General features: G+C 55.9%; 51 protein-coding genes, 4 tRNA genes, 1 pseudogene and 2 riboswitches (1 of these 58 running past the window's edge). Of the genes and pseudogenes, 35 read left to right on the forward strand and 21 right to left on the reverse strand.

From position 1 onward, the window contains the following. From dnaA to ACT3RW_RS00055, 11 genes are all read left to right on the forward strand, one after another. Complete coding sequence (dnaA, locus tag ACT3RW_RS00005; RefSeq protein WP_444612402.1) at positions 1 to 1,437, forward strand: chromosomal replication initiator protein DnaA; 1,437 nt, start codon at positions 1 to 3, stop codon at positions 1,435 to 1,437. A 468-nt stretch (positions 1,438 to 1,905) separates the two neighbouring features. Beyond that, the gene (gene dnaN, locus ACT3RW_RS00010; protein WP_444612403.1) at positions 1,906 to 3,033 is read left to right on the forward strand and encodes a DNA polymerase III subunit beta; all 1,128 of its coding nucleotides are present in this window, start codon (positions 1,906 to 1,908) and stop codon (positions 3,031 to 3,033) included. Between the two features lie 57 nt (positions 3,034 to 3,090). Beyond that, positions 3,091 to 4,254 (forward strand): DNA replication/repair protein RecF, encoded by a 1,164-nt coding sequence (gene recF, locus ACT3RW_RS00015; RefSeq protein WP_444612404.1) that lies wholly within the window; start codon positions 3,091 to 3,093, stop codon positions 4,252 to 4,254. Beyond that, positions 4,247 to 4,804, forward strand: coding sequence for a DUF721 domain-containing protein (locus tag ACT3RW_RS00020; RefSeq protein ID WP_131089653.1), 558 nt, complete (start codon positions 4,247 to 4,249; stop codon positions 4,802 to 4,804). The genes recF and ACT3RW_RS00020 overlap by 8 nt, the downstream gene beginning before the upstream one ends. A 342-nt stretch (positions 4,805 to 5,146) precedes the next feature. Further along, complete coding sequence (gene gyrB / locus ACT3RW_RS00025) at positions 5,147 to 7,150, forward strand: DNA topoisomerase (ATP-hydrolyzing) subunit B (protein ID WP_207306515.1); 2,004 nt, start codon at positions 5,147 to 5,149, stop codon at positions 7,148 to 7,150. Positions 7,151 to 7,206: 56 nt separating this feature from the next. Beyond that, positions 7,207 to 9,834 carry a DNA gyrase subunit A gene (gyrA, locus tag ACT3RW_RS00030; protein WP_131089655.1) on the forward strand — a complete coding sequence of 876 codons (2,628 nt, stop codon included), beginning with the start codon at positions 7,207 to 7,209 and terminating at the stop codon, positions 9,832 to 9,834. Then, positions 9,831 to 10,418, forward strand: a complete 588-nt coding sequence (locus ACT3RW_RS00035) for a DUF3566 domain-containing protein (protein WP_444612405.1) — start codon at positions 9,831 to 9,833, stop codon at positions 10,416 to 10,418. Before gyrA ends, ACT3RW_RS00035 begins: the two co-directional genes overlap by 4 nt. A gap of 120 nt (positions 10,419 to 10,538) precedes the next feature. Next, a tRNA-Ile gene (locus ACT3RW_RS00040) sits at positions 10,539 to 10,612 on the forward strand. Between the two features lie 31 nt (positions 10,613 to 10,643). After that, entirely contained in the window at positions 10,644 to 10,763 is a 120-nt protein-coding gene (locus ACT3RW_RS00045) for a DLW-39 family protein (protein WP_444612406.1), read from the forward strand. Positions 10,764 to 10,770: 7 nt separating this feature from the next. After that, positions 10,771 to 10,843, forward strand: a tRNA-Ala gene (locus ACT3RW_RS00050). A gap of 94 nt (positions 10,844 to 10,937) precedes the next feature. Beyond that, positions 10,938 to 11,010, forward strand: a tRNA-Ala gene (locus ACT3RW_RS00055). Positions 11,011 to 11,079: 69 nt separating this feature from the next. Here ACT3RW_RS00055 and ACT3RW_RS00060 read toward each other — a convergent pair. Beyond that, positions 11,080 to 12,279, reverse strand: coding sequence for a glycosyltransferase family 4 protein (locus ACT3RW_RS00060; protein ID WP_444612407.1), 1,200 nt, complete (start codon positions 12,277 to 12,279; stop codon positions 11,080 to 11,082). Between the two features lie 53 nt (positions 12,280 to 12,332). On the opposite strand from ACT3RW_RS00060, the gene ACT3RW_RS00065 reads away from it, so the two are divergent. Both ACT3RW_RS00065 and ACT3RW_RS00070 read left to right on the forward strand, forming a co-directional pair. Beyond that, positions 12,333 to 13,328 (forward strand): bile acid:sodium symporter family protein, encoded by a 996-nt coding sequence (locus ACT3RW_RS00065; RefSeq protein ID WP_444612408.1) that lies wholly within the window; start codon positions 12,333 to 12,335, stop codon positions 13,326 to 13,328. A gap of 107 nt (positions 13,329 to 13,435) precedes the next feature. Beyond that, positions 13,436 to 14,308, forward strand: coding sequence for a DMT family transporter (locus ACT3RW_RS00070; RefSeq protein ID WP_262198869.1), 873 nt, complete (start codon positions 13,436 to 13,438; stop codon positions 14,306 to 14,308). A gap of 3 nt (positions 14,309 to 14,311) precedes the next feature. Here ACT3RW_RS00070 and ACT3RW_RS00075 read toward each other — a convergent pair whose 3' ends face one another. Beyond that, positions 14,312 to 14,518 carry a hypothetical protein gene (locus ACT3RW_RS00075; protein WP_131089660.1) on the reverse strand — a complete coding sequence of 69 codons (207 nt, stop codon included), beginning with the start codon at positions 14,516 to 14,518 and terminating at the stop codon, positions 14,312 to 14,314. Positions 14,519 to 14,689: 171 nt separating this feature from the next. Between ACT3RW_RS00075 and ACT3RW_RS00080 the strand changes: the two genes are divergently transcribed. Continuing rightward, positions 14,690 to 15,235 carry a peptidylprolyl isomerase gene (locus tag ACT3RW_RS00080; protein WP_131089661.1) on the forward strand — a complete coding sequence of 182 codons (546 nt, stop codon included), beginning with the start codon at positions 14,690 to 14,692 and terminating at the stop codon, positions 15,233 to 15,235. Positions 15,236 to 15,651: 416 nt separating this feature from the next. Then, positions 15,652 to 16,176 (forward strand): annotated as a pseudogene (locus ACT3RW_RS00085) (rhomboid family intramembrane serine protease). A 492-nt stretch (positions 16,177 to 16,668) separates the two neighbouring features. Here the strand turns inward: ACT3RW_RS00085 and ACT3RW_RS00090 are convergent. Continuing rightward, positions 16,669 to 17,286: a LysE/ArgO family amino acid transporter gene (locus ACT3RW_RS00090; RefSeq protein ID WP_444612409.1), complete on the reverse strand. Its 618-nt coding sequence runs from the start codon at positions 17,284 to 17,286 to the stop codon at positions 16,669 to 16,671. Between the two features lie 70 nt (positions 17,287 to 17,356). Between ACT3RW_RS00090 and ACT3RW_RS00095 the strand changes: the two genes are divergently transcribed. Both ACT3RW_RS00095 and ACT3RW_RS00100 read left to right on the forward strand, forming a co-directional pair. Next, entirely contained in the window at positions 17,357 to 18,241 is an 885-nt protein-coding gene (locus ACT3RW_RS00095) for an ArgP/LysG family DNA-binding transcriptional regulator (protein ID WP_444612410.1), read from the forward strand. A 4-nt stretch (positions 18,242 to 18,245) separates the two neighbouring features. Further along, positions 18,246 to 18,312: riboswitch (guanidine-III (ykkC-III) riboswitch) on the forward strand. Positions 18,313 to 18,325: 13 nt separating this feature from the next. Continuing rightward, positions 18,326 to 18,643, forward strand: coding sequence for a DMT family transporter (locus ACT3RW_RS00100; RefSeq protein ID WP_444612411.1), 318 nt, complete (start codon positions 18,326 to 18,328; stop codon positions 18,641 to 18,643). Positions 18,644 to 18,696: 53 nt separating this feature from the next. Here the strand turns inward: ACT3RW_RS00100 and ACT3RW_RS00105 are convergent, their stop codons facing one another. Beyond that, complete coding sequence (locus ACT3RW_RS00105) at positions 18,697 to 18,954, reverse strand: cell division protein CrgA (RefSeq protein ID WP_131089666.1); 258 nt, start codon at positions 18,952 to 18,954, stop codon at positions 18,697 to 18,699. A gap of 220 nt (positions 18,955 to 19,174) precedes the next feature. Between ACT3RW_RS00105 and ACT3RW_RS00110 the strand changes: the two genes are divergently transcribed. Together ACT3RW_RS00110 and ACT3RW_RS00115 are read left to right on the forward strand one after the other, a co-directional pair. Further along, positions 19,175 to 19,990, forward strand: coding sequence for a class E sortase (locus ACT3RW_RS00110; RefSeq protein WP_444612412.1), 816 nt, complete (start codon positions 19,175 to 19,177; stop codon positions 19,988 to 19,990). Positions 19,991 to 20,166: 176 nt separating this feature from the next. After that, entirely contained in the window at positions 20,167 to 20,811 is a 645-nt protein-coding gene (locus ACT3RW_RS00115) for an anthranilate synthase component II (RefSeq protein ID WP_262198854.1), read from the forward strand. A 3-nt stretch (positions 20,812 to 20,814) separates the two neighbouring features. Here ACT3RW_RS00115 and pknB (ACT3RW_RS00120) read toward each other — a convergent pair whose 3' ends face one another. The 7 genes from pknB (ACT3RW_RS00120) to ACT3RW_RS00150 are packed head-to-tail and all read right to left on the reverse strand — an operon-like array spanning position 20,815 to position 30,187. Further along, the gene (gene pknB, locus ACT3RW_RS00120; protein WP_444612413.1) at positions 20,815 to 22,785 is read right to left on the reverse strand and encodes a Stk1 family PASTA domain-containing Ser/Thr kinase; all 1,971 of its coding nucleotides are present in this window, start codon (positions 22,783 to 22,785) and stop codon (positions 20,815 to 20,817) included. Further along, complete coding sequence (gene pknB / locus ACT3RW_RS00125; RefSeq protein ID WP_444612414.1) at positions 22,782 to 24,644, reverse strand: Stk1 family PASTA domain-containing Ser/Thr kinase; 1,863 nt, start codon at positions 24,642 to 24,644, stop codon at positions 22,782 to 22,784. Before pknB (ACT3RW_RS00125) ends, pknB (ACT3RW_RS00120) begins: the two co-directional genes overlap by 4 nt. After that, the gene (locus ACT3RW_RS00130; RefSeq protein WP_444612415.1) at positions 24,641 to 26,107 is read right to left on the reverse strand and encodes a peptidoglycan D,D-transpeptidase FtsI family protein; all 1,467 of its coding nucleotides are present in this window, start codon (positions 26,105 to 26,107) and stop codon (positions 24,641 to 24,643) included. The genes pknB (ACT3RW_RS00125) and ACT3RW_RS00130 overlap by 4 nt, the downstream gene beginning before the upstream one ends. Beyond that, positions 26,104 to 27,501 (reverse strand): FtsW/RodA/SpoVE family cell cycle protein, encoded by a 1,398-nt coding sequence (locus tag ACT3RW_RS00135; protein ID WP_131089672.1) that lies wholly within the window; start codon positions 27,499 to 27,501, stop codon positions 26,104 to 26,106. The genes ACT3RW_RS00130 and ACT3RW_RS00135 overlap by 4 nt, the downstream gene beginning before the upstream one ends. Then, on the reverse strand, positions 27,498 to 28,895 hold the full coding sequence (locus tag ACT3RW_RS00140; RefSeq protein WP_444612416.1) for a protein phosphatase 2C domain-containing protein: 1,398 nt from the start codon (positions 28,893 to 28,895) through the stop codon (positions 27,498 to 27,500). Before ACT3RW_RS00140 ends, ACT3RW_RS00135 begins: the two co-directional genes overlap by 4 nt. A gap of 3 nt (positions 28,896 to 28,898) precedes the next feature. Continuing rightward, positions 28,899 to 29,378, reverse strand: coding sequence for an FHA domain-containing protein FhaB/FipA (locus ACT3RW_RS00145; protein WP_131089674.1), 480 nt, complete (start codon positions 29,376 to 29,378; stop codon positions 28,899 to 28,901). Continuing rightward, the gene (locus ACT3RW_RS00150) at positions 29,375 to 30,187 is read right to left on the reverse strand and encodes an FhaA domain-containing protein (protein ID WP_444612417.1); all 813 of its coding nucleotides are present in this window, start codon (positions 30,185 to 30,187) and stop codon (positions 29,375 to 29,377) included. Before ACT3RW_RS00150 ends, ACT3RW_RS00145 begins: the two co-directional genes overlap by 4 nt. Before the next feature lie 281 nt (positions 30,188 to 30,468). Here ACT3RW_RS00150 and ACT3RW_RS00155 point away from each other — a divergent pair. Beyond that, a tRNA-Leu gene (locus ACT3RW_RS00155) sits at positions 30,469 to 30,552 on the forward strand. Between the two features lie 345 nt (positions 30,553 to 30,897). Next, positions 30,898 to 31,434, forward strand: a complete 537-nt coding sequence (locus ACT3RW_RS00160; protein WP_131089676.1) for a YdeI/OmpD-associated family protein — start codon at positions 30,898 to 30,900, stop codon at positions 31,432 to 31,434. A gap of 11 nt (positions 31,435 to 31,445) precedes the next feature. Here the strand turns inward: ACT3RW_RS00160 and ACT3RW_RS00165 are convergent, their stop codons facing one another. Then, positions 31,446 to 32,495, reverse strand: a complete 1,050-nt coding sequence (locus tag ACT3RW_RS00165; protein WP_444614590.1) for a LacI family DNA-binding transcriptional regulator — start codon at positions 32,493 to 32,495, stop codon at positions 31,446 to 31,448. 177 nt (positions 32,496 to 32,672) lie between these two features. On the opposite strand from ACT3RW_RS00165, the gene uriH reads away from it, so the two are divergent. The 9 genes from uriH (at position 32,673) to ACT3RW_RS00210 (ending at position 39,674) form a co-directional block, all read left to right on the forward strand. Continuing rightward, complete coding sequence (gene uriH, locus ACT3RW_RS00170; protein WP_444612418.1) at positions 32,673 to 33,644, forward strand: uridine-preferring nucleoside hydrolase UriH; 972 nt, start codon at positions 32,673 to 32,675, stop codon at positions 33,642 to 33,644. Between the two features lie 87 nt (positions 33,645 to 33,731). After that, complete coding sequence (locus tag ACT3RW_RS00175) at positions 33,732 to 34,430, forward strand: dienelactone hydrolase family protein (RefSeq protein WP_444612419.1); 699 nt, start codon at positions 33,732 to 33,734, stop codon at positions 34,428 to 34,430. Between the two features lie 57 nt (positions 34,431 to 34,487). Further along, positions 34,488 to 34,919 carry a universal stress protein gene (locus ACT3RW_RS00180; RefSeq protein ID WP_131089680.1) on the forward strand — a complete coding sequence of 144 codons (432 nt, stop codon included), beginning with the start codon at positions 34,488 to 34,490 and terminating at the stop codon, positions 34,917 to 34,919. A gap of 87 nt (positions 34,920 to 35,006) precedes the next feature. Further along, positions 35,007 to 35,753 (forward strand): LysR family transcriptional regulator substrate-binding protein, encoded by a 747-nt coding sequence (locus tag ACT3RW_RS00185; protein ID WP_444612420.1) that lies wholly within the window; start codon positions 35,007 to 35,009, stop codon positions 35,751 to 35,753. Between the two features lie 32 nt (positions 35,754 to 35,785). Next, entirely contained in the window at positions 35,786 to 36,574 is a 789-nt protein-coding gene (locus ACT3RW_RS00190) for an enoyl-CoA hydratase/isomerase family protein (protein WP_444612421.1), read from the forward strand. A gap of 79 nt (positions 36,575 to 36,653) precedes the next feature. Next, positions 36,654 to 37,244: an alpha/beta hydrolase gene (locus ACT3RW_RS00195; RefSeq protein WP_444612422.1), complete on the forward strand. Its 591-nt coding sequence runs from the start codon at positions 36,654 to 36,656 to the stop codon at positions 37,242 to 37,244. 9 nt (positions 37,245 to 37,253) lie between these two features. Next, positions 37,254 to 38,153, forward strand: coding sequence for a carbohydrate kinase family protein (locus ACT3RW_RS00200; protein WP_444612423.1), 900 nt, complete (start codon positions 37,254 to 37,256; stop codon positions 38,151 to 38,153). Between the two features lies 1 nt (position 38,154). Then, positions 38,155 to 38,949 (forward strand): HAD family hydrolase, encoded by a 795-nt coding sequence (locus ACT3RW_RS00205; RefSeq protein WP_444612424.1) that lies wholly within the window; start codon positions 38,155 to 38,157, stop codon positions 38,947 to 38,949. Beyond that, positions 38,946 to 39,674 (forward strand): glycerophosphodiester phosphodiesterase family protein, encoded by a 729-nt coding sequence (locus tag ACT3RW_RS00210; RefSeq protein WP_444612425.1) that lies wholly within the window; start codon positions 38,946 to 38,948, stop codon positions 39,672 to 39,674. Before ACT3RW_RS00205 ends, ACT3RW_RS00210 begins: the two co-directional genes overlap by 4 nt. A gap of 10 nt (positions 39,675 to 39,684) precedes the next feature. Here the strand turns inward: ACT3RW_RS00210 and ACT3RW_RS00215 are convergent, their stop codons facing one another. Then, positions 39,685 to 40,662 carry a hypothetical protein gene (locus ACT3RW_RS00215; protein WP_444612426.1) on the reverse strand — a complete coding sequence of 326 codons (978 nt, stop codon included), beginning with the start codon at positions 40,660 to 40,662 and terminating at the stop codon, positions 39,685 to 39,687. Between the two features lie 92 nt (positions 40,663 to 40,754). On the opposite strand from ACT3RW_RS00215, the gene ACT3RW_RS00220 reads away from it, so the two are divergent. Next, complete coding sequence (locus tag ACT3RW_RS00220; protein ID WP_444612427.1) at positions 40,755 to 43,943, forward strand: HAD-IA family hydrolase; 3,189 nt, start codon at positions 40,755 to 40,757, stop codon at positions 43,941 to 43,943. Between the two features lie 82 nt (positions 43,944 to 44,025). Here ACT3RW_RS00220 and ACT3RW_RS00225 read toward each other — a convergent pair whose 3' ends face one another. From ACT3RW_RS00225 to ACT3RW_RS00255, 7 genes are all read right to left on the reverse strand, one after another. Further along, on the reverse strand, positions 44,026 to 45,432 hold the full coding sequence (locus ACT3RW_RS00225; protein ID WP_131089697.1) for a sugar porter family MFS transporter: 1,407 nt from the start codon (positions 45,430 to 45,432) through the stop codon (positions 44,026 to 44,028). Positions 45,433 to 45,654: 222 nt separating this feature from the next. Then, positions 45,655 to 46,932, reverse strand: coding sequence for a uracil-xanthine permease family protein (locus tag ACT3RW_RS00230; protein ID WP_131089698.1), 1,278 nt, complete (start codon positions 46,930 to 46,932; stop codon positions 45,655 to 45,657). 29 nt (positions 46,933 to 46,961) lie between these two features. Next, complete coding sequence (gene thiD / locus ACT3RW_RS00235; RefSeq protein WP_444612428.1) at positions 46,962 to 48,389, reverse strand: bifunctional hydroxymethylpyrimidine kinase/phosphomethylpyrimidine kinase; 1,428 nt, start codon at positions 48,387 to 48,389, stop codon at positions 46,962 to 46,964. Further along, positions 48,386 to 49,027 carry a thiamine phosphate synthase gene (gene thiE, locus ACT3RW_RS00240; protein ID WP_444612429.1) on the reverse strand — a complete coding sequence of 214 codons (642 nt, stop codon included), beginning with the start codon at positions 49,025 to 49,027 and terminating at the stop codon, positions 48,386 to 48,388. Before thiE ends, thiD begins: the two co-directional genes overlap by 4 nt. Beyond that, positions 49,020 to 49,814 carry a hydroxyethylthiazole kinase gene (gene thiM / locus ACT3RW_RS00245; RefSeq protein ID WP_444612430.1) on the reverse strand — a complete coding sequence of 265 codons (795 nt, stop codon included), beginning with the start codon at positions 49,812 to 49,814 and terminating at the stop codon, positions 49,020 to 49,022. Before thiM ends, thiE begins: the two co-directional genes overlap by 8 nt. Then, positions 49,804 to 49,898: riboswitch (TPP riboswitch) on the reverse strand. (Overlaps the previous gene by 11 nt.) 37 nt (positions 49,899 to 49,935) lie before the next feature. After that, the gene (locus tag ACT3RW_RS00250) at positions 49,936 to 50,301 is read right to left on the reverse strand and encodes a GntR family transcriptional regulator (RefSeq protein ID WP_131089701.1); all 366 of its coding nucleotides are present in this window, start codon (positions 50,299 to 50,301) and stop codon (positions 49,936 to 49,938) included. Then, on the reverse strand, positions 50,298 to 51,863 hold the full coding sequence (locus ACT3RW_RS00255; RefSeq protein WP_444612431.1) for a hypothetical protein: 1,566 nt from the start codon (positions 51,861 to 51,863) through the stop codon (positions 50,298 to 50,300). Before ACT3RW_RS00255 ends, ACT3RW_RS00250 begins: the two co-directional genes overlap by 4 nt. A gap of 59 nt (positions 51,864 to 51,922) precedes the next feature. Between ACT3RW_RS00255 and ACT3RW_RS00260 the strand changes: the two genes are divergently transcribed. Both ACT3RW_RS00260 and ACT3RW_RS00265 read left to right on the forward strand, forming a co-directional pair. After that, positions 51,923 to 53,356, forward strand: coding sequence for an aldehyde dehydrogenase family protein (locus ACT3RW_RS00260; RefSeq protein ID WP_444612432.1), 1,434 nt, complete (start codon positions 51,923 to 51,925; stop codon positions 53,354 to 53,356). Between the two features lie 80 nt (positions 53,357 to 53,436). Continuing rightward, positions 53,437 to 54,885, forward strand: coding sequence for an amino acid permease (locus ACT3RW_RS00265; protein ID WP_131089704.1), 1,449 nt, complete (start codon positions 53,437 to 53,439; stop codon positions 54,883 to 54,885). A 291-nt stretch (positions 54,886 to 55,176) separates the two neighbouring features. On the opposite strand, the gene pgm is transcribed toward ACT3RW_RS00265, so the two are convergent. After that, on the reverse strand, positions 55,177 to 56,772 hold the full coding sequence (pgm, locus tag ACT3RW_RS00270) for a phosphoglucomutase (alpha-D-glucose-1,6-bisphosphate-dependent) (RefSeq protein WP_444612433.1): 1,596 nt from the start codon (positions 56,770 to 56,772) through the stop codon (positions 55,177 to 55,179). Between the two features lie 57 nt (positions 56,773 to 56,829). Here pgm and ACT3RW_RS00275 point away from each other — a divergent pair, with 57 nt between their 5' ends. Both ACT3RW_RS00275 and ACT3RW_RS00280 read left to right on the forward strand, forming a co-directional pair. Next, a complete protein-coding gene (locus tag ACT3RW_RS00275; RefSeq protein ID WP_444612434.1) occupies positions 56,830 to 57,165 on the forward strand; it encodes a DUF4190 domain-containing protein in 336 nt (111 codons plus the stop codon). 71 nt (positions 57,166 to 57,236) lie between these two features. Beyond that, positions 57,237 to 57,671, forward strand: partial view of a hypothetical protein gene (locus ACT3RW_RS00280; protein WP_444612435.1) — the 5' portion only. The gene runs 315 nt beyond the window's last position; only the first 435 of its 750 coding nucleotides appear in the window; its start codon is at positions 57,237 to 57,239; the stop codon falls past the right edge of the window.

Genomic DNA, 57,671 nt, shown 5'->3' on the forward strand with positions numbered 1-57,671 from the left:
GTGAGCAGCGACGAAACCAATAGCATTGGTAGCTCCTGGCGCCAGGTCATTCGCAAGATCGACGACGACGATCGCGTCAAAGCCCGCTACCGTGCCTTCGTATCGTTGGCTAAGCCGCAAGGATTGATCGGAACTACGCTGCTAGTGGCAGTTCCCAATGACCTGACGCGAGACATCCTGCAGACTCAACTTCGTGAACCTCTAGATGAGGCCCTACGCGAAGTATTCCAAGACGATATCCGCTGTGCCGTCAGCGTTGATCTGTCTCTTTCGGACGAGTTGGAAGAAGAAATTCCAGAAACAACTGCTCCAGCTCCCGCGGCACCAGCCGTTACTGAGACCCCAGGTCCGCGGCCGCAGCCAGCACCACAGCCAACGCCCCCATCGAACTCGCAAGAATTCGGCCGGCTGAACCCCAAGTACATTTTTGACACCTTTGTCATTGGTTCCTCGAACCGCTTCGCCCACGCTGCAGCAGTGGCAGTAGCCGAAGCACCAGCCAAGGCTTATAACCCGCTATTCATCTATGGCGATTCCGGGCTAGGAAAAACTCACCTTCTGCACGCCATTGGCCACTACGCTCGTCACCTGTACAAAGGTATTCGCGTTCGCTACGTGAATTCAGAAGAGTTCACCAATGACTTCATCAACTCCATCCGTGATGACGAAGGCGCCAGCTTCAAGCAGACCTACCGCAACGTAGACATCCTGCTCATTGACGATATTCAGTTCTTGGCCAATAAGGACGCAACGCAGGAAGAGTTCTTCCATACGTTTAATGCGCTGCACAACCACAACAAGCAAGTTGTGATCACTTCTGATCTACCTCCCAAGCAGCTGCAAGGGTTCGAAGATCGTATGCGTTCACGCTTCGAGTGGGGCCTACTTACCGATATCCAGCCACCTGAGTTGGAAACTCGTATCGCGATTCTGCGTAAGAAGGCCGATGCTGAGAACCTTTCGGCTCCAGGAGACGTCATGGAGTACATCGCTTCACGCATCTCCACCAACATCCGCGAACTTGAGGGTGCGTTGATTCGAGTCACCGCTTTCGCTTCGCTCAATAACCAGTCCGTTGATCTGGCCTTGGCAGAAACCGTACTCAAGGACCTGATCAGCGAAGACGGTGCCCAAGAAATCACGCCGTCAACGATTATCAAGCAGACCGCCGAATACTTCGGGCTGTCTATTGATGAGCTCAACAGCAAGTCCCGAACCCGTACTTTGGTCACCGCCCGTCAGATCGCTATGTACCTTTTGCGTGAGCTTACTGACATGTCGCTGCCAAAAATTGGTGCCGAACTTGGTGGACGCGACCACACCACCGTGATTCACGCGGATCGTAAGATTCGTGAGCTCATGGCGGAACGTCGAGCCATCTTTAACCAAGTCACAGAGCTAACTAACCGCATTAAGCAGAGCCAGCGGGAGCATTAATCCCAAGAAATCACAGGTGTGGATAAAACTGTGGATGATCTGGTGACTACCTGCGGATAAACATAGGTACCCATGTGGACGTTAAAAATCGTGGAACTGAGTTTCAACAGGGTGCTGGAACTGAGTGTCAGTTTCAACCACAGATTGTTCACATGCACAATCGCCGTCATTTCACGGTGGATGGTGGTTGTCCACAGTATCCACAGGGGTTATTAACACTTCTCCTTTAAACACTTATTCATCCAAATAACGAGTCCACTCCTGAACCTCGAGCCAAACCTGTTCAAATCTTTTTCTCGCAGCTCTCATCAACAACCGAGACCGAGCGATGACTTTGCATCAACAAGACGTGGCAAGATTAAGATGGAGAGAACGTGCAACTACCTGCTCTATGCTTAAGAACTTGGCGAGGGAAAAACCTTCTTGGCCTGACTTAAGTTTCAAAGGGTTCCGAAAGGCGGATTTTTCGTGAAGTTCAGCGTTGAAAAGGATGTATTGGCAGACGCCGTATCCTGGACCGCTCGGTCCTTGGCACAACGCCCACCCTCACCAGTACTGGCTGGCATCTTGATCACTACCCATGAAGGCTTAGTTCGCCTCGAGGGATTTGATTATGAGATTTCCTCACACATTGAGATCCCTGCGGACATCTCAGAGCAAGGCTCGATCCTGGTATCAGGCAAGCTCTTGGCTGAGATCACTCGTTCATTGCCAAACTCAACGGTGACTCTTGAAACCGATGGCACCAAGATCTCTTTGACTTGTGGTCGCTCACGCTTCCACCTGGCCACCATGCCAGTTGATGAATACCCAACGCTTCCAGAACTTCCAGCAATTGCCGGCACCATCGATGGTCAGGCTTTCTCTGCTGCTGTTTCTCAGGTCATCGTTGCTGCTTCGAAGGATGACACTCTCCCAGTGCTCACCGGCATCAAGGTTGAAATTGAAAACGACCTGATCACCTTCCTGGCAACTGACCGTTACCGTTTGGCACTGCGCGAACTGAATTGGACTCCAAACACTTCGGAGATTTCCACTTCGTTCTTGATCAAGGCCAAGACCTTGAGCGAAGTTGCTAAGACTCTTTCGGGTGCAGGCGAACTGAAGCTTGCAATCAGCGAAAACGGTGACATGGTTGGCTTCGAAAGCTCCAACCGTCGCACCACCTCGTTGTTGATTAATGGCGAGTACCCAAAGATTCGATCGCTGTTCCCAAGCGACACCCCGATCCATGCAACGGTTCGCACGAGCGAACTGATGGAAGCGGTACGTCGTGTATCGGTTGTTGCAGAACGAAATACCCCAGTTCGCATGGCCTTCACCGATGGTCAGCTGACCTTGGATGCTGGTACCGGCGAAGACGCACAGGCTGAAGAAGCAATCGTTGCTTCCTTGCGCGGCGAAGACATTGTTGTGGCGTTCAACCCAACCTTCCTGTCTGAAGGTTTGAACTCGTTCACCACTGACTTTGTTCGTTTCTCGTTCACTAGTGCTCCAAAGCCGGCGATGCTGACCGGTCAGAAGAAGCTGGACGAAGCTGATCAGGATCAGTACCGCTACCTTGTGATGCCAGTACGTTTGCCAAACTCGAACTAAACCCGCAAATTGGCGGATGAACATTTCATCCGCCACCACGACGTTGTCAGGACCTCGGTGTATATTTCGCAGCTTTCCCTCACGAGCTTCCGCTCGTATGCGCAGGCTGACGTGCACCTAGCTCCTGGCATCAACGTTTTAATCGGCCCCAATGGGGTGGGCAAGACCAACATCGTTGAGTCCATTGGTTACCTAGCTAATTTGGCGTCTCATCGCGTCAGCAACGATGCACCGTTGCTGAATTTTGGTGCAGAACGAGCTTTGATTCGCGGTACTTTGCACCGCGGAAGCCAAAAGACCACGCTCGAGGTGGAGATCACTAGCGGGAAACTGAACCGAGCAAGGATCAATCGAGCTAACCCGGTACGTGCTCGAGAAATCTTGGGCATGGTGCGAACGGTTTTGTTTGCCCCTGAAGATTTGGCTTTGGTTAAGGGCGATCCATCAAATCGCCGCAAGTTCCTTGACGAACTGCTCATTGCCTTGCGACCGGTAGAAGCCGGAACCAAAAATGACTACGAACGAATCGTCAAGCAGCGCAATGCACTGCTCAAATCCATTCGTGGAAAATCCAAACTCACCGCTTCGCAAGAGAACACCTTGCAAGCATGGGATCTGCAACTGGCCACCTGCGGGGCTCGACTCATCCGTGGTCGCCTTGATGTTCTTATGCTCATCAGGCCGTATATGCAGGCTGCCTACGCGGATCTTGCTGATGGCGGCAAAGCGGCACAGGCGATCTACCGTTCCTCGTTGGAAGGCGAAACCGACGAGAACAGCCTTCCGGTGACGTCGTTGGAGGAGCTAAACCAAGAAGAGATCCAAGATCTTCTTCTTGGTGCCATCGAATCGAACCGCAGCCGTGAACTAGACCGCGGCATCTCGCTATTCGGCCCCCACCGTGATGACCTTGCGCTGATCCTAGGCCCAACTCCCGCCAAGGGCTACGCCTCCCACGGTGAAACCTGGTCCTTTGCCTTGGCTCTGCGTCTGGCAGCCTACAGAGTTTTTGGTGATGATGATCCTCGAGCGGGTTCGGGACCAATTTTGATTTTGGATGATGTCTTTGCCGAACTAGACACCACTCGTCGAGATCGGCTGGCTCATATTGTTGCCGGCGCAGAGCAAGTTTTGGTCACGGCGGCCGTAGTGGAAGATGTTCCCGAAGCACTGAAGGGACATTTCTTCCAGGTATCCCCTGGCCAGGTTGTCGATGCGTGAGCCTGAAGAGCGGGACGAACACCGCTTTGATCCAGAAATCGACTCAGCGAAGGCCTTGCTGAACCGAATGCGTAGGCTCGCGGAAGAGCGCGGCGAACGCCGCGTAGATGCAGCGCGAATGGAAAAAGTTCGCAAACGTCAGTCCGCCCGTCGCGGCTTCATGGACCAAAAGGGAACCTCCGAACCTGGAGTGGTGCGCGACCCTCGAGCTATCGGTGAAGTTGTCTCGCGGCTATCCAAGGCTCGCGGCTGGAACACCCAAGTTGCCGTGGGCTCGGTGCTGGGGCGCTGGGCTGACATCATTGGTGCGGAAAATGCAGAGCACTGTAAACCCGAATCTTTTGAAGATACGGTGGTGGTGATGCGTTGTGATACGACCGCACGTGCGGCACAGATGCGCCTAATGAGCCACGATATTCTGAAAAAATTTGATGCAGAGTTGGGCCCCGGAATTGTTACCGTGCTCAAGGTCTTAGGACCCAATGCTCCGTCGTGGCGTCACGGCATGCGTTCGGTCGCTGGACGCGGTCCAAGAGACACCTACGGATAAAAATAGCTGGCACGGCATATGGCGCGCTAACGCACCCGGAGGGTGGATCCCCCCTCACTTATGCTCCGCAACTGCCTCAGAAGGTCAATTGCTAGCTTTATGTGGCCGATTTAGGCCACAGAAGCACCGATTATTTTGCTCAGCGCGGTAGAATTAGAAGCAGTGAAATGATTTTGCTGTGGGTCAACCCCGCGGCGACGTCCCTCCAGACCATGATCACCCGAGACGCACTTTGCGGCGCAACGGTGATCGCGCGCTTAATTCGAGGAGTTCGTAGCACCCGTGTCTACTGAAAATGCTTCACCGCAGGATCCGGCAGAAAGCCAGGTTCCCGCGGAATCGATGACTTCCAAAGTCGAACATACCTATGGCGCCCAGGATATTACCGTCCTCGAAGGACTCGAAGCGGTACGTAAACGCCCGGGCATGTACATCGGTTCCACCGGCCCTCGCGGCCTACACCACTTGGTTTACGAAGTCGTGGACAACTCCGTCGATGAAGCCTTGGCTGGATACTGCGACACCATCAACGTCACCTTGCAAGCCGATGGCGGCGTGCGTTGTGTCGACAATGGTCGAGGCATCCCCGTGGATGTCCACCCCACTGAGGGCAAGCCTACCGTTGAGGTAGTTATGACCATCCTGCACGCCGGCGGCAAGTTCGGTGGCGGCGGTTACGCTGTTTCCGGTGGCCTGCACGGTGTGGGTATTTCCGTGGTTAACGCGCTATCGCGCAAGGTGGATACCGTCGTTCGCCGCCAGGGCAACGCATGGCGTATCGGCTTCAGCAATGGTGGTGTGACCACCAGCCCGCTGGAAAAGGGTGAAGAGACCGATAAGACCGGCACCACCCAGACTTTCTACCCGGATCCGGAAATCTTCGAGACCACCGAATTCGATTTTGAGACGCTGCGTGCTCGCTTCCAGCAGATGGCCTTCCTGAACAAGGGCCTGCGCATCACCTTGACCGATGAGCGCACCCCGGTCAACGCTGAACCAGAAGCTGAAGTCGCTGAAGAGATCGAAAACCAGGTAGTCAAGCCAAAAACTGTGGACTACCTCTACAAGGACGGCCTGCTGGACTACGTCAAGCACCTGAACGCCGCCAAAAAGGTAGAACTGGTTCACGACGAGGTCATCGCCTTCGAATCTGAAGATGCTGCTCGAGGCATCAGCCTGGAAATTGCGATGCAGTGGACCAACGCCTACGCCGAGTCCGTGCACACCTACGCGAACACCATCAACACCCATGAGGGTGGTACCCACGAAGAAGGCTTCCGCGCTGCGCTGACCGGTCTGCTGAACCGTTACGCCCGGGATAACAAGATCCTGCGCGAAAAGGATGACAACCTCACCGGTGAAGATGCCCGTGAAGGTTTGACCGCGGTGATTTCGGTGAAGCTTTCCGAACCACAGTTCGAAGGCCAGACCAAAACCAAGCTGGGCAACTCGATGGCCCGTGGCTTTGTCCAGGGTGTAGTCAACGAGGAACTCAGCGACTGGTTCGAGCGCAACCCCAACGTTGCCCGCGACATTATCCGCAAGGCACAGCTCGCTTCCCAGGCGCGTATGGCCGCCCGCAAAGCGCGCGATAATGCCCGACGTAAGTCGCCGATGGAATCCTTCGGTATGCCCGGTAAGCTCTCGGACTGCTCCTCGAAGAATCCTTCCGAGTGCGAAGTGTTCATCGTGGAGGGTGACTCCGCAGGCGGCTCGGCCAAGCGCGGACGTGACCCACACACCCAGGCAATCCTGCCGTTGCGTGGCAAGATCCTGAACGTGGAGCGTGCTCGTCTGGACCGTGCGTTGGGCAATGCCGAAGTTCAGGCCATGATCACCGCTTTTGGTACCGGTATCGGCGAAGAGTTCGACATGGCCAAGCTGCGTTATCACAAGATTGTGCTGATGGCCGATGCTGACGTCGACGGCCAGCACATCACCACCTTGCTGCTGACCTTGATCTTCCGCTTTATGCGTCCGCTGATCGAGCACGGCTACGTTTACCTCGCTGCTCCCCCGCTGTACCGCATCAAGTGGTCCAATGCGCCGCACGACTACGTGTTCTCCGATAAGGAACGCGATGACGCACTGCTAGCTGGACAGACTTCCAACAAGCGCCTGCCAAAGGACAACGGAATCCAGCGCTACAAGGGTCTGGGCGAGATGGACTACTCGGAATTGTGGGACACCACCATGGATCCGGAATTCCGTACGCTGCGCCAGGTCACCATGGATGACGCCGCAGCCGCGGACGAAGTTTTCTCCGTGCTGATGGGCGAGGACGTGGAGTCCCGCCGTAACTTCATCCAGCAGAACGCCAAGGACGTGCGCTTCCTGGATATCTGATCGGCCTAGGCCAAGACGAAATCCACTGAAGACTTTTTGACTTATAAGGGAACACATTGAGCGACGAGCAAACCCCTGAGAATGAACCCATGGACGGCGAAGTCATCGAGCCAATCCATGAAGGCGGCCGGGTTGACCAGATCGACCTGCAGACCGAAATGCAGCGGTCCTACCTGGACTACGCCATGGCCGTTATTGTTGGCCGTGCCCTACCGGATGTGCGCGATGGCCTGAAGCCTGTGCACCGCCGCGTGCTGTACGCGATGTACGACGGCGGCTACCGTCCGGAGCGCGCCTACAACAAGTGCGCCCGCGTTGTCGGCGAAGTGATGGGTCAGTACCACCCGCACGGTGATACTGCGATTTACGATGCCCTGGTTCGCCTGATCCAGGACTGGGTTATGCGTTACCCACTGGCCCTGGGCCAGGGTAACTTCGGCTCCCCGGGTAACGATGGTGCTGCTGCCCAGCGTTACACGGAAACCAAAATGGCCCCACTGGCCATGGAAATGGTCCGCGACATCAACGAGAACACCGTTGATTTCCAGGACAACTACGACGGTAAGAACCAGGAACCTACGGTTCTTCCAGCCCGCTTCCCTAACCTGTTGGTGAACGGTTCCTCGGGCATCGCCGTGGGTATGGCGACCAACATTCCGCCACATAACCTGCGCGAAGTTGCCGAGGGTGTGCAGTGGTACCTGAAGAACCCGGAAGCTACACGTGAAGAGCTGCTCGCCGAGCTGATGCTGCGCGTCAAGGGCCCGGACTTCCCATCCGGCGCGATGATCCTTGGCACCAAGGGCATCGCCGATGCTTACCGCACCGGCCGTGGTTCCATCACTATGCGCGCGGTAGTCAACGTGGAAGAAATCCAGGGTCGCACCTGCTTGGTAGTTACCGAACTGCCATATATGGCCAACCCGGATAACCTCGCGGTGAAGATCGCCGAGCTAGTGCGTGACGGCAAGATCGCCGGCATCGCCGACATGCGCGATGAAACCTCGGGCCGTACCGGCCAGCGCCTGGTCATCGTGCTCAAGCGCGACGCCGTGGCCAAGGTTGTGCTTAACAACCTGTACAAGCACACCGAGCTACAGACCAACTTCTCGGCCAATATGCTGGCCATCGTTGACGGGGTGCCACGCACCCTGCCACTGGATGGGTTCATCCGTCACTGGGTCACCCACCAGATCGAAGTCATCGTACGCCGCACCCAGTTCCGTCTGAAGAAGGCCGAAGAAGAAGCGCACATTTTGCGTGGCCTGCTCAAGGCACTGGATGCTTTGGACGAGGTCATCGCGCTGATTCGCCGTTCGGCAACCACCGAGGCAGCGCGCGACGGACTGATGGAACTGCTGAGCATCGATGAGGATCAGGCCCGCGCCATCCTTGATATGCAGCTGCGTCGTCTGGCCGCTCTGGAGCGTCAGAAGATTCAGGATCGTCACGCTGAACTCGAGCGCATGATTGCCGAATTCCAGGCCATCATCGCTTCGCCTGAACGTCAGCGAGAAATCGTCGCCGAAGAACTTGGCGAGATCGTGAACAAACACGGCGATGATCGTCGCACCAAGATCCTTATGGGTTACGACGGCGACATGAGCGTTGAAGACCTGATCCCTGAAGAGGAAATGGTCGTCACCATCACCCGCGGTGGGTACGTTAAGCGCACCCGCATTGACAACTACCGCTCGCAGGCTCGCGGCGGCAAGGGCATCAAGGGCGCTAACCTGCGCGGGGACGACGTGGTGGAGCACTTCTTCGTCACCTCAACCCACAACTGGTTGCTGTTCTTCACCAACCACGGCCGTGTGTACCGCACCAAGTGCTACGAACTGGCCGAGGCCGGTCGTGACGCCAAGGGTCAGCACGTGGCAAATGTCATGGCATTCCAGCCCGACGAGCACATCGCCCAGGTCTTGGATCTACGCACCTACCAGGATGCTGCCTACCTAATGTTGGCTACCCGCAATGGTTTGGTGAAGAAGACCCGTCTGGAAGACTACGACACCAACCGCACCGCCGGCGTGATCGCTATCAACCTGCGCGACGATGATGAGCTTGTCTCCGCACAGCTGGTTAGCGAATCCGATGATGTGATGCTGGTCTCGCGCAAGGGTCAGTCGGTCCGCTTCACCGCGACCGATACCGCACTGCGTCCAATGGGTCGTGCAACTTCTGGTGTGACCGGCATGAAGTTCCGTGAAGGTGATGAGTTGTTGGCCGCCGATGTGGTCCGCGAAGATTCCTTCGTCTTCACGGTGACCAACGAAGGTTACGCCAAGCGCACCGATGTTGCTGAATACCGCGTTCAATCCCGTGGTGGCTTGGGCATTAAGGTTGCCAAGCTGAACGAGGAACGCGGCGAATTGGTTGGTGCGTTGATCGTTGATGAAACCGACGAAGTTTTGGTTGTCATGAGCGGTGGCAAGGTGGTGCGCTCAGCCGCATCGCAGGTTCCTGCCAAGGGTCGAGACACCATGGGTGTGATCTTCGCAAAGCCGGACAAGAAGGACAGCATTATTGCGGTGGCCAAGAACTCCGAGACTCAGCTCGAAGAGAACTTGGAGGAAGATGCCGTAACGTTGGACGCAGAAAACACGATCGATCAGTCATCACCTGCGCCAGAAACCGAAACTGACGTACAGGACGATGACACCACTAACGGAGGTAACGCATGAGCACGCCCTCGACGCCACGCCCCAACGGCAGTGCCCCGAAGAGCGAAGCGCCGCGACCTGCCCAGGTAAAGCGTCCGGCAACTAGCAACACCGGTAGCCGCCCAGCGGCCGGCGGTGCCCGACCAGCAGGCGGCCAGAGCCGCCCAACAGGTCAACGGCCTACCGGTGGCCAGCAGCGCCCGGCTACCACCCAGGAGCGTCTGGTTCGCCCGGCGCCTCAGGCCAAGGTGCGTAAGGCACGCTTGCTGGTCTCCAAGGTTGAACCGTTCTCGGTTCTGAAGCTCGCGTTCTTGTTCGCGGTAGCTTTCGGTGTGATCACCGTAGTTGCTTCCGTGGGTATTTGGGCCCTGCTTGACCTGATGGGAACCTTCGATGCGTTCAACCAGCTGATCCGTGATGCGATTGCTCAGGGCAGCTTCGACCTACGACAGACCATGTCGCTGGGTCAGGTTGCTTCCTACGCAACGATTATCGCCGTGGTGAATGTTGTAGTTATTTCGGTGGTTTCCACCCTTGGAGCGGTGCTGTACAACATCGCTGCTTCATTGGTTGGCGGCATCGGAGTAACCCTCACCGACGACTAGAAACACCCCTAGTCGAGCCCGGGATTCATGCTGTGATGCATGACACCCGGGCTCGATTTGTAAGTTCTGGAAATCCCCGGTAGAGTTTTATTTCGTTCCAAAGGGAACAAACAAAAGCAAGGGCGTATAGCTCAGGCGGTTAGAGCGCTTCGCTGATAACGAAGAGGTCCCAAGTTCAAGTCTTGGTACGCCCACGGAAACCTTGCTAGAGAGAAAGAGGAAGTAATGAAAAAGTTCCTGGTTCTCGCAACGATTGCGACTGCTACGGTAGTCTTGGTCAAGAAAGTAAAGGCTTCTTCGGAAACAAAGGAAACCTGGCATCAGGTAGCCGATGAAGTTTCCTAAAGCTTTTGGGGCCTTAGCTCAGTTGGTAGAGCGTCTGCTTTGCAAGCAGAATGTCAGGAGTTCGATTCTCCTAGGCTCCACAAAAAAGACTGGCGGAAAGCATCAGCTTTCCGCTAATTCTTTTTGATTGATCCGCTTCGGATTGATCGGTGTGGAACACCAAAAACTGTATAAGGGGCCTTAGCTCAGTTGGTAGAGCGTCTGCTTTGCAAGCAGAATGTCAGGAGTTCGATTCTCCTAGGCTCCACAGTATTGAAGGACGGAAAGCATTCGCTTTCCGTCCTTCGCCATTTCCAAGGCACAAGGCCGCAGAACATCAGCGGCTGATTCGGGCCATTCGGACAAATTGATAATGGTCGACGAGCTGTTCACCAATGTTGAACCAGGAACGACCCTGAACGCTGGCTAGCGCCGCACTGGCAAAGGCCAAGCGTTTGGCATCATCGTAAACAAGGTCACTGACCCGGCTTCGTAGCTCAGTAAGATTCCCCGGTTGATACAACCAGCCCGTGTGCGAGGAATCCACGAGGTCTAGTGGCCCTCCACGGCCCACAGCCACCACCGGGACACCACAGGCCATAGCCTCTTGAATGGTCTGGCAGAAGGTTTCAGAGGAGCCGGGATGAACAAATACATCCATAGAAGCCATGACCTCTGCCAATCGTTCACCCGAGAGGAAGCCGGTGAAGTGTGCGGTAGGCAGTAAGGCCCGTAATTCGGCCTCTAACGGGCCAGAACCTACGATGACGAGTCTGGTGTTCTTCAGGTCAGCTAAAGCCTTCAGATCGGCAACCTGCTTCTCTGCGGCCAGACGCCCAACATATCCGATAATGACTTCCCCATTCGGAGCCACAGCCTGCCTGAAGTGCTCGCTGCGTCGTTGTGGGGTGAATTGGACGGTGTCGACTCCCCTGCCCGAAATCTTGAGCCTGTCAATCCCCAAATTCTTGAGCTGTTGAAAAGAAAAGGTGCTGGGAACTAGCGATAGATCAGCAGCCGTGTGGATGGCTTGGACATGCTCCCACAGACGCTGGGTTAACCACGGCATCTTATAGCGGCTTGCATAGTTGGGAACCTCGGTTTGATAGAGGGCTACCGTAGGTAGATTCAGTTCTTGAGCTGCACGTAGCCCCTGCCATCCCAAGATGAATGGGCTAGCCAGATGGACTACGTCTACGCGCTCACGCGCCAGGATCTTACGAAGTCGACCCACACTGGTAGTAGCCACCCTGACCTCAGGGTAGCTAGCCAACGGCATTGAGGGCACGGTGTGGATACGGAAACCGCGGTAGTGCTTCGGCACCCCGTGGCCCGTCAGTTCGCCGGTCAATGAGCCAGCTGGCGTGATGACCACTGCATCATGTCCGGTCAGAGCCAGATGATCCAGGGTCTTCAGAATAGAGTTGGTAACCCCGTTGAAGTGGGGCAGGAACGATTCAGCGACGATTGCGACCTTCACACTTTCAGGATGGCGATCCACGGTGACATCAAAGTAAATACGACTGGGGCAGTTCATTAACTTCTGTTGTTTATTGTTGGTTTTAGGCCATTGGTGGCAAGATACCGTAAGTGGTAAACGAAAATTCCGGCGACGTCGACGGCGCAGTTCAGAGCGAAAAGATCGACAAAGATTCGCGCATAGCGGTCCTCCTCTTTCCTGTATTGATTCTGCTGGGTGGACTGTGTGGCATGTTGCTCCCCCAAGCTTTTGTTGGCTTGGCTGGGTGGATCAATCCTTTATTGATGATCATCATGTTCTGCATGGGTTTGACGTTGACCTTGCCTGACTTCGCCTTGGTGGTGAAAAACCCGCTGCCAGTCCTTGGCGGTGTGGTTGCCCAGTTTGTCGTGATGCCGAGCGCAGGCTGGTTGGTGGCCACCGTGCTTCACCTAGATCCAGCACTGGCGGCCGGCCTCATCTTGGTTGGCTGCGCTCCGGGTGGAACAGCGTCAAACGTCGTTTCCTACCTGGCTCGAGGCAACGTTGCCCTGTCGGTAGCCATGACCTCTGTATCGACCTTGATTGCCCCTGCGCTAACTCCCCTGTTGGCTCTGTGGCTGGCTGGCCAGTACATGCCTGTTGATGCCGGATCGATGGCGCTCAGTGTTGTTCAGATTGTTCTGATTCCAGTGGTGCTCGGAATTGCGATCCGGATGGTCCTTAACCGATTGGTCACTAAGGTCACCGGAGTTCTTCCATGGATCTCAGTTCTCGCCATCACCGTTGTGGTGACAATTATTGTGGCCGGCAGCTCGCAAGCCATCATGAATGCAGGACTGCTGGTATTAGTTGCCGTCATCTTGCACAACGGATTGGGGCTCCTGCTGGGCTACGGAGCCGGCGTGCTGATGCGCGTGCCTGCCGATGCCCGCCGAACGATGGCTATCGAAGTAGGAATGCAGAATTCAGGGTTGGCAGGTGGACTAGCAAAGCAATATTTCACCCCAGAAGCAGCTCTGCCCGCTGCTGTATTCTCCGTATGGCATAACTTGTCCGGAGCGATGATCGCTGCTTACTGGCGACGCAAAAAGACCGTAAACACGGGGAATTTGGCCGACAAATAAGATATATTCCCATTGAGGAATGTAGGATATTGATACGTAACCACGGGCAAAAAACGTGATTTGTCCCAGCTGAAAACAGCTACAAGAAACGAAGGTGTTTTTAGCTCGTGACGTTCCTTCTCGCCTTGGTCGGCATCCTCGGAGTCTCTGCCTCCGGACCCATTATTGCTGCTTTCCCGGGTGTCCCGGTTCTGTCCATGGCCTTCTGGCGCAATGGTGCAGCAGCGGCAATTTTGAGTGTGCCGGCGTTGCGAAAAAACCCTCGGGTGTATCTGAGTATGACAGCTCGTGAGTGGACGTTCACCGGTCTTGCGGGAACAGCACTGGCTCTTCACTTCGTCTGCTTTATGTACTCGATGCGACTCACTAGCGTGGCTGCCGGTACTGCCTTGGTCTGCATCCAAGGTGTGTGGATTGCGGTCTTCCAAGTAATGCGCAAGGTTCAGTATCGAACACAGGTTTTTGTCGGAATGGCGGTTGCCCTAGGTGGCGCGATTGTGATCACCGGGTTCGACATGAGCTTGGGTTCGCAGGCTCTGCTCGGTGACTTTTTGGCCTTAGCAGGTGGCGTCTTGGCGGCTGTTTACACCCTTGCAGGATCCGTCGCTCGACAAACAATGAGCACCGTGAGCTACACCTCGAGCTGTTACGCAATTACCGCACTGGCTCTATTGGTGCTCTGCTTTGCCACCGGCATGCCTGTGTGGGGTTTTGATGCTCATGGTTGGTGGGGCATTGTTCTGCTGACGGTTTGCGCGCAGATTCTTGGCCACACCGCAATGAACCATCTGCTCAATGTATTGGGAGCCCTGACGGTTTCAATGCTGATCTTGCTCGAGATTCCAGGTGCTGCATTACTGGCAGCAATTTTCTTGGGGCAGGTTGTATCGCCGGCAACCTATGCCGGCCTAGTGGTGATACTCGTTGGGCTTGCCCTCGTCATACGAGGACAAGCCCAACCAAAAGTGAAGCGTAGTTAGTTTTTATTTGTCATCTTCGATAATTTCGCGGATTTCTTCCACACTGGCTTCTCGTGAATCAATGGGCTGTTGTGGAAGGGCCGTTGTAGGTTCGTTTTCCCATGGATCTTCGATTGGTTTCGAGGCTTTCCATACGGCAACCAAAATGGCGACGACTCCGGCAATCAAGCCAACGGCTAGTACTTTTCCTACTTTGCTCTTCTTGCTCATGCATTGCTCCAGACTCAAAGTCGATCTCGGTCTCCGACAGTTCAAGACTATGCAGATACGGTCTTGCAAGCCAGTGTTAGCTGTGATGCCATCAGAGATTGTTCTAAATTTTCACTCAACGCGTACGTCAGTTTTTAGTGGGTCACGCCCTGATCATGGAACAATGTAGGCATGACCGCAAACGCAACTCATAAAGCCACGATTCACACTACCTTGGGCGATATCGTTGTCGATCTCTTCGGCAACCACGCACCTAAGACCGTAAAGAACTTCGTTGGCCTGTCGACCGGTGAGCAGGAGTGGGTACACCCAGAGTCCGGTGACACGAAGACCAACACCCCGCTGTACAGCGGAACCATCTTCCACCGCATCATTTCTGACTTCATGATTCAGGGTGGCGACCCACTGGGTCAGGGCTTCGGCGGCCCAGGCTACCAGTTTGATGATGAGATCCACCCAGAACTGAACTTCAACGAGCCTTACAAGCTGGCCATGGCTAATGCGGGTATCCGTATGGGCCGCGGAACCAACGGTTCGCAGTTCTTCATCACCACCGTGCCAACCACTTGGTTGCAGGGCAAGCACACCATCTTCGGTGAAGTTAATGACGCAGATTCACGCAAGATCGTTGACGCGCTGAACGCTGTTGCAACCGACGGCCGCGACAAGCCACTGGAAGACGTTGTTATCAACTCGGTCGATATCGAGACCCTGTAACAACCGACTCCAAAACCGCAGGCCCCGACGATCCACCATGTGGTGTTGTCGGGGCCTGAAGTTTAAGCACCCAACCCTATACAAGGCAGGTACCGATGTCCTACGGGCAAATTAACCCTCAGGGCCAAGCAGCTCCGACATGCTATCGACACCCGGACACGGTAGCTTACGTTTCTTGCAATCGGTGCGAACGCCCGATCTGTCCTCAATGCCAGGTCTCTGCCCCAGTGGGCGTGCAGTGTGTGGAATGTGTCGCGGAGGCCAGCAGGCGCCTGCCGCAACAGCAAACACAGTTTGGTGGGCGCTTACGCTCCGGTGCTCCGGTGATTACCTACGCCGTGATCGCACTGAACGTCCTTGTATACCTATTCCAGTGGATCATCCCGGGGCTGACCAATTCATTGGTCCTAGCGCCCGTGATCGCCGCTTATGAACCATGGCGTTTGATCACCAGCGCCTTCGCTCACTCCACCGGGTCAATCCTGCACCTGGCCATGAACATGTACGGCATCTACATCTTCGGCACATTGCTAGAGCCCCGACTAGGCAGGCTGCGTTTCGCTTGACTTTATCTGCTCAGCGCCATCGGCGGATCCTTGGGCATCTTATTGCTCAGCGCTCCGATGAGCGCCACACTCGGTGCCTCGGGCGCATTGGCAGGCCTCTTCCTAGCAACCTTTGTTGTCTTCCGCTCCAACAAGCAAGCCTTACGCCAGATGGGCATCATTCTCGTGCTCAACATCGTGCTTGGCTTCGTCGTTTCCGGAATCTCTTGGCAAGGACACTTGGGTGGCGCCGTAACCGGCATTATTGCTTCAGCATGTATCGTGCTCATCCCTAGAAGTAATCCACAGCGTTCGCGAATCCAGCTAGTACTGCTCAGCACGTTATCAATACTTCTGCTTGTCGCTGTGTACCTTGCAGCCCAGGGTGCAAAGTGACCGGAGCATAGTTCGAAAATCCCAGTATTCGTTATCCACACAGATTATCCACACTGTTAATAACTTACATCCGTGTAACTTCCGGAGCTTCGGAGATATTAACAGGCGTGGATACCCTTGTATTCAAGGATATTTCGAGGACGCTAAGCAATACTCACAACCTTGTCCCCAGCTGTGGATAACTTTTTAACAACCCCTGTAGATAGCGCATATACGAACCAGTGAACTGTTAATAACTTGAGGTTCGAAAGTTTAACCGATTAGCGCGAGTGGCTGTGAATAAGCGAAAATCGAGCGCTATCCACAGTCGAAATCCACAGTGTTAATAACTTACAAGCATGTCATTTGTTTAACGAAAAGTACGCTTGACAAGTTATAACGCGCATATCCACTCAAGAATCGACACCTTGTCCCCAGCTGTGGATAAGTTTGTGAACAACTGTTGGTAAAAGTTGTGCACATTGCGTGTGGATAACGTTGATAACTTGTGGATTAGTTGGCGAAAAGGGGCCAGATCAAGAAGGTTGCGAACAAAAGCATAAGGATGCCGATGATGAAGTCGAGGATCTGCCAGGCCTTGGGTTTTGCAAACAGTGGGGCGAGTAGTCGCGCTGCGTAGGCAAGAACAAAAAACCAGATGAAGCTCGCAGCGATGGCTCCGAACGCAAACCATGGAGCACCGTCGCCTTGGGCTACGGCAACCGATCCGAGTAGTAGAACCGTGTCGATATATACGTGGGGATTGAGCCAAGTTAGCGCCAGCGTAGTTCCGATTATTGACAGGGTCGTCACCGAACGAGTTGAATCGCTGATTTTCAGCGACTCTGGTTTGAACGACCGGCGGAAGGCGAACGCCGCATACGTTGCAAGGAATAGGAAGCCACCCAAGCGAGCGATGACCAGTAGCCAGGGGAGTCGCTCAACTAAGACGCCCATTCCGCTGACTCCAGCACAAATGAGGACGGCGTCAGACAGGGCGCAGACTAGCGCGGTGGTGAAGACATGCTCTTTTCTGATTCCTTGACGGAGTACGAAGGCGTTCTGGGCGCCGATGGCCACGATCAGCGATAGTCCAGTGGTCATGCCGAAGAGAAATGGTGCAGGAGTCATGAGAAAACCGTATGAAAATCTACAGGCTAAGTCGAACTTAACTTTCTGCATCTAGATTAGAGTTCCTAATGTGAATATCGACGTTGAGCACCTCGAGACCCTCTTGGCTGTGGTGGATGCCGGAAGCTTTGATGATGCATCCATCGACTTAGGCGTTACGGCCTCTGCCGTCAGCCAGCGAATCAAGGCTTTGGAGAATCGAATCGGGGCGATCCTTGTAATCAGGAGCCGTCCGGTCATTCCTACCGAACAGGGATATAGGGTGCTCAGGTATGCGCGGCAGATGGCGTTGCTCAGCGCGGAATTCACCCGGGAAATTTCTGCTGACGCACCCTTGAATGTAGCCATCGGTGTCAACGCTGATTCCTTGTCCACATGGTTCTCTCCGGTCTTTGAACAGTTGGCAGACATCGAGAATCTGTCTGTTGAGATTCTGCGTACCGATGAAAACAGGGGATTGGAGCTACTTCGAAGCGGACGAGTCAGCGCCGTAGTCACTACGACTTCCCAAGCGCTTCAAGGATGCGTCAGCAAAAAGCTTGGAGCCATGCGATATCGCGCAGCTGCAGCACCACGCATCGTTGAACGGTACCTGCCCCGCGTGGATCCAGAAGCCCTAGTTAAAACACCGATGGTCGTTTTTGATCGCGAGGACCCATTGCAATACAGCATGGTGGCACGGCTTGCTGGCCAGGACCGACGGCCCGAAGCCCAAGTGCACCACGTTCCTAACTCGCTGCGATACCTCAGTGCGGTTGAAGCAGGGATGGGCTGGGGGATGATCCCCGAACTACAACTCGCTGATGCCAAGGGGCTGAAGGTACTTCACGAAGATTGGTTCGCCGATGTTCCGCTCTACCTGCAGCGATGGGCAGTGGATTCAGAGCTGCTTAGAAAGCTGGATGGCATATTAGTCACAGCCGCCCGCCAATTCGGACTGCATTTGATAGCCTGAGCTCGTTGCAGGCAATCAATGTCTGTACCCGGACGAGGGAGCCGTACCCGGAAAGCGACAAGACGGCCAGAAAAGGATTCCGGCATGTATTGGGCCGTTCTTATTATTTCTGGTGTTTTCGAAGCCGTTTGGGCCATTGCCTTGGGCATGAGTGAAGGCTTGTCGAAACTTGTTCCAAGCATCGTCTTCTTTGCTGGCTTGCTAGTTTCCATGGCTGGCCTTGCCTATGCCATGAAAGAGATTCCTGTTGGCACCGCCTACGCAATCTGGGTAGGTGTCGGAGCATCACTCGCGGTGATCTACTCAATGACCACCGGACAAGAAGCGTTTTCGGTGCTCAAGGTGGTGTTCATCATTGGTCTGGTCGGATGCGTTATCGGACTCAAGGCCGTAAGCCACTAAAGAACTGATCGATTCAACGAACTACGCCGATCCCCATAGGGATCGGCGTAGTGCTATTTCCAGCCTGTTGTCATAAAGAATCCGACCATCGCAATGCCGAATCCAACAACAATGTTCCATCCACCAATGTTGGGGATTGGGAACAGGGTCTGAGAAATGTAGTAGACGATGATCCACACTAGGCCAAGGAGCATCAAACCAAACATGACAGGTTTGTACCAACCTGGCATTGGCGCATCAATGGAGTGGGTGCGCTGGCGCTCGGTTTCGGCCTGTGTTTTGTTCTTGCGTCGTGGTTTTGACTCCGGCACTCGAATGCTCCCTCGGCTTCATCTGCTTAATGTAGTAAATGTGGGAGACGTTAGGTCTTCCCGGTAGGCTTGGGCACAAGGATGCTGAGAACTGCTTGTTGCATTCCTACGTAGCTTCCATACTAGCCGTAACCCATGAGAACTACCGGGTTTTGGCCTGTGAGGCCCCATGTAGATTGACATATCCTGATAAAGGAATTCCCAGAGGAGTCGCAGAGCAGTGAATCGAGTTGCCACAGCACAAGGCCGCCGCGCAGAGCGCCGCCCTCGGTCTGCGGGAAATGTCATCGTAGGATTCCTCGGTGAACTCTTCATTACTATAGGAATTTTGCTCATGCTCTATGTTGCGTGGGAACTGTGGTGGACAAATATTGATTCCGCGCAGGCTCAGAAAGAAGTAACTCAGGGACTCATCCAAGAATTTGGCGACGTGGTCATTCCGGATGAACCAGAGGATTCCTCAGAGAATTCGTCTGAACACTCTTCCGAGAAGGAAAAGGAAGAGACCAAGGACTACGGGCCGGCGCCGGTGACCGAAATAGCGCCAGGTAGCACTTTTGGAATCATGTATTTCCCACGTTTTGGTAGCCATGGATCTCATCACCCGGTGACCTCCGGAGTCGAAGACTACGTCATCGATAATCTGGGTATCGGCCATTACCCGTCGACCCAACAACCGGGGGAGAAAGGCAACTTTGCCGTTGCCGCGCACCGTCAAACTCACGGTCAGGTTTTCTGGGACATAGACAAGCTGCAAGAGGGCGACAAGATCTACCTGCAGACAGCAGAAGGCTATTACACCTATACCTGGTACGCCACGGAAGTGGTTGCTCCATCCAACGGCGACGTACTTCTGCCTACCCCGCACAAATGGGGAGTGGAGCCAACCAAGTCGATCTTGACGATGACTACCTGCCATCCGAAATATACGACGCAACAGCGAATGATTGCGTATTCGGAATTGACCGATTGGCAGCCCCTTGACGCTGGTCCACCCAAGGAAATCCGCGACATGGTTATCGAAGCAACGAGCTAGGAGGAACAAATGTACGCCTGGATTTTTCGGAACCTACCCGGTCCACTATGGCTTCGCATTTTTGAAGCATTGATTGTCATTGCCGCCATCGTGCTATTACTGATGGTGTACGTTTTTCCGTGGCTGAATCAATACATCAGCCCCTTTACCGATTCAACGATTGGCCAGAGTACCCCGTGAGCAGCACCAAGATCCTAGTGATCGATAATTACGACAGTTTTGTCTACACCCTCGTGGGCTATTTGCAGGAGCTTGGCGCGCAGACCACGGTGCATCGCAATGACGATCTCAGTGTGCAAGAAGCAATCGAATTAGCTTCTGAATACGACGGTGTACTGATCTCTCCAGGTCCCGGTGATCCAGCTGGTGCCGGGGTGAGCATCGATTTGATCAAGTGGTGCGGGCAGCAGAATAAGCCGATGTTGGGCGTCTGCCTTGGTCATCAGGCACTGGCCGAAGCCTACGGTGGAACGGTAACCCATGCCGAAGAACTGATGCATGGCAAGACCTCGCTCGTCCACCATGAGAACCACCCGGTCTTCAAGAATGTGGCCAACCCATTCACCGCTACCCGTTACCACTCGCTGGCTGCAGTACGCGAGAGCATCCCAGAAGAGCTGGAAATCATTGCACAGACCGCTGGGGGAGTCATCATGGCTCTGGCGCACCGCGAGGCGCCCTTATGGGGCCTGCAATACCACCCTGAGTCTGTTCTGACTGAGCAGGGCTACCAGATGCTTGGTAACTGGCTGGAATTCTTAGGACTGCAGGGAGCGGCCGAGAAGGCCTCCACCCTGAGCCCATTGTTCAGTGGCGAATAACCACTAGAACCTGTTGCCCTCACCGGGCTTTCCTGGTGAGGGTAACGGCTTGCCCTGCTTCGGACCTTTGGTCGACTTAGGTGACTCGCTAGGGGATTCACTTGCAGACTCGGACGGCGTTGCAGAAGGCGATTCAGTCGGATCCTCAGAAGGATCCGCACTGTCCGATTCAGAAGGTTCTTCGCTTTCGTCCGGGCTCGGAGTCTCGGATTCCGATGGGGTCGGCTCAGCTTCCGTCTCGGCCAGCTTTAGCTTGATCTCATCGCCTGGCGCAGCTTCCGATGAAGACGACGGATCTTGATCGAAAACTGTTCCTGCCTTGTAGTCGTTGTTTTCTACGTGATCAAATCGGGGTTTTAAGCCCACATCTTCGGCTGTAAGAGCTTCTGTGGCCTCGTCTTCTGTCATTCCAGTTACGTCAGGAACGTCGACTTTTCCGGTCGACAGAATCAGATCGACCTTTGAACCGGCCTTAACCTTAGAACCTAGCTCTGGATTGGTTTCAATAATCCGGTCAGTGTCCACGGTCGCTGAGTTCTCTCGGGTAATCTTTCCAACTTCCAGACCAGCCTCGCTCAGAGCGTCTCGAGCGGTGGCCTCAGACTGGTTGACCAGATTGTCGGGGATTTCGCGCTGTTCTGAACCCTTGGAAAGGTAAAGAGTAATCGTAGATTCCTTGGCTACCTCGGTACCCGACGTGGGGTCGGTACGAGTGGCCTTATTAGTATCTACATCTTCATCGAATTCGTGTTCAACTTTGACGTTGAAGGTGGCGTCACGCAACAAGCTGCTGGCATCATCTTCTGACATATTTTTTACGTCAGGGACTGCTACCGGAGCGTTTTTCTCTTGATCCGCCTGAATCGAACGGACAACCAAGAAACTGGCAACGGCTACCGCCAACAAAGCGATGAGCGAAAGCAAGATGATCAAAGCGCGGTTCGACTTGTGCCGTGTAGTTTGTACCGGCTCATGTTCGCTCGTGAATACCGGGTGCTCATTGGTCATCGGAGCCGACTCAGCAGCAAAACCAGCTTCGGTATTGTCGTGGATGCCATAAATAGGCAAAGTATATGGGGTTGCTTGAGCCTGATCTTCGTGGAATTCGATCCCGTGCAAGGCGTTTTCCAAGGCCGTTGCGAACGCATCAGCAGACTGGAAACGGTCAGCCCGATCTTTGGCAAGAACTTTGGCGACAATCGGATCATAGATGGGATCTAGATCCTGATTGACGTCGCTGGGTGCCGTAGCGATCTCACCAACGTGCTGGTACGCCACCGAAACCGGGGAGTCTCCGGTGAAGGGTGGGCGTCCGGTCATCAGTTCATAAAATAGGCAACCGGTCGAATAGATATCGGAGCGGAAATCTACCTGCTCGCCTCGAGCCTGTTCAGGGGAGAAGTACTGGGCGGTGCCCACTACTGCAGCAGTCTGGGTCATCGTGGCCGAATTATCGGTCGCACGTGCGATGCCGAAATCCATGAGTTTGACGTGCCCGGCATCGCTGACCATGACGTTGGCCGGCTTAACATCGCGGTGCACCACATTATTGGCGTGGGAATGGCCTAGGGCTTCAGCAACACCACGGGTGATGCGGACAGCAAACTCTGGCTGGATGTCACCTTGGGCAATAACCTGCTTGAGTGTTTTGCCGGTGACATATTCCATGACCATGAACGGCAAGCGTTCACGCTGCTGGTCTGTGGCAGGTAATTCGCCGGTGTCATATACGGCGACAATGTTGGGATGACCGAGCGCCGCGACTGCCTTGGCTTCACGACGGAAACGGTTGACCACCATAGGATTGCTGGCGGTATCAGGGCGCAAGACCTTAACGGCAACCTTGCGAGAGAGTACGTGGTCCGTGGCGAGGTAGACATCCGCCATGCCACCACGACCAATGAGCGATTCGATCTCGTATCGTTCATTGATTAGTCGCGGCAGACCTGGCGGCAGTGCGTCAACTTCGCTCATGGCGCTTCGCTTTGAGCCGATTCACTCGGAGTTGCCGAAGCGGACGGGGTTGCAGATGGGGTCTCCGACGGGGTCGGAGTAGCCGAAGCAGACGGGGTCTCTGAAGGCGTCTCCGATGGGGTTGGAGTAGCCGATTCAGACGGAGTCTCTGAAGGAGTCTCTGACGGGGTTTCCGATGGAGTTGGAGTAGTCGATTCAGTTTCCTTCGGACCACTGGATACATCCAAGGTCACGGTGGTTCCAGGCTCAGCTTGGCTGCCTGCGGCCTCACTCTGGCTCAGCACGGTGCCAGCCACCGAGGAATCGCTGCGTTCTTCACCCTTGGATACAGCCAATCCAGCGTTCTGAATCTGCGTCTGGGCAGCGGAGTAGCTCATGCCAACAACAGATGGCACTTCAACGGTCTCTGGGGCCTTGGCGTAGGTGACAGTGATAGTCTCGCCAACTTCTACGTTTCCGGTGGGGGTCAGCGAAATAACCTTGCGCGGATCAGTATCGGAAGATTCCTCGGCAACTGCGTTTACCTTCAGGCCTTGGCCTTCGAGCTGCGCGGTGGCCTCGTCAATGTCCTTGCCCACCAGCGACGAGGATACCTGAACAGTTTCAGGGCTTTCGCTTTCACTCTCGCTGGCAGACTCAGAAATTGATTCGGAGCTTTCCGTCGAGGAAGACGCGGCAGGGTCATTGTTGCTGCTCATGGCAGGGATTAGCCACGCCAAAAGACCGATGACTACAGCCAGAACAATAACTACGATCAGTGGGATCAACCAAGGACTGCGCTTTGATTCCTGCGGTGCAGGATCTTGAGCGTCAGCATCTTCGTCATCAAAACCGCTGGCACCCAGAGGTGCGGCCGCAGTGAAGCCACTGGCGGTACGCACAGGTTCAGCCACGGTAGGCATGGAGTTAGTCATCGTTGGTGCAGGGTCCGCGCGATTCATTGCGCGGGTAGCGTCAGCGTCCAGGTTCAAAGCCTGGGTGGCGTCCTCAGAAATGCCGGTGGCCAGCATGCCAGGAACCGCCATGGTGGCGGTGTTGGTATCGCCAGCGCGCAATGCGTCGGCAGCCTTGGCCAGCGAGGTGGCGTTCTTTGGACGATCCGATGGGTTCTTGGCCAACATCGACATGATCAGCTGACGAACCGGAGCAGGGATGGTTTCCGGCAATGCCGGGGGAGCATCATTGACCTGTGCCAGTGCGATGGCGATCTGCGATTCGCCGGTGAACGGACGACGCCCAGCCAGCAATTCGTAACCGATGACACCCAAGGCATAGATATCGGAGCTGCCGGTAGCGTTCTGTCCGGTGGCCTGCTCTGGAGCGAGGTACTGGGCGGTGCCCATCACCTGACCGGTGGCGGTCAACGGCACCTGGTCGGCCAGGCGTGCGATACCAAAGTCGGTAATCTTCACAACGCCAGAAGGCATGACCAAGATGTTGCCCGGCTTCACGTCGCGGTGTACTAGACCGTGCTCGTGAGCGGCAGCCAACGCGCGAGCGGTCTGCGCAATCAGTGAGAGGGTGCGATCTACCTCGAGCTTGCGTTCGCGCTCGATGATGGTGGACAGCGGCGGGCCAGGAACGAGTTCCATGACTAGGTATGCCGAGCCCTGCTCCTCGCCGTAGTCAAAGACGCCGGCGATGCCAGGGTGGTTCAGCAGTGCGGTGTGTCGGGCTTCAACACGGAAACGCGTCAGGAAGCTTTCGTTGTCGGTGTATTCCTCTTTGAGGATCTTGATCGCCACGAGGCGTCCAAGTACCTGGTCACGAGCTTTCCAAACTTCGCCCATGCCACCGATTGCAATGCGATCGGTGAGCTTGTAACGACCGCCCAAGGTGGTGCCGGTTATTGGCCTCACTTGTTGAACACCGCCTTTAACATCTTCTTCATGATTGCACCGGTCTGGGTGTGACCAGTGTTGTAATCTACGTTTTGCAAGGTGACCGTGATGGCTACCTGAGGATCATCTGCCGGGGCAAAACCGGTCATCCACGAGTTCACGTAGGCGACTCCCGTATCCGGGTCCGTCCGTAGCTGAGCGGTACCGGTCTTGGCGCGGAAGTCCACACCCGGCACGGCCGCATTCATTGCGGTGCCTCGGGTAACGGGCCCTGCCATGAGCTCCTTGACCTGCGATGCAACTTCCTTGGAGGTTGCGGTGGAGAACTTCTCAGGTTTTGGTTCTTCGATGACTCGAAGATCCGGAGCAATCACTTTGTCGATCATGTTCGGCTTCATGATCACACCATCATTAGCGATGGCCATGGCGGCCATGTTCATCTGCAATGTGGTGACCTTGTTGCTGCCCTGACCAATAGCCATACGAGCCAATTCGGCCTCGTCAGCATCTTGAGCAGGGAACTGGCTTGGCGTCACGCGCTGCGGAATGTTCAGCTGCTGACCGAAGCCAAAGCGCTCTGCAACATCACCAAAGGCTTTGTTTCCGACGGTCTTGCTGATTCCGTAAAACGGAGTGTTGCAACTTTGGGCGAAGATGAAGGCCAGCTTCGCACGAGGCTCCCGGGAACAAACACCTTCACCGAAGTTGCTCATCGATTTTGTTGAATTCTTGTATAGCACCGAGCTCGGGTTGTCGATCGGAGTGTCCAGATCGTATTTTCCAGACTCCAACGCCGCCGTAGTACTCAAGATCTTGAAGGATGACCCGGGGAATTGAAGATCGCTGATCGCTGGGTTCTGGTAAGCACTCAGATTAGGAATCTTGCTAACTTTTTTCAAGTTCGCTGCGGCCTGGCTGGTGGAGTGCACCGCAAGATCGTTGGTGTTATAGGTCGGCTTGGAAGCCATGGCCAGAATGTCGCCGGTCTTTGGATCGGTGACAATGACGGTACCCTTGACGCCATCAGGAAGGGCATCAAAAGCTGTCTTCTGTAGGTCGCCATCGAGGGTGAGCTCCACCGAAGCGCCTTCGGTCTTCTTACCGGTGAACATCGCCAGCAGGCGGTCGTAGAGTAGATCCGAGCTGGTGCCGGTGAGCCAATCGTTGAGCGAGGACTCCAGCTGAGTGGTGCCGTTAGCCAGCGAGTAGTAGCCGGTGAGGTGTGCATACAGTTCAGCGTCGTTGTACTTGCGCTGGTACTCAAACTGTCCGTCGTCGGTTGGGACCGACTCGGCAATTGGCTTGCCATCAACCAAAATGGCGCCTCGAGGAAGATCAAATTCTCTGAACAGCTGGCGCTTGTTCAGCGCGTTGTCGGTGAGTTTGTCAGCATCGAAGAACTGGATGTAGCTCAGCCCGCCAAGGCAAACGATAAAGAGCATGGTCAGTGCGATCCATACTCGCTTAATAGCCTGATTCACTTGCTCTTCACCGCCTTAGTGATTGAAGTTTTAGGTTTTGTGGGCGTTGCAATTTCATCGGTGGGTCCTGAGACGCCTGACGTTGGGCGCCGTGAATTGTGGGAAATCAAGAGCAGCAGCGCGATGATGATCCAGTTCGCCAACAATGACGAACCACCTGCAGCCATAAATGGTGTGGCCAAACCGGTCAGTGGAATCAATCGGGTGACACCACCGATGATGACCACGGCCTGCAGGCCCAATGTGAATGACAGGCCGGCCGCCAGTAGCTTGCCGAAGGTGTCACGCGAGCCCAAGGCTGCGCGCAGACCGCGGGATACCAGCAGCATGTACAGCAGCACAATGGCAGTGACGCCAACCAGACCGATTTCTTCACCGAAGGAAGCGATGATCATGTCCGAGTTTGCTAGTGGAACCCGGTAAGGGGAACCAGCGCCAAGGCCGGTGCCAAAGAGTCCACCATCGGCCATACCGAACAGGCCTTCAACAATCTGCATGCTGCCACCAGTGGCTTGGTAGATCGCTGGGTCAAAAGCATTAAGCCAAACATCAAGACGGCGGGTCACGTGGCTCATGGTTAGCCCGGCGACTATACCGCCAACAGCGACCATCAGCAGGCCAATCAGTACCCAAGAAATACGTGCGGTAGCAACGTAGACCATGACGATAAACAGGCCGAAGAACAAGATGGCCGAACCTAGGTCACGCTGGACCACCAGCACGCCGATGGACAGCAACCAAGCGATCAACATTGGCGCCATATCGCGCAAACGGGGAAGCTGCAGTGGGCCAAATTTGTGGCCGGCCATCAGAATCAAGTCGCGGTTTGAGGACAAATATCCTGCGAAGAAGATCGACAGGGTGATTTTTGCCAATTCGCCAGGCTGCAGCGAGAAGCTGCCCATGCGGATCCAGATTCGCGCACCGTTGATGGTGACGCCCAATCCAGGGATCAAAGGCAACAACAGCAACAGGATGGATACCAGCAATGCAATATAGGTAAAGCGGCGCAGGAGTCGGTGGTCCTTTACGGCCCACAGAACGGCGGCCGCAATGACGATTGCAATAGCGGTCCAGAGCAGCTGACGGGCCGACTGAGAAGTGCCTTTAGCCAAGTCAATACGGTGAATCATGGCTAGGCCAAGAGAATTCAAAGCAATGGTAATTGGAAGTATTACCGGATCGGCATATTTAGCAAAGATGCGTAGCAATACGTGAACAACCAGAGCTAGTGCAGCCATGATGCTCATCTGTACGTAGAAGTCGGAGTTGTCGACACCCTCGGTGGTACTACCGACCAAGTAGAAGGCCGCGGCGCCGACGCCGAGAGCCAGGATGAGCAGGACTAGCTCAAGATTGCGCCGTGGTACCGGGGCGGTCTGCACTTCGTTCACTGCATGATCTCCAGACAATAGGCGGGCAACTTGGCTTGGTTGCTTGATGATTCGGAACTTCCGGGGGCTTGCACCGGACAGTTTTGTTTGGCAGTGACCAACAGTTCTTGAATGATCATCTGCGCGTGCTCACGGTTATCGGCCGAAATATTGGCTTCAACTCGCTGGCGCGAATACTCAGGCAGAGATTCAACAGGAACCTGAGAGACGGTGTCGACTTCCGAAAGTGAAATCGGTCCGAGCTCTTGCGGAACACCCTTGTAAATGGCGACCTTGTTATCCACGGTGCCAACAAAGTATTGGGTCTGCGTCCACATGTAACCCCAGACGACCAGGGCCACCGCGAGGCAAGCAGCCAGTGTCAGCAGGATCGGCATCATCCAACGACGGTGAGCAGTTGGGCTCTCCAGTGGATCGAGCACCTGGCCTGCGGCTGGTGAACGGTGAGTGAGCAGTGCCGCGGCACGACGTTCACCGGTGTACTGGGTGACCACCGGAATCTGCCCGGTCTGCGTGGCCAACTGAGCCGCTCCCACAAGCAAGTGTGGGCGCTGGGAAATCTCGTGGCGAAGCAGTGAAGCGCTAGCCTCAACATCGCCCTCAGCAGCAATAGCTAGCTGGGCGGTGTCTGGCGCAGGCTCAAAGACAGCTGGTTCGCTGTGGTCAGTGGCGGTGTCTTCAATGACCTCAAACATTACGACGGTGACGTTATCCGGGGCACCGTTTTTCAGGGTGATGGCCACCAGATCGTTGACGGCTTCATCCATATTGGCGGTATTGCGAATGATCTGTTCAATCACCGGCAGTGACACCGCGTCGGTCAGACCGTCGGAGCAGAGCATCCAGCGTTCGCCGGGCTCAGCTTCGATTTGCTGAACATCAAGTTCTGGTGAGGCATCCGAGTCACCAAGAACGCGCAAAAGAACGTTCTTATGGGGGTGGACCTCAGCCTCGGCCGGCTTGATCCGACCTTCGTCAACAAGTCGCTGCACAAAAGTGTGGTCGCGACTGATCTGCTCAAAAGTGCCGTGCTTCAGCCGGTAGGCTCGCGAGTCACCAATGTGGGCCATCTGCAAAGTGGTGCCAGAAAGCAGCAATGAAGTGACCGTGGTTCCCATGCCCGAAAGCTTCGGATTGGAACCAACAAGTTCGTTCAAGACCAGATTGGCGGCCTGAATTTCATCAGGCAACGCGTTTTGGGGATCTTCAATGTCTGAATGATCTAGGTGCACTAAATCTAGGACGGTAGATGCCGAGGCGACGTCGCCACCGACATGGCCGCCCATGCCATCGGCGAGTACCGCAAGGTATTCACCGACATAGGCGGAGTCATCGTTTTTCTTACGAATCCGCCCAACATCAGACTTTGCGGCAAATTTGAGTTTGAGGGCCATAGGCTAGGCCTTCAATTCCAAGACAGTCTTTCCAATGCGGATCCGCTGTCCTAGTTCTACTGCTTGGGCGCGTGAAAGCTGGGTTTCACCGACAAAAGTTCCGTTGGTGGAGCCCAGGTCTTCAATGAACCAACGAGATCCCTGGGGGAAAAGGCGTGCGTGGCGACCAGAAGCGTAATCGTCATCCAAGACAACGGTGGCATCCTGAGCACGGCCGAACATGATCGGCTGACCGTTTAGTGGGATGCTGTTGCCAGCCAGCGGACCTTCAACGATGGCCAAGGTGGTAGCCGGCTTACGTGCTGGAGCTTCCGGTTCAGCCAGCTCGGGGTGCTTCTTGAGCTGACGGGCGCTTGGCTTGCCGGTGCGATCTCGTTTTCCGACGGCCAAATCACGGCGCATCGATCCGACAACGCTCAAAACGAGCAGCCAGATGAGTACCAGAAAGCCTAGTCGGAACAGGCTTAGAACCAGATCGTTCACGCGCGACCTCCATTATTCGAGGTAATTAGTCGGAAGACGATTTTTGTCTGACCGATAGTAATGATCGAGCCATCAAAAATACGAGTTTCGGCTGAAATCTTCTTGCCGTCGACGTAGGTTCCGTTGGTGGAACCCAAATCAGTGACGACAAAGCTAGTCTTGCCCCGGGTTTCCACGCGGATGTGCTGGCGTGAAACTCCGGTGTCATCAACTGGGATGTCGGTGCTAGCCGAACGTCCCAGCACGATGGAGTGATGGTGTAGTGCGTAACGCTGGCCGGCAACCTCGAGGATTGCCTGCTTCTGCGTAGGAACTTTGGGGATTTCTTCAATTGGGCGCACGGTTGGACGCGACTGCCCATTGGCGCTTGAAGAAGCTGAGGAAGACGGCTTGCCAATTGGCATCTTTACCGGAGCGGAAGCCGCTACATTGGAGCTGGATTCCTTGACGGATCCGCTGATTTCCATCTCACCAGGCTTAAAATCATCTTTGGAGACAAAGTGGATCATGATGTCACCGTGAACGGTGTAGTCCTGGACGGTTGCGTGTTCCGCGGTGACCTTAGCCATCTCGTTGACTACGGCACGTCCCCAGGTTTTTGCGGTCGAGAAGTCTTTGCTGCTCAACGAAACGACAAAGTCGTTCGGAGCAAGGCTGCGTCCTTCACTGATTGGAAGGATTCCGCGGTCCATTTCGTTACGCAGGGCGCTGGTCAGTTCAACTGGCTTCAGGTCTGCGGTGCTGGTTCCACGAAAGAAGCTTGTGACGACCTTCTCTAAGCCGCGTTCGACATTGTCGAGAAAGCCCATTATTCGTGCCCCTTCCTTGATGGTCCATTGCTTATCTAAGTGTCTCGCATTCAAGCTCAAAAGCAGTGAACACAGAACTTCATTATTGATCTTACTGTTTTCAGCTGTGGAAATGCCGAAAAATACGTGAGTGATAGAAGTATGGACCGCTTAATGACGTAGTAGTCAGAGGCTAGACCGTGTGTCTCTGACCACAGCCAAAGGTTTCGATTAGGCGAACACAAAATCTGTGTGTAAGCTATTTCTTGTTGCAAAAGCACGTGGCAACAAAAATTACATATGCGCGAGTGGCGGAATTGGTAGACGCGCTGGCTTCAGGTGCCAGTGATCGCAAGGTCGTGGGGGTTCAAGTCCCCCCTCGCGCACATATGAAAATAACCTCTGACAATGAATTAAAGTTCATGTCAGGGGTTATTTTGTTTTCTACGGCGGCCGCCATCGGGCAGCCCGCGCCTGCACACGGTCTCGGTGCAACACCAGATGATGAAGCCGTAACTCGTGACTAAACGCTGGCAGCGTTGAACAAATCGGCAGCAACGTCTTTGTCCTTTACTACGCGCCCGGTCTGCGTGCCGTCCTAAATCACACTGCACGTGCACGAGAATGCCGTGACTATACGTAGTTACCGCGTGTTGAATTCGCACCTCGTTCGGCAGCGTGGATCCATTACTGTATTAGACTTCCTTTGAGAATTCGAAAGGCAGAACATTGTGGCGGCGTCTAAAGAACCATTTGAAGTGCACGGAACGATTGACTCCATTAATGAACATCGGATCCTGCGCTTGGACCAAGAATCCAGCGACCTGCTCTCAAGCCGCGGCCAGGTGGCGGTTGATCTGCTCGGAGAGTTTGCGGGCCGCACGATCGTTATCGACCCCGATGGGCGACGTGGCCATTGGATTGATCTGGCGAACGAACACGCGCCGGACATTGATGCTGCGCTAGGGGAGCGCGTTCACCTGGAGATGCAGCCAAGTTCGGTATGGCCTGAGACCGCAATTCCTGATGACTTGGCGCAGGCCTTGGATGAGGCTACCGATCTGGAATCGACCTGGACTAGTTTGACCCCGATGGCCCGCTGGGAGTGGGTCCGATGGGTTGGATCTACCAAGGCTCCAACAACTCGTCAACGCCGGGTAGAAGTGAGCATTTCCAAGCTGCGCGATGGAAAGCGTCGGCCTTGCTGCTTTGACCTGTCCTCGTGCACCAATCCGGAACTGGCAAAGAGCGGCAAGCTCATCGAATAGTGAGCCTTGAGCTAGCTTTGCTCTTCAGGTTGGGTTGATCCGCGGACAATCAGGGAACTGGGGAGCATGCTTTGCAATGGCTCGGGGCTCTGGCCGTTGATCAAACCCAGCAATTTGAGCGCGGCTTGTCGCCCACCCTCCTGCGCGTTGAGCTGCACCGAGGTAATGGCCGGATTAGATGTTGCGGAATACGGAAGGTCATCAAAACCTGCCACCGCGAGCTGCTGAGGAATACGGATGTCTAACGCACGGGTTGCATGAAGCACGCCAAAGGCGTGATTATCGGTGGCGCAGCCCAGTGCGGTGACACCAGCTTTTTCCCATGCTTCCCAGTTCTCACTGAAGACCTGGGAGGCTGCGGTGACATCGATCTTCGAGCTGGCTACCGAGCCGGGTAAGACTTCAATGCCGTATTCAGCTGCGGCTGCCAAAAATGCTTCGCGACGTACGGAGAGGGTTTCGGTTCCGGTGCTTGCGTCCAAATAGGCGGCCTTGCGATGTCCCAGCGCGGCAAAATGAGCAACAACATCGCGGGCGCCTTGGGCCACGTCCATGTTCACCGCGGGGAATTGCTTGCTAATGCCCGGGGCGTCGAGGGCCACCATCGGTAGATTGCCGGAGATCTCATCAAGAAATTCTTGGCTAGGCGCGTGAACGAGCAAACCGGCAGGGCGCAGGCCCATGATCTTTCGGGTTTCACTGGCGCTGGGGGAGACGCCGGCATCGGTGACCGAGAGCATGAGTTGGTAGTCGTTGGCCAGTACCGAGCGAACGCCGGCAATCACCTTGGCGAAAAAGGGGTTGGAAATATCTGGGGCCACCATGATGACCAGAGAACTGACACCCTTGGCTAGTGAGCTGCCGATGCTATCAACAAAGTAGCCCAACTCGCGGATGGCTTCGCGCACACGCTGTTCATTAACTGCCGAGACCCGCCCGGCAGACTTTCCATTGGCAACCAGCGAGACCGTTGCAGTAGAAACGCCGGCATGCGATGCAACCATAGCCGCGGTGACGCGTCGCGGTTCGCGGGAATTGCCGGTCTTTTCGCCATAGGTCATGGCACCATCGTAGTCGCTTAGTTCCCCGAGCACTCCCATGGTTAAGCGCTTGACGTAAACGAGCTAACAGGAAAGAATTAGCTCGAGCGAACTTGTCTGCAACAAGTCTCCGTTCACAATCATCTCCGCACCGCACACTGTAACCGGCCCCCTGCTGGTAGATATGAGGATGGCACCATGGCTCAGGACAGCATTACGCCCCGAAAGATCATTCTGGATTGCGATCCAGGCCATGATGACGCGGTAGCCATGATCCTTGCCCACGGCAGCCCAGCCATTGACCTATTGGCAGTAACCACCGTGGCTGGAAACCAGACCCTAGATAAGGTCACCGCCAACGCGCTGGCCGTGGGAACTATCGCCGGTATCACCGGGGTTCCATTTGCCGCCGGTTGCTCCCGGCCGCTGGTGCGCGAAGTTGAAACCGCAGCCGACGTTCACGGTGACTCGGGCATGGACGGACCAGAACAGCCCGAATCCACCATCGAGTTGGACTCGCGCCATGCGGTAGATGTCATTATCGATCTGGTGATGAGTCACGAACCTGGAGAAATCACCCTAGTGCCCACCGGCGCACTGACCAATATCGCCTTAGCTGTACGCAAAGAACCACGCATCGTTTCTCGTGTTCGCGAAGTGGTGCTGATGGGCGGCGGCTACCACACCGGTAACTGGAGTGCGGTTGCAGAATTTAACATCAAGGTTGATCCGGAAGCGGCCCACATCGTCTTTAACGAGAAATGGCCGGTAGTGATGGTGGGCTTGGACCTGACCCATCAGGCGCTGGCCACTGCCGAGGTCGTGGCGAGCATTGAAAACATCGGCACCGCCCCGGCAAAGTTTGTCCGCGAACTGATGGACTTCTTCGCTCAGGCCTACCGTGATCACCAGGGGTTCGACGCTCCGCCGGTCCACGACCCCTGCGCCGTCGCCTATGTCATTGACCCGCGGATCGTGCGGACCGTCAAGGCACCGGTGAACGTGGAACTGCGCGGAGATCTGACCTTAGGTATGACCGTTACCGACTTCCGCGCCCCAGCCGATGAGAACTGCAATACTTCGGTTGCGGTAGATCTGGACCATGACGGATTCTGGAACCTGGTCACCGACGCATTGGTGCGCATCGGCGAGGTCACACCCGGAAAGTAGAACAACTTGGCTCTAATGTGGGGCAAGTCAATGCTATTTGGGGCAAGACCTGCATAAACTGGTGTCACACGAAGATCAGGAGGCGTAATGGCAGGAAAAACACCACACCAGAACGTGACGTTCCCATCCTCGGGTGCGCAGGCACACGGCTACCTCGCAGTACCTGTTTCAGGCAAGGGCCCAGGGGTCATTGTCATTCAGGAATGGTGGGGACTAACGGACCACATTCGCGACGTGGCAGACCGTCTGGCAGCGCTCGGCTTTGTTGCGCTGGCACCAGATCTTTACGGCGGATCAATCACCCATGACGGGGAAGAAGCCGGGCAAATGATGTCCGAACTTCCCGAAGACAAGGGTGCAAAGCTACTGGCCGGAGCGGTGGATTACCTGCTGGCCAGCGAACATGTCACCAGCAAGAAGCTTGGCGCTATCGGTTTCTGCATGGGTGGCGGCTTTGTTCTGCAGCTCGCCGCGCAGCAGGGAGAAAAAATTGCGGCCGCCGTCCCGTTCTACGGGGTAGGTCAAGGTGTGCCCAACGATTTCTCCGGCGTACGCGCCGCGATCCAGGGGCACTACGCCAACTTTGACGAAATGTACCCGCCAGAACAGGCGCGAGTTCAAGAAGAACAGATCCGTGAGCAGTCGGGCGCTCAGGTGAAGTACTTCTATTACGACGCCAAGCATGCTTTCCACAATGACGAAAACACCGCGGGAAATTACGACCCTGAGCAGGCAGTTATAGCTTGGGAACGCGCCGTTCGCTTTTTACAGGATAAAGTGGCCTAAAGGCCATAAAGTGTTATCCATCACTTAACAGCATCACTCACAATAAAGGAGCACAATATGTCAGAAACCATCATCGTAGGTGTCGACGGTTCGGAAACCGCTCAGCGCGCAGCACGTCGTGCTGCTGAATTGGCATTGAAGCTCGACGCCGAATTGGTGGTCATCACCGCCCACGCATCGGATAATACCGAAGTTGTTTCCATCGGCTCCGATACCTGGATCCTGGATGACGCAGAGCAGGCTCGCAAGCTCGCACAGCGTGTAGCTAACGACGTGAAGAACGCCGTTCCAGGCGTGAAGATCACCGCTGCTGCCGGTCACGGCAAGCCAGGCGACGTTCTGATCTCCGACGCTGAAGACCGCAAGGCTTCGATGATCGTTGTCGGTAACGTTGGCATGAAGGGTCTGGGCCGAGTGCTTGGTTCCGTTGCTTCCTCGGTTGCTCACTCCGCACCGTGCGACGTTTTGGTTGTAAAGACCGACAAGTAAGTCCACTTCTGGCCTACTTATCAGGCGGGTACCGATTCTTCGGTGCCCGCCTGCGGTATTTAACCCGCTACAGCGTAGGCTTAAGGGGTGCAAAAACTTCGAATCGCCTACGCCACCGGCGTCACCCCCGGCAAATGGATGGATCGCTTCCAGGAGCGCTACCCGGACATGGAACTTAAAGCCTGGCGCCAGGACGAAGGATCGATTCTTGACCTTTTGGCCAACGACGAGGCCGACGCGGTCTTCGTGCGCTACCGCGGCGAGTCACCTAAAGACGAAACCCGCCATGTGATCCCGCTGTATGAAGAACTCGAAGTGGTCTGTGCAGCTAAAGACCACGAGGTTGAATACTACGAGGAATCCATCCCTGCCAGTGTGGTGGAAGGCTTTGCACAGTTAGACCTCGCAGACTACCCAGAAGCCGTGGGTGGCATCCCCACCGCCATGGAAGTAGTGGCCTCCGGCGCCCAAGTTTTGCGCGTCCCGCAGAGCATCGCGCGACTCTTCGCCCGCAAGGACGTAGTCAGCCGCTTCATCGAAGACGGTTCCCCGACCCAGGTAGGCATCGCCTGGCCATCATCGGTGGAAGACACCGTACTCTTAGAAGAATTTATTGGGATTGTCCGCGGACGCCGCGCTAACTCCTCCCGCCAAGCCTCGGTGCGCAACGAAGAACAAAAAGCCAAGCGCATTAACGACAAGGCGAAGCTGGACGCCAAGGTCAAATCCCTGGCCGCTGCCAAACGGCAAAAGGAACTGGCCAAGAAGCAGGCGCGAAGCAATGGTGGCAAGCCGGGGCGCTCAGGCGGATCCAAGGGTCGCAAAAAACGCTAGGAACCTCTCGGGTGCATGGGTAGAGTGAAGTCATGAAGCAATTTGATACGCTCGCGCTGTCTGCGCGTGGCCCAGCACTGATCCTGACCATCGACCAGCCCAAATCGTTGAACGCACTGGCCCAAGAGGTGGTTAATGACCTCGAAGCCTTTGTTGACTGGTTTGAAACCACCGGTTTTGAATACCGTGGTGTGATCATCACCGGAGCTGGCGAGAAGTCCTTTGTTGCCGGCGCCAATATCGTGCAGATGAATGCGATGGACGCCCAGGGCGCCTTGGCGTACGGACGTCAAATGCACGCTGTCACCGAACGGCTAGAAGCCTTGCAGGTCCCGGTGATTGCAGCGGTCAACGGCTTTGCCTTAGGCGGCGGCTGCGAGTTAGCACTGGCCTGTGACTTCATTTACGCCTCCGAGAAGGCAAGCTTTGGCCAGCCAGAAGTCACCCTAGGTTTGGTGCCCGGCTTTGGTGGATCGGTACGCCTGCCACGTCGAGTTGGCAACGCGCTGGCCCGCGAACTAATCTTCACCGGCCGACGGATCAAGGCCGAGGAAGCGTTGCGCATCGGACTAGCTAACCGTGTTGTCCCGGCCGAGGAACTGATCGATCAGGCGGTGGCTACCATCGAGGAAATTGCCGCTGTCGCCCCCACCGCCGTAGCCAATGCCAAGTCCGCGTTGGTAACCATGGATGCACTGAACACTCATGACGCACTCGTGGTGGAAGGCGAATCCTTCCAGCGTGCCTTTGCTACCAATGACTCGGTTGAAGGCCGCTCAGCATTTGTGGAAAAGCGCTCGCCGAAATTCCCGGGCAACTAGTGTGATGCACTACGGGCCGCACCCGGATCAATACTTGCAGTTTTGCCAACCAGAGCACACCACGGCCCAGGGGGCGGTGATGATCATCCATGGTGGCTATTGGCGTGAAAAGTACCGTGCAGATCTAGGACTGCCACTGGCTCAAGACTTAGCGCAGCGCGGGATCCCCGCCTATAACTTGGAGTACCGGCGTGGTCCGGGCAGTGCGGCAAAGATGCTGGCCGATGCCAAGTTGGCACTGGGGCTGATTAAAGAGGAAGGGCCGATCACCGTGATCGGCCACTCCGCTGGAGCCCAGCTGGCTTGCGTATTGGCTGCGAGTGATCCTCGGGTGTCGCAGGTGATCAGTCAGGCAGGAGTGCTGGACCTAGAGTGGGCCCGCCGGCTAAAGCTCAGCGACGGGGCAGTGGATGAACTGTTGGCCGATGCACCTATGGCTATGTACAGTCCGGTGGAATTATGGCCAAGTACCGCCCGTGTCGTAATCTTTCATGGGCGAGACGATCAAGATGTTCCAGTGAAAATTGCTCGACGGGCTGCCGACAAAGCAGCGGCAGTGGGGCAGGAGTATCGCTTCGCACTGTTTGCCTCAGATCATTACACTTGGATTGATCCGCACAGTAGCCAATGGGCTGCCTGCGTGGCCGCCTTGTCACCCCTGCACTATTGAAGGAGCAGCATGAACCCGACCGTGATCGGTGAAGCACTGGTCGACGTCTTGGCCTCCGGCATTACCCCCGCCCAAGAATTTGTGGGCGGAAGCCCACTGAACGTCGCGGTATCACTGGCTCGTTTGGGTTATCCCGGAACGCTGATCTCCCGTTGGGGTGCTGACGATAAGGGCCGCAAGATCGAGGTCTATCTCGAAGAAAACAACGTGAAGTACATCGGTGGCGCCGATGACGAGGCCACCGTCATTGCCCACGGTATCTTGGACCCGGCCGGCGGTGCGGCGTTCGCGTTTAACGCTTACTGGCAGATGCCAACCATCGGCCCTGAGTTGCCTCAAGATGTTGAGCTGGTGCACACCGGTTCCATCGCTACCCTCTTTAGCCCGGAAGAGCTGTTGCCGTTGCTCTCGGCGGCCCGCACTCACGCGACCACCAGCTATGACCCGAACCTGCGCCCCTCGTTGGTGACCAACCATGCCCAGACCGTGGCCGAGGTGGAACGCTTTGTCGCGCAAGCAGACGTGGTGCGTGTTTCAGGCATCGATCTAAAGTGGATGTACCCGATGCGTTCGGTTAAGGAATCTGCGCGAGCCTGGCTAGACATGGGCCCGGCCATCGTTGTGTCCACCGCAGGATCACGTGGGTCATGGGGCATCGTCCGGGCCGGAGATGCAGAATTTACCGCGGAACCTGTGGAAGTCACCGACACCGTGGGCGCTGGCGATACCTTCACCGCGGCGTTGCTGTGCTGGCTTGCCGAGCACGGCATGATCGGTGCATCCAACCGCGAGAAACTGGCCAAACTACAGATCAACGAACTCTCGCAGGCCCTAGAATTTGCGGCCAAAGCATCGGCGGTTACGGTGCAGCGAGCTGGCGCTAACCCGCCACGACGCGAGGAGCTCTAGGGTGATCAAGCTGATCGCCTCGGACCTGGACGGGACCATCGTTTCCCTTGACGGGACCATTTCCGAGCGTACTCGACGCGCATTCCTGAACGCTCGAGAAGCCGGAATCCAGATCGTATTTGTCACCGGCAGACCGTTTCGCTGGCTAAGTCCGATCATCCAAGCCTTTGGTGGCTTAGGCACGGTGATCTGTTCCAACGGCGCGGTGCTCTACGACTTAGAACAAGACGAAGTGATCTGGTCACGCACGCTCAGCGCTGCTTTGGCACGTAAAGCTGCAGAAATCATTTTGCAGGTGGACCCGGAAGCTAGCTTTGCCGCCGAAACCACCAAGGGCTTGCACCTCTCGGACGGTTTTGCCGAACCCCATCACCGACTTGATGACTGTGCGGAATTGGATCTAACGTCGGATGAAATTGATCAAGAAGGCATCGTTAAGTTCCTAGCTCGCTCAAGAAAACTGACGATGGATGATTTTTATGCTGCGGTGCAGCCTGAATTACATCAACTAGTATCAATCACTCATTCGGCTTTTGACGTTTCCCTTTTAGAGATGGCCCACGTGGATATCAACAAAGCCAAGACGTTGAACGAGTATTGCCAACGCTTGGGTATCACCCCTGATGAGGTTATGGCGTTTGGGGATATGCCCAACGATATTCAGATGCTCGAATTTGCCCAACATGGCTACGCCATGGCTTCGGGGCACCCGACCACGTTGGCTTGTGCCCGCTACCAAGCACCATCCTTTGCCGAGGATGGCGTCGCCCAAATCATTGAGGGACTACTGAAATGACTTTCGCTTTTGCACATCGTGGTGTCCGCACCGGGGATGAAGAAAATACGCTCATCGCTTTCCAGCGTGCAGCTGCCTTGGGCGTGACGCATTTGGAATCAGACCTGCATGCCTCAGCCGATGGCACCGTGTTCCTGTTCCACGATGAGACCTTGGATCGGGTCACCAATGCCAGTGGAAAATTTGTTGAGCGCACCGACGCAGAATTGGCTGAAGTCCTTGCTGGCGGTCAGCCGTTATGCACCCTGGATGAGGTGCTGGATGCTTTCCCCGAAGCTATCTTCAACCTTGATGTCAAAGATGATCGGGTCATTGGACCACTGGCGGAACTGATTGAACGCCGTGGGGCGCACGAACAAATCGCGATTGCCGCATTCCAAAGTGCACGCACCCACGCGGTGCAACACCTGCTCTCAGCACCCATCAAGCGCTCGCCGGGACGCCGGGAAATCACTGTGATGTGGATCAGCGCCCATCTTTTGGGTTGGGTACCCAAAAAGCTGGTCAAGGGGTACTGGGCCGTTCAGATTCCATTTAAGCTACACGGACTGCCGGTGGCTACCAACCGCTTCACTAAGGCCATACAGCGCGCCGGAGCGCAGGTGCACGTGTGGACCGTCAACGACGAGCCAACCATGAGGCTATTGGTTGAACGCGAAGTTGACGCGATCATTTCCGATGAAGCTGAGCTGCTGATGAAGGTTCTGGCGTCACAGAAGTCCTGAGGCCTCTGAACTAGGCAAGATCCAGCGTTGCCAAAACGGCTGGAGCGTTTTCGCGCAACTTTTCATCGTCGGCATCCAGCAGTAGGCGTAGCCAGGTCTCGTGCTGAGACAGCGGAGCAACCAGGCACGCTGGATCGATCAGATCGTAAAGCTCATCGGCAGTGCCATAGGCGGCAAACTGATCCAGGTAGGCGAACAAGGCCTGCATGACCCGCTCATCACCCGTGTCACAATTCCACGCCTCGGTCATTGCTTCAAGCGCAGTCTTCAGCGAGGAGAATGGGTGGGCCCAGTGCGCTGATGACAAATTCAAGATGCGACCGTGTTCCCCAGCTTCACCGGGAACTACTACCTGGGTCAGATCAAAGTTTCCGTGCTCAAGGCTCAGCGGTACCGGTCCCTCGTGGAGTGTGGCGCAGGCGCTGGTGAGCTGATCAATGTGTCCAGCCAAGCGATCCGCGTGGGCCCCATCAATGTGCAGTGGGTGCTCTACTGGCAACGAAACATGCATCATGAGCGCTTGTTCAAACTGCTCTGGCAAGAACTGCGGATCCACTACGGTCACACCGGAGTCAAAAAAATCGTCTTCGCGGCCCATGAGGGCTACTTGGAAGGAACCCAAGGAGGACAACGCCATCTCCCAGTGCTCCACCGAGTCACCCAGATCAGCCAGGCAGTGGCCAAAGTCGGGGCAGAGCATGTAGCCGGCGCTCCGGTCAACAGCTAGTGGCATCACCACACGGTCGGGCAAAAACTGGCCGGCCGATACGGTGATCGCTGGCTCAGCGGCCAGCCCGGGCGCGTTGGCGCTGAAAATCAGATCAGCGGCGTCGGTCTTCACCGAGGCCTGAATCTGGTGTAATTGGGCAGGCCAGAATTCCGGGGGAGCGGTGCGCTTAATCCCGTAGGACTCGCAGGCCGAGTCGATCCATGCGGCGGTCGACTCACGCCAAGTATCGCTGTTGAACAAATCTATCCACTGTGCCACATTCTTATCGTAGTATGTCGATGCAAACGCGTTCACTTGCTACCGTATGGACTACGGCTAGTAATTTGCTCTTCTTTCGAAGGATTTCGATCGTGAACGCTTATCGACCTGAGTACCGACACCGTGATTACAAAGCCGTCCTCTTTGATCTGGATGGTGTAATCACCCCGACGGCCTTGCTTCACCGCAAGGCGTGGCATGAACTTTTCACTGCCTTTTTTGACAAATTTCCGGGCGTGGCCAGCTACACCGACCAAGACTATTTCAGCTTGCTCGACGGACGCCCGCGCTATGACGCGGTCCAAGCCACCCTTGCTTCTCGCGGAATAGAACTGCCCTGGGGCAGCACGGATGATCCTGCCGGTGAAGATACCGTCTGCGCCTTGGGCAACATGAAAAACGACAAGTTCACTGAAGTGCTGGTGCGCGACGGTATCGAACCCTATGCAGGTTCCGTGGCCTTCTTACGCCAGGTGCTCGACGCCGGGCTAGATGTGGCCGTGGTGTCCTCTTCACGAAATGCCCGGATGGTGCTTACCGCCGCGGGCCTTGATGAGCACTTCCCGCTGGTGATGGGCGGACAAGAAGCCGCAGCCCGCTCGTTGGCCGGCAAACCAGCTCCGGATACTTTCTTGGCTGCCGCCGCTGATTTAGGCTGGCGTCCCGAAGAGTGCGTGGTCATTGAAGATGCCACCAGTGGTGTGGCCGCGGCACGCGCCGGAGGCTTTGGGGTCATCGGCGTAGCCCGTGAAGATAACGAAGAAGAGCTGCTCGCTGCCGGCGCGCACTTTGTGATTGAAGACCTCGCCGAGCTGGCTACCGAAGATTCGGCACAAGCCTGGGATACCGATTCCTGGTCGCTGCTACGCGATGAGCAGCGCGACTCCGATGGGGCTCAGGACACCGTTTTCTCCCTAGGCAACGGCTTCCTCGGTGCGCGCGCAGCCCAGCTGGGGCTGGGGGACCAATCCGGGGGCACGTTCATCAATGGACTGCATGAGGCATGGGAGATCCGGCACGCAGAAAGTGCCTTCGGCCTAGCCGAAACCGGGCAGACCATGATCAGCGCCCCGGACTTCAGGACTCTTCGCGTTTTTATTAACGATGAGGCCCTTGAAGTAGGGCGTACCGAAATGCTGAACGATGAGCTGCGCCTGGACTTCCGCGACGGCACCCTGTGCGCACGCACACTGTGGCGCACCGCAGAAGGCCACCGGGTGGCTGTGATGGCTCGCAGCATGATTTCCTTTACTGACAGGCACCTAGCCCTTCAGGATGTCCACGTACGCCTGCTTGATGCTCCGGCTCGAGTGCTCGTGCAGTCTTCGGTTATTGGTTACAGCTCCCAGCGCACGGTGGCTTCACCTGAAGAGACCGATGCCTCAACGGCTGGTGTGCCCGATCCGCGAAAGAGTGAGGAAGCGAGCGTCAACTCGCTACACCCGGCCGGAAACTCGGTGCATGGCTCCAGACTTGGAGTCTCATACCAGGTTCCTGGTTCCGGGATGTCGGTGGCCGCGGTCGTTGAGCACCAGGTGAGCACCACAGGCGGCGCAGAGCAAGAACTGCTCATCACCCGCAGCAGCGCCGACGAGCGTGCTGATGAGGTCATCAGCGCCCGTCTGAAAGCAGGACAAGGAATCCGCGTCTCGAAGTTTGCGGTGTACAACTGTTCGCGCCGCCACCCGGCACAAGAAATGTTGCTACGTTCGGATCGAGCCTTGGACCACCTGGTAGCCCAGGGCATGGACGAGCACCTACGCACCCAGCGTGCGTTTATGGCGGACTACTGGGAACGCAGTGATGTGCTGGTGGATTGTGATGACACCAGCATGCAGCGCAAGATCCGCTGGAACCTGTTCCAGCTGGCGCAAGCTGCCGGGCGTGCTGACGGTTTGGGCATCAGCGCCAAGGGCGTGAGCGGTAACGGTTATTCCGGGCACTATTTCTGGGATACCGAAATCTATGTAATGCCGTTCTTGACCTACACCAACCAACAGTGGGCTCGTAATACACTGCGTGCCAGGGTCGCGATGCTTCCGGCCGCCACCCGTAGGGCCAGCATCATGAATGAAGCCGGTCTGCTCTTCCCATGGCGCACCATCAATGGTGAAGAGGCCAGTGCCTACTATCCTGCGGGCACCGCGCAGTATCACATCAATGCGGACGTCGTATATTCACTGAATCGCTATTTGAGCGTGATGGAGGACGACGAGTTCCTACTTGCCGGCGGCGCCGAGATCTTGGTCGGCACCGCTCGCATGTGGGCCTCACTTGGTTTCTGGCGTGGCCACGAAGGCAACGAACGATTCCACATCCACGGTGTGACCGGCCCGGATGAGTACACCGCGGTAGTTAATGACAACCTGTACACCAACGTCATGGCCCGCTTTAACCTTCGCCGCAGCGCCCAGCTGCTGACCGAGCTCTCCCAGCGACGTCCGGCGCACTACGCCAAGCTCGCTGAGCAATTGGGTCTAGAAGCGGACGAGATTAGCCTGTGGCTCAAGGCCGCGGATTGCATGCATATTCCGTATTCGGAATCGGTAGGCATTCACCCGCAGGACGAGCACTTCTTAAACCGTGAAGTGTGGGATCTGGAAAACACCGGCCCGGATAAGCGTCCACTACTGCTGCACTATCACCCGCTGGTGATCTATCGCTTCCAGGTGATCAAGCAGGCCGACGCGGTACTGGCACTGTGGTTGCGTTCTAGTGATTTCACCGCCGAGCAAAAGCTTGCCGACTTTAATTACTATGACCCACTGACTACCGGTGACTCCACGCTCTCGGCCACGGTGCAGTCGATTCTGGCTGCCGAGGTGGGTTACCGAGAACTGTCGTGGGAGTACTTTGAGCATGCACTGAATGTGGATCTGGAGAATCTGCACGGCAACACCGGAGACGGGGTGCATGTGGCCTCCACCGGTGGTGTTTGGTCCGCGCTGATTTATGGTTTTGCTGGACTTCGTGATGATGATGACCGGCTCTGCTTTGACCCGCGCCTGCCAGAAAGCTGGCGTTCAATTAGCTTCTCGCTGGCTTGGCACGGCATGCGCATTGCGGTGCGCTTGGAAAGTGAATCCATCGAGTTCACGCTAGATGGGGCTCATTCACGTCCCATCTGGGTGCGTGGTCAGCAGATAGACCTGATTCCTGGCGAGTCGATCACCATTGCGCTCGCCGACCAAGGCCCGGTACGTCAGGGACGTCCGACCTTGGAAAAGGTACTTGAAGTCCAAAGCGAGGCCGGAGTCGATGTGCCACGCAAGGCTTGGTAGCACCTCTCTTTAGGTAAAAAATGTGGCTAGAACCGTTTGGTTCTAGCCACATTTTTTGTACTCAGCTTTGAGCGTTGTTGTTTTACAGCTTCATGTCTTCCAAGGTGCGTCCCTTGGTTTCCTTGACCATGAAGATCACGAAGATCAAGGAGAGCAAGGCAAAGACCGCGTAGATGCCGTAGGCCAGAGCCAGACCAGCATCGGCAAGTGCCGGGAAGGTAGTGGAAACGATGAAGTTGGCGATCCACTGTGCAGCAGCAGCCACACCCAGAGCCATTGCACGGATGGAGTTCGGGAAGATTTCCCCGAGCAATACCCATACGGCTGGACCCCAAGTGGCACCAAAGCCGACCACAAACAGGTTTGCCGAAACCAAGGCGATGATGCCCCAGCTACCTGGCAGGGACACGGCGCCGTCGATGGTGACCGACTGAGCGAAGGCAATAGCCATCATGCCCAATGACAGGGTCATGATTGCCGAACCAATAGTCAGCAGCAGCTTGCGTCCCAGAACGTCGATCAGCAGTACTGCCACGACGGTGGCCACCACGTTGGTGATCGAGGTGATCAGCGAAATCGTGAATGAATCCGATTCGGCGAAGCCTACCGACTTCCACAGCGTAGTGGAGTAGTAGAAGATCACGTTGATACCAACAAACTGCTGGAAGACCGAGAGCAAGATGCCAACCCACACCAGTGGGTGGAAGCCAAAGCGGCCCAGCAGGTCGCTGAACTTCTGGCGACGCTCCACGTGCACGGTGGAACGGATCTCTTCGATCTTCTTTTCGGTTTCTACCCCTGGGTTCATGCCCATGTCGCGGGTCAGAACCGCAGCGGCCTCAACCAAGCGTCCACGCTCAACAAGGTAGCGAGGGGATTCTGGAAGTCGCAAAGCCAGCGCACCGTAGATCACCGCTGGGACTACCAGCGAGAGGTACATCCAGCGCCAAGCAGCCAGACCGAACCAGCCGGTAGCGTCTGCCGAGCCCATAACGAAGACCAGCAGGGCGCTGATCAGGAAGGCTACGAAGATGCCAAGCACGATGGCCATCTGCTGCATGGTGCCCAAGCGGCCACGGTGGGCTGCTGGGGAGATTTCGGCGATGTAGGCCGGAGCGATCACCGAAGCGAAGCCCACGCCGATACCGCCGACGATGCGCCATACGATGAGGTCAGCTGCGCTGAAGCAGAGGCCACAGCCGATGGCTGAAATGATTAAAAGGACGGAAGCAAAGACCATGGTGCGAACGCGGCCTACACGTTCGGAGACCACACCTGCAATCCATGCGCCTAGAGCTGCGCCGAGTAAGGCGCAGGAAACAGTGAAACCGATGGTTACCGCGTTGAGCCCGAATTCGTGCTCGACAGCGTCCACGGTGCCGTTAACGATTGATGAGTCATATCCAAAAACGAACCCACCTAATGCCGCCCCAAGGGCGATGAAGATGAGTCGCGCGGAGAGTTTTCCGTCTGATGTTGTCGCAGTCACAATGAGCCATGCTATCTGATTTAGACGGGGTCAAAATCCGTAATTTTCAGTTTTTGATGGGATAACCATCACATTTTGGAAGGAGTCCTTACATGTGCCACTCAGAATTGACCTCCCCTACTCACCTCTCGTGCCTAACCAGTAGGGAGATTGCAAAGAAAAGCCGGCCGGTGTCACGAGCAAACTCGCAACACCGGCCGGCTGAAAAATATTTTTAAACTCTCAGGATTCCTTCGAAGTGTCAGCGAGGTCATTGCCACGCAGCTTCGCCACCGTGCGCATCAAGTGGAAGACCACCAAGGTAGCGATGGAACCCAAGGCGATACCACCAAGCTGGAACTGTCCAAAGGCAATATCACTGGTCACAGCAATAGCGATGATCAGTCCGGTGCCAGCAGTCATCAGGTTGATCGGATTACCAAAATCAACCTTCGCCTCGATCCAAAGGCGCGCGCCAACAATACCGATCATGCCGTACAACACGATGCCCAAGCCGCCGATAACTCCGACCGGAATGGTGCCCACTAGTGCGCCAAACTTCGGCAGGAAGGCCAACGCCATGGCCACAATGGCCGCTACCCAGTAGGCGGCAGTGGAGTACACGCGAGATGCAGCCATTACGCCGATGTTCTCGGCATAGGTGGTGGTGGCAGAACCGCCACCGAGTCCGGCAACAACGCTGGCCGCACCATCAGCCATCAGTGCGCGACCGTTGAACTTCGAGAGATCTCGTCCGGTCATCACACCCACGGTGCGTACGTGCCCGATGTTCTCGGCAATCAGCACAAAAACAGCCGGCAGGAACATCAATGCGGTATCAAGATGGAAAGTTGGGGTCGTGAACTGTGGCAGACCAACCCAGCTCGCCTCACCCACGGCACTGAAATCAACCTGGCCCTGGACCAATGCCAACAGGTAGCCAAGAACCAAACCAACCAGAATCGACAGGCGTCCAAGTAGACCCTTGAAGGCCACGGTAGCCAGTACCGTGAAAATCACCGTCAAGAATGTAGTCAGCGGGAAATCGGTCATCGGTGCCAAGGTAGCGCTGGCGAGGTTCAAGCCAATCAGCGCAACGATGGTGCCCATAACTACCGGTGGCATCAAAGCGTGGATCCACCCGGTACCAGTAGCCTGCACAATCAGGCCCACCACAAAGAGCAACGCGCCAGTCATGACGATGCCGCCAAGGGCACCAGCCATGCTGTGCGACTGGGTGGTGGAAATGACCGGAGCGATCATCGCGAAGGATGAGCCAAGGTAGCTAGGTACCTTGTTCTTGGTCATCAGCAAGAAGATGATGGTGGCCAAGCCGGTAAACAGCAAGGTAGTGGTGACCGGGAAGCCGGTGAGGGTTGGCACCAGAATGCTGGAGCCAAACATCGCCAGGATGTGCTGGGCACCAATGGAAATGGTTTGTGGCCAGTGCAACCGTTCTTCCGGGGCGACAACTTCGCCCGGGTTGATGGTCTTTCCGTTGCCGTGAATGCTCCAGCTCATACAATCCTCCAGATCGTGGCCCGCGCGTTTCAGACCGTAGAAAATTCTACTCGGTTCTGTCGTGCTTGATCGAAGAAGGCCAACTCATGTTCTGAAGATCGCACAAATGCCACCCTCATCCGCTCACGCAGAGCACCATCAGACTGCTTCCACGCCATGCGCACCATGTTGATGGCCTGCTCGGTAGCTAGGTCGAATTCTTCTGATGCGTAGGTGCTCAACCACTTTTCAAAGGGGTGTTGATCGTGATTGGCTGCGGCTAGGCGCTTGCCAATGTCTTGATATAGCCAGTAGCAGGGGAGGATTGCGGCAATCAGTTCCCCGTAGCTTTGTTTGGACGCCGCCAGGTGGTTCACATAGTTCAGCGTGATCGCACTGGGGTTCGCGGTACCTTCAGCGAGGTAACTGCGATGCAGCTGCAATTCACCTTCCAAGATTGCACTGGCTGAGCTAGCCCAGAAGCGTTGCGCTTCGAGATCTGGGGCCAAGGCACTGGCCTCGGCCAATACCTGAGCGTAACGCTGAAGGTAGAAGGCATCTTGGGACAGGTAGTACTCAAAGTCTGCTGAGGCCAATGTGCCATCGGATAACTGGGTGATGAATTCCAGCCCATCGATAGACCCGCGTAGTCCATCAATTTGCTGCCACCACTCTTGCATGGGATCTGCTTCGCTGAAGAAGTCCACAAAGTGATTCACCGGGCCATGCCCGCTACCCACAGTGAGTTGGTCGGCTGCGCCGATAGCGCGCACCAGATAGGCCTTGGACTTCTCAAGAGCCTGTATCCAGTCACCGTCTGTGGCGTAGATAGTGGCCAAGGCGCTGGAGAGGGTGCAGCCGGTGCCGTGGGTGTTTTTGGTCTGGTGTCTTGGACTGCTGAACTCGGCCAGCACTCCAGTGGAACTAACTAGCGCATCAGGGCAGAGGTCTCCAGCCAGGTGCCCGCCCTTGGCCAAAACCAGAACGTCGTGCTTGGCGGCCAGTCGCTGTGCCTGCTCTAGGACTTGTGGCCATTGTGTGGCAGCAGCCTCGCGTAGCAAGCTTGCGAGCTCGAGCAGGTTAGGGGTGATGACGCAGGCGCGGTCCAGCAGTGAATCGAGTGCCGACTCATCTTCTAGTAATCGGTCTCCGCTCGTGGCTACCATCACCGGATCTAGAACGACCGGCGCATCTACGGTATCCAGCCAACTACTGACCGCGCGGATTACTTCAGCATTGGCCAGCATGCCAATCTTGATGGCGTCAATCTGTATATCAGCGCTAACGGATTCCAACTGGGCTAGGACAAAGTCACCATCAATGGCTTGTACTGCGCTGACCCCTTGGGTGTTCTGCGCGGTTAATGCCGTAATCACGCACATGCCATAACCACCGTTAGCGGCAATGGCTTTTAGATCCGCCTGGATACCGGCACCACCGGAAGGATCAGAGCCGGCGATAGAGAGAATATTTTTCACTGTGCCACCGTCCAAGCTGAAACGAGCTGCTCGCTGGCCGTTTGCGGATCCTCGGCATTACAGATGGCACGAACCACCGCTAGGCCCGACCCTCCGCCAGCGCGAATCGCAGCTGCGTCCTGAGCGGTAATGGCGCCGATGGCTACACACGGTAGTTCGGTCAAGGATGCTGCACGGATAAAACCGTCAAGACCCAACGGGGTTGGGTGATCCTTTTTGGTAGGAGTGGCACGCACTGCACCAACACCCAGATAGTCGATGACCTCCGCGTCGAGATTCGCCTGGGCCAGTTGTTCATCGGTGGAAGCGCTCAAACCGATGATGCCTTCGCCGATAATCTCACGGGCAAGTCGCACCGGAATGTCTTTTTGCCCGATATGGATACCGTTGACCGCAGCTCCGGCCGCGCGAGCAGCTAAGAAGACGTCAATCCGGTCATTGATCAATAGTTTGGCTTTGCCCTTGGTTAGTTGGGCTGCAGCGCAGGACAGTTCGAAGAATTCGCGGGCAGACTCATCCTTGGCCCGCAGCTGAATCCATTCGATGCCGCCGGCTACTGCTCCTTGGATGACTTCCAGGGTGGTGCGTGGAGTGCAGCTGGCGGTGTTGGCTACTAGGTAGGCGCCGATATTATCCATGGTTCAGTTCCTCGTACTTCAAAGTCTGTAATTCTTCAGGTTCCGTGGCGGCTAGCGCATCAAGGAACGCCACCGCAAAGCTTCCCGGTCCGGTGCTTGCGGCCAGTGCCTTTTCGGCGGCCAGACCGTAAAAACCGTGGGCGGCGATGGATGCTTCAAAGGGGTCCTCGTGCACCGCGAGCATTCCAGCGTTAAAGGCACCTAGTGCGCATCCGCCACCGGTGATTCTGGTCAGCCCGATACCGTTAGTGTGTACCAGTACAGTACGGGTAGCGTCGATGATCGCATCGGCTTCGCCGGAGATAGCAACAACGCAGCCGTGTTCTTGCGCCAGTTCGCGTCCTGCATCGAGGGCAGCCTGCACGGTATCTGCCGCATCAACACCACGGCCACTGGCATCCTTGCCCGCCAAGGCGAGGATTTCCGAAGCGTTTCCACGGATCAAGGTGGGATGTTCTTGAACTATGCGTCGGGCGAAGTCGGTGCGTACCGACAGGGCGCCGACAGCCACAGGATCCAATATCCACGGGGTGCCTGCTGCGCTCGCCGAGAGCACCGCTTCCTCCATGGCCACCATTTGCTCGGTGCTTGGCGTGCCTAGATTCACCAGCACTGCAGAAGCCAAGGCAGCAAACCCGCCAGCTTCGCCAGGCAGATTAGTCATGGCTGGTGAAGCGCCGGAAGCCAGTAGGACATTGGCGGTGAAATTGGTGACGACGGTATTCGTCAGGCAAAAAACTAAAGGGGAGTGTTGCCGGTATTTTTGGGCAACGGTAGGCAGAGTCATGCGACATCCCTCCGCTAGCGTGAACTAGATCAGGTTCGACGGGTTTCATCTCAGTCGGCTTCTCCGACACCCCGTGTCACTGATCTAGAGCGTACGCAGTGGCAATGCCTAGAACAAATTCTTAACGTTCACGTCTCGCCACTAACGCTTTAAGTGTCGCCGCATCGACATGTTGCGCTGCTGCTAGCTTCCAAAGGTGGTCTACGGCCGCCACCAGATCTTCATGCTCTTCGATGGGGGTAGCGCGTTCATTAACTATCGTGCCGGCCCTGCGTCTTGAAGAAATGAGCCCTTCGGCTTCCAGCTCTTTGTAGGCACGAGCGACTGTTCCGGCAGCTACCCCAAGATCTGTGGCCAACGCCCTGACCGTGGGTAGCTTGCTACCTGCCACTAATTCGCCGAGGTTAATCAGCGACGCGATCTGCGAACGGATCTGCTCATAAGGAGCGGTAGCCGCCTCAAGATCTACCGTGATCTGGGTGCTCATGCGCGCACGCTCGTGGTCAGGCGCGCCTTCGGGCGATTGACCACTAGTAAGGCTGGGATGCAGAAGAGCCCAATGCCTATGGCTAGCACCGCTGGCTCATCGGAAGAGACCAAGCCCGGCAAGAGGAAATACGCACTGCAGAGCACTCGTAAGGCTCGGAACTCCAAGATTTGCCGATACCAGATTTCCTGTTCGTCCGTGAGGTCCCAGGGGACTGCGCAATGGCGGATCCACCAGAAGTAACCGGCCGCGGCTACCAACGTTCCCACGATTATTGCCGAGGTGACCCATGGCGAGAGTAGCTGTTGTGCCCCTGGGCTCAGTGTTTGTGGGGCGTAAAGCAAGATGCTCCCGCTGACGATGAACAGCGCTGCAATCGTGTACACCCAAACCGGAAGATTTTGGCTCTTCGGTTCAGAAAGTGCCCCCAGCTTTGCTCGTGAATGTGCATAGAGCGCGAAGCCGGCAGAGATTACTAGGTACAGGACTACCGCCGCCGCTGACCATGGCAGCGCAAAGGAAGCGCCAACAGCACGGGCCCCGGCTTCACCGAATGGCTCTGGCGTTTGGTCAACGAGTTCACTGGCCGCAAGCCAGATAATCAACGCGGCGATAATCAAGAACGTATTCGCAAAATAGGAAACGGATAGCGTGTGGCTGCGCATCCGGGCGAAGGCGGTGCTACGCAGGCTATTGGCCTCCGGTGCGGCATGCTTTGGAGCCCAGACGAATAGCACGAAGCCCAAAGCCAAGACGGCAAACATGGACACCTTGTTCCACCCGGAACTCAGAACCGGATCGGCGTAGGTGATTGCGGCACCGATGATGTTGGTCAGCAGCCAACCACAATTTCGTAGCAACCGGTTGAGCCAAATTGAGCGTAGTTCTTGGTTTTGGGTTGCGGAGATCCCGGCTAAGGGCCTGCGTTTGAGGATGATTGCACTGATCACGGCAGTGGCCAGTAAAACCGCGAAAATACACAGCGCAAACAGTGGAGCTACTTCAGCGCCTGAAATCCACCCGGATGTGCTGTCCCATGTAGGCGCAACTGCGTCTTCGAAGTCAGCCGCTGAGGATTCAGTACTTTTGCCTTCAGGGATGTGGCCGGCGACCCGGGATATCGGCCACAACATGCAACATGCAAAGATTGCCAGTGAGCCAACTAGGGCACCTAGCTTACGTGGAAAGGGCGTGGTCAACGTGCGTGGTTCCAAAGATGCGACGCGAACTGAGCGCAGTTCTCCAGGCCAAGTAAACAACCCGATGACGTAGACCAAAGTCAGCCAACCGGCGGCACCCAGTGCAATGATGACGCGCGTTGTCGGTGACTCTGATGGTGCTTGAATGGACCAAACCCGAGATAGGTCGCCAGAAGTCGAGGCAAAAAACGCAATCAGGGCACACCAGAATGAATGTGATTGAGCCCTGAGTAACGCTGAGGATCCGCGGCGTGCAGCTACTGAGCGTAACCATAGGTAGATTACTGATGACGCAATAGCTATCGATAAGGCGCTCGCCGAGATCTGATCCATAGGTTTTAATGTATCAAACACTTGATACATAATGAATCTCCTTGAGAATTAATCGGTAGAAAATCTGCCAAGTAACGTACGCTCAGATCATGGGTCTGTTTACTTCCACTCCGTTGCCAGAACCGGTCGGCGATTCCGCTCCTCCGGTGGACGAGCATCCTTCACGTATCGCTTCGGTACTAAGTCATCTGCGCCGTTCAGCTGATACTCGAATCACCCACCCGCGTCGCTTCCGAATCCAACAGCTACGCGCGCTGGAGAAGATGCTTGAAGAGCATCTTGATGACTTCCTGCAGGCATTAAACGATGACCTGGGTAAGAGTGCCACCGAAGCCAAATTCGCTGAAGTTGATGTGGTGCGCGCAGAGATTGATTTTGCGCTGAGGCATCTGGCCGAATGGATGGACAGCACCACAGTTAAGGTGCCACTGGCGCTTCAGCCGGCAATGGCCAAGATCGAGCCACGCCCCCTGGGTGTTGTCTTGATCGTTGGTGCCTGGAACTACCCATTGCAACTTGTACTCGCACCCCTAGTGGCCGCCATTGCCGCAGGAAATGCGGCAGTTGTTAAACCCTCAGAGCTTGCTCCGGCCACTTCAGGTGCCCTAGCCAAATTCCTTCCGCTCTACCTCGATGAGCGAGTATTTGCTGTCATTGAGGGTGGAGTAGATACGGCTACGGAATTGCTGGCGGCACGCTGGGACCACATCTTCTACACCGGCGGTGAACGGGTTGCGAAGATCATCGCCATGGCAGCGGCTCAACATCTGACCCCAACCACTTTGGAACTGGGCGGCAAGTCGCCAGCGGTGGTGGATAATCACTCGCTGGCTACCGCCAAACGTTTGGCCTACGCCAAGTTCATGAACGCGGGACAGACCTGCGTTGCTCCGGACTACATCCTCTGCATCGGTGATGCTTCCGCCCTGGTTGGTCGCCTTGGCCAAGCCATCAACAGCTTCTACGGCAAAGAGCCGTTGACACATCCTGACTTCGGACGCATCGCTAGCCGACAGCACTTTGACCGCTTGTTAGCGATGCTGGAACAGGGTGAGGTAGTGTTCGGCGGCGAGTACGACGAAGAGACTCTACGCATCGCACCGACCATCATGCGCAATGTGGATCTTGAAGCCACCGTGATGACCGAAGAAATCTTCGGTCCGATTCTTCCGGTGATTGAGGTGCAGAGCTTCGAAGAAGCGTTAGAGTTCATTGCCCGACGCCCGTCGCCACTGGCCGCCTATCTGATGAGCGAGAGCCCACGGTTGCAGTCGATCTTCTCGGATCGAGTGCGCGCTGGCTCCATTGTGCACAACGCTCCACTGACCCAAATGGTCATTCCAACTTTGCCATTTGGTGGGGTGGGAGCCAGCGGTATGGGCTCATATCATGGCAAGCACGGCTTTGACCGGCTTTCACAAATGCGCCCGGAACTCAACAAAACCACGGTGGTGGATACGCTGAGCGCAATTTATCCTCCGTATTCGTGGGCTAAGCGAAAGATTATTGATCGCTTACTGTAGCGCGGTTCATAGCTTTGAGACTGGTCAGAGTGCTTGGATGGAAAGGTTGGATTTTTTCTAAGCATCAGGAGATGTAACGCATGACTGAGCCCGCACCGTCCCAGGACGGCCTGAAGCGTGGCCTCAAAGCTCGCCACATGCAGATGATTGCTATCGGCGGCTCAATTGGTACCGGACTATTCGTCGCGTCCGGCGGCACCATCTCTGAGGCTGGTCCCGGCGGTGCACTGGTAGCCTACGCACTGATTGGCATCATGGTACTGCTGCTGATGCAGTCGCTTGGTGAGATGAGCGCGCGACTTCCGGTTGCAGGTTCATTCCAGACCTACGCCACGGTCTTCGTCAACCGACACTTCGGCTTCGCGATTGGCTGGAACTACTGGTTCAACTGGGCCATCACCGTCGCCGCTGAGCTAGTCGCCGCGGGCATCGTGATGTCCTACTGGTTCCCAGATGCCCCAGGATGGATCTGGGCTGCTATCTTCCTGGTGTTGCTTACTGGACTCAACTCACTGTCGGCCAAGGCCTTCGGTGAAGGCGAGTACTGGCTTTCGGCCATCAAGGTCATCACCGTTATCGTCTTCCTGATTTGTGGCTTCGCCATGATCTTCGGCATCATCGGCGGAACCTCTCCTGGCTTCAGTAACTGGACCGACGGTGACGCCCCATTTGTTGGCGGCTGGCTCTCCATCGTCTCGGTATTCATGATCGCTGGATTCTCGTTCCAGGGAACTGAGCTAGTCGGTGTTGCTGCCGGTGAAGCAGAAAACCCTCAGCGCGATGTTCCGAAGGCCATCAAAACAATCTTCTGGCGCATCATGCTTTTCTACATCGGCGCCATCTTTGTTATCGGCATGCTGATCCCATACTTGGATCCGTCCCTGCTTTCTGCTGAAGCTTCGGATATCGCCACCTCGCCATTCACCTTGGTCTTCCAGCGAGCTGGCATCGCCTTTGCTGCCGCCTTGATGAACGCAGTGATCCTCTCAGCTATTCTGTCGGCCGGTAACTCGGGCCTATATGCTTCAGCGCGCATGCTTTACTCCATGGCCAAAGATGGCAAAGCGCCAAAGATCTTTGCTCGTCTGAACAAGCGTGGCGTGCCTGTACCGGCCATGCTTTTGACCGCTTCGGTAGGACTTTTCGGATTCCTGACGGCCATTATTGGTCAGGGCGAGGCGTACACCTGGCTACTAAACGTTTCGGGACTTTCCGGGTTTATCGCTTGGGTTGGTATTGCGGTGAGCCACTATCAATTCCGCAAGGCGTACCTGGCCAGCGGGCAGAGCTTGGCAGACCTTCCCTACAAGGCGCCACTGTTCCCCTTGGGTCCAATCCTCGCCTTTGTCATCCTGCTGGTTGTCATTGCCGGACAGAATTATCAGGCTGTTGTCGATGGCAACCTCTTGCAGATGGCATCAAGCTACGTCGGTCTGCCGATCTTCCTCCTGCTGTGGCTGGGCCACTGGCTAATTACCCGGAAGCAGCCAGCTGAGGTCATTGACCCTTGGACAGCAAAGCTGAACTAGCGTTTCTTTAAACCTACAAAGCCGGCAGAACCCACGTTGACCGTGGGTGCTGTCGGCTTTGTTGTGTCCGGCCTCGCCGATCATGCGGGCGGAACCAACCGAGGTGCTGCGGATTGCTGAGAAGCGCCGCCTAGATGGCCAGTGCGTTTTAGGGTTCACTGCTCAGATGGTGAAGCCGTACTACTGGCGCTGTCTCACCGTTCTAATGATCAATCACCCCAAACTAGCAGTGGCCCGGTCGCATCGGAATTCTCCGCGACCGGGCCACCACTAGGGTAACTACTCTTTGGTTTACGCTAGAGCAGCATCAACAATCACTCGAGCTTCTGCAAGCACTTGCTGCAGGTGATCTGCTGACTTAGTTGATTCTGCATAAATCTTGTAGATGTCTTCGGTGCCCGAGGGGCGTGCCGCGAACCATGCGTGCTCGCTGGAAACCTTCAGTCCACCAATGGCAAAACCGGCAGCTTCGGTCACCTTGGAGGTGATCGCGTCGCCAGCCAATTCGGTGGCAGAGACCATCGACGGATCCAGCTTGGACAGCACGGCTTTCTGCGCGCGGGTAGCCGGGGCATCAAAGCGGTCGTAGAAGCTTCCGCCGTGGCGTTCCACCAGCTGCGCGTGCAACTGGCTAGGGCTCTTGCCGGTGACGGCGCGCATCTCGCTAGCCAGCAAGGCGAGCATCAGCCCATCCTTGTCGGTGCTAAATGCCTTGCCCGAGAGATCCAAGAAGCTCGCACCAGCGGACTCCTCGCCACAGAAGGCCACCTTGCCTGAGGCTAATGGTTCAACAAAGTACTTAAATCCAACCGGTACTTCGCGCAGGGTTCGACCATGGGAGGCCACTACCTTGTCGATGAGTACCGACGAGACCAAGGTCTTTCCGATCTCGGCGTCTGCTGGCCAGTTTTTACGGTGGGTCAGTAGGTAGTCGATGGCTACGGCCAAGAAATGGTTCGGGTTCATCAACCCTGCGTCCGGGGTGACGATGCCGTGGCGGTCTGCGTCCGCATCATTGCCGGTAGCGATGTCGTACTTCTCGCGGTTGGCTACCAAGGAGGCCATGGCATGTGGCGAAGAGCAGTCCATGCGGATCTTGCCATCTTTATCCAGGGTCATGAAGCCAAAACGAGGGTCAACACCTTCGTTGACTACTTCCAAGTTCAGGCCGTAACGGCGTCCAATTTCACCCCAGTAGTGCACCGAAGCACCACCGAGTGGGTCAGCGCCGATGGAGATTCCTGAGTCTGCGATGATCTTAAAGTCGATGACCTCAGCCAGATCCGTGATGTACATTTCGCGGAAGTCAAAAGGCTTCGCTGCCGCTTCGCCTCGCTTGATCTCGCCGCTGGCCAACAGCTCATTGGCGCGTGCAGCGATTGGTCCGGTGATTTCGGATTCTGCCGGACCGCCGTGAGGTGGGTTGTACTTGATGCCACCGTCGTTGGGTGGGTTGTGCGATGGCGTGATGATCAGGCCATCGGACTGATCCTTACCCTTGGCATTGTGTACGAGGATTGCGTGGCTGACAGCCGGGGTCGGGGTCAGGCCAGCTTCGGCCAATACCTCAACGTTGTTCCCAGCCAAGACCTCCAAGACGGTCTGGTAGGCAGGCTCAGAGAGCGCGTGGCTGTCCTTGCCCACGTACATTGGCCCGGTGATCCCTGCGCCCACTCGGTAGTCCACAACAGCCTGCGTGATGGCTGCGATGTGTGCTTCGTTGAAGGTACCGTTCAGCGAGGTACCGCGGTGTCCTGAGGTACCGAAGATGACTGCCTGGTCAGGGTTATCGCTGGAAGGAACGATCGCGCTGTACGCGTCGAGTACGGCCGCCAGATCAATTAGGTCTGCTTCGATGGCCGGCTGTCCGGCGCGTTCGTGAGCCATGGGAGTCCCCTCATTCATTTGTGCAATTCGTATGGGTTCGTAGAACAATGGAAAACGATGAGCTATTACCCGTATCCACAGAATCCATACCAGGCCCCGCGTGAGTCCAGCGGTTTGTCCGTGGCCTCTTTGGTGCTGGGCATCCTTTCGATGCTTGGCTTCTGTACTCTCATCCTAGTTCCACTTGCCGGTGTCATCACCGGTCATCTGGGTTATCGTCGTGAACCCGCAAGTCGCGCACTGGCCCTTGCAGGGCTGATTTTGTCATGGATTGGGCTTGTTCTCGCGGTTTTGCTCTACGCATTGATCATCTGGGTCATCTGGTTTTCGGTGGATAGTTACAACACTATTAACCAGAACGCGGACTTTTTCCCACTTCTCGACTACGCGTAAGCCATTACCTTAGCTGATTTCTTGCTCTACCCTATCGATATTCGTTGTTAACGACTATCGATAGGTTTCCGATGTTCCAGGTTGCTTCTCTTGTGGTCTTAATGCTGATTCTGGTGCTCGCAACCCTGATCGTTTTGCTTGTTGTGCGTCGCAGTCCAACCCTGTCTGGCGTTACACGAGTCGTGCACATTGTGGCCCTGCTGATGGCGATAATCCTCAGCGGTGTGGGCCTCTGGTTGATGATCCAGACTCTTGGCGGGGCAAACGTTCCGGTCAGTGTGCCGGTGCAACCTTACTGGCCGGAGCATCCAAACATCACCGATGTAGAGCCGAAAGATTTTGCCACGGTAGATGCGCAGATTACCGAGGTTCAGATCTTCAGTGACGCGCTCTCGTGGCCAACGAAGATTCTGCTCGCCGCCGGAGTGCTGTTCCAAACCAGCGCCACTGTTGCGGTGCTGTTAGGCGTTGCGACATTATGCCGACGGGTCACCTCGGCAGAACCG

The sequence above is a fragment of the Glutamicibacter sp. AOP5-A2-18 genome (assembly GCF_052446055.1).
In the GTDB taxonomy this organism is placed as follows: domain Bacteria; phylum Actinomycetota; class Actinomycetes; order Actinomycetales; family Micrococcaceae; genus Glutamicibacter.

What these genes read in the sequence shown, in the direction of transcription:
- ACT3RW_RS00180 (WP_131089680.1), top strand. Translation starts at nt 34,488, where the DNA reads ATGTCAGAAACCATCATCGTAGGTGTCGACGGTTCGGAAACCGCTCAG.
- ACT3RW_RS00195 (WP_444612422.1), top strand. Translation starts at nt 36,654, where the DNA reads ATGATCATCCATGGTGGCTATTGGCGTGAAAAGTACCGTGCAGATCTA.
- ACT3RW_RS00075 (WP_131089660.1), bottom strand. Translation starts at nt 14,518, where the DNA reads ATGAGCAAGAAGAGCAAAGTAGGAAAAGTACTAGCCGTTGGCTTGATT.
- ACT3RW_RS00020 (WP_131089653.1), top strand. Translation starts at nt 4,247, where the DNA reads ATGCGTGAGCCTGAAGAGCGGGACGAACACCGCTTTGATCCAGAAATC.
- ACT3RW_RS00175 (WP_444612419.1), top strand. Translation starts at nt 33,732, where the DNA reads ATGGCAGGAAAAACACCACACCAGAACGTGACGTTCCCATCCTCGGGT.
- ACT3RW_RS00080 (WP_131089661.1), top strand. Translation starts at nt 14,690, where the DNA reads ATGACCGCAAACGCAACTCATAAAGCCACGATTCACACTACCTTGGGC.
- ACT3RW_RS00035 (WP_444612405.1), top strand. Translation starts at nt 9,831, where the DNA reads ATGAGCACGCCCTCGACGCCACGCCCCAACGGCAGTGCCCCGAAGAGC.
- thiE (WP_444612429.1), bottom strand. Translation starts at nt 49,027, where the DNA reads ATGGATAATATCGGCGCCTACCTAGTAGCCAACACCGCCAGCTGCACT.
- uriH (WP_444612418.1), top strand. Translation starts at nt 32,673, where the DNA reads ATGGCTCAGGACAGCATTACGCCCCGAAAGATCATTCTGGATTGCGAT.
- ACT3RW_RS00165 (WP_444614590.1), bottom strand. Translation starts at nt 32,495, where the DNA reads ATGACCTATGGCGAAAAGACCGGCAATTCCCGCGAACCGCGACGCGTC.
- ACT3RW_RS00140 (WP_444612416.1), bottom strand. Translation starts at nt 28,895, where the DNA reads ATGGCCCTCAAACTCAAATTTGCCGCAAAGTCTGATGTTGGGCGGATT.
- ACT3RW_RS00090 (WP_444612409.1), bottom strand. Translation starts at nt 17,286, where the DNA reads ATGACTCCTGCACCATTTCTCTTCGGCATGACCACTGGACTATCGCTG.
- ACT3RW_RS00265 (WP_131089704.1), top strand. Translation starts at nt 53,437, where the DNA reads ATGACTGAGCCCGCACCGTCCCAGGACGGCCTGAAGCGTGGCCTCAAA.
- ACT3RW_RS00230 (WP_131089698.1), bottom strand. Translation starts at nt 46,932, where the DNA reads ATGAGCTGGAGCATTCACGGCAACGGAAAGACCATCAACCCGGGCGAA.
- ACT3RW_RS00045 (WP_444612406.1), top strand. Translation starts at nt 10,644, where the DNA reads ATGAAAAAGTTCCTGGTTCTCGCAACGATTGCGACTGCTACGGTAGTC.
- pgm (WP_444612433.1), bottom strand. Translation starts at nt 56,772, where the DNA reads ATGGCTCACGAACGCGCCGGACAGCCGGCCATCGAAGCAGACCTAATT.
- ACT3RW_RS00100 (WP_444612411.1), top strand. Translation starts at nt 18,326, where the DNA reads ATGTATTGGGCCGTTCTTATTATTTCTGGTGTTTTCGAAGCCGTTTGG.
- ACT3RW_RS00060 (WP_444612407.1), bottom strand. Translation starts at nt 12,279, where the DNA reads ATGAACTGCCCCAGTCGTATTTACTTTGATGTCACCGTGGATCGCCAT.
- ACT3RW_RS00275 (WP_444612434.1), top strand. Translation starts at nt 56,830, where the DNA reads ATGAGCTATTACCCGTATCCACAGAATCCATACCAGGCCCCGCGTGAG.
- ACT3RW_RS00200 (WP_444612423.1), top strand. Translation starts at nt 37,254, where the DNA reads ATGAACCCGACCGTGATCGGTGAAGCACTGGTCGACGTCTTGGCCTCC.
- pknB (WP_444612413.1), bottom strand. Translation starts at nt 22,785, where the DNA reads ATGAGCGAAGTTGACGCACTGCCGCCAGGTCTGCCGCGACTAATCAAT.
- ACT3RW_RS00210 (WP_444612425.1), top strand. Translation starts at nt 38,946, where the DNA reads ATGACTTTCGCTTTTGCACATCGTGGTGTCCGCACCGGGGATGAAGAA.
- ACT3RW_RS00190 (WP_444612421.1), top strand. Translation starts at nt 35,786, where the DNA reads ATGAAGCAATTTGATACGCTCGCGCTGTCTGCGCGTGGCCCAGCACTG.
- gyrB (WP_207306515.1), top strand. Translation starts at nt 5,147, where the DNA reads ATGACTTCCAAAGTCGAACATACCTATGGCGCCCAGGATATTACCGTC.
- ACT3RW_RS00250 (WP_131089701.1), bottom strand. Translation starts at nt 50,301, where the DNA reads ATGAGCACCCAGATCACGGTAGATCTTGAGGCGGCTACCGCTCCTTAT.
- ACT3RW_RS00260 (WP_444612432.1), top strand. Translation starts at nt 51,923, where the DNA reads ATGGGTCTGTTTACTTCCACTCCGTTGCCAGAACCGGTCGGCGATTCC.
- thiM (WP_444612430.1), bottom strand. Translation starts at nt 49,814, where the DNA reads ATGACTCTGCCTACCGTTGCCCAAAAATACCGGCAACACTCCCCTTTA.
- ACT3RW_RS00150 (WP_444612417.1), bottom strand. Translation starts at nt 30,187, where the DNA reads ATGGGCTTTCTCGACAATGTCGAACGCGGCTTAGAGAAGGTCGTCACA.
- ACT3RW_RS00255 (WP_444612431.1), bottom strand. Translation starts at nt 51,863, where the DNA reads ATGTATCAAGTGTTTGATACATTAAAACCTATGGATCAGATCTCGGCG.